This window comes from Pseudomonas fuscovaginae SE-1 (assembly GCF_000364705.1).
Taxonomy (GTDB): domain Bacteria; phylum Pseudomonadota; class Gammaproteobacteria; order Pseudomonadales; family Pseudomonadaceae; genus Aquipseudomonas; species Aquipseudomonas fuscovaginae_A.
Window position 1 is genome coordinate 1 of sequence record NZ_AQOH01000093.1, and the last position, 52,488, is coordinate 52,488.

At 64.5% G+C, this 52,488-nt stretch carries 51 protein-coding genes and 1 pseudogene; 26 read left to right on the forward strand and 26 right to left on the reverse strand.

Features of this window, described 5'->3' with window-relative positions; all coding sequences use genetic code 11:
* Positions 1-164: 164 nt before the first annotated feature.
* From K675_RS0110255 to K675_RS0110295, 9 genes are all read left to right on the forward strand, one after another.
* Positions 165-1,241, forward strand: a complete 1,077-nt coding sequence (locus K675_RS0110255; RefSeq protein WP_017903430.1) for a putative 2-aminoethylphosphonate ABC transporter ATP-binding protein — start codon at positions 165-167, stop codon at positions 1,239-1,241.
* A gap of 1 nt (position 1,242) precedes the next feature.
* Complete coding sequence (locus K675_RS0110260) at positions 1,243-2,967, forward strand: putative 2-aminoethylphosphonate ABC transporter permease subunit (RefSeq protein ID WP_017903431.1); 1,725 nt, start codon at positions 1,243-1,245, stop codon at positions 2,965-2,967.
* A 41-nt stretch (positions 2,968-3,008) separates the two neighbouring features.
* On the forward strand, positions 3,009-4,031 hold the full coding sequence (locus K675_RS0110265; RefSeq protein WP_017903432.1) for a putative 2-aminoethylphosphonate ABC transporter substrate-binding protein: 1,023 nt from the start codon (positions 3,009-3,011) through the stop codon (positions 4,029-4,031).
* Between the two features lie 191 nt (positions 4,032-4,222).
* The gene (locus K675_RS0110270) at positions 4,223-5,362 is read left to right on the forward strand and encodes a TIGR03364 family FAD-dependent oxidoreductase (RefSeq protein ID WP_017903433.1); all 1,140 of its coding nucleotides are present in this window, start codon (positions 4,223-4,225) and stop codon (positions 5,360-5,362) included.
* Positions 5,359-5,955 carry a phosphonate degradation HD-domain oxygenase gene (locus tag K675_RS0110275; RefSeq protein ID WP_017903434.1) on the forward strand — a complete coding sequence of 199 codons (597 nt, stop codon included), beginning with the start codon at positions 5,359-5,361 and terminating at the stop codon, positions 5,953-5,955. The genes K675_RS0110270 and K675_RS0110275 overlap by 4 nt, the downstream gene beginning before the upstream one ends.
* Positions 5,956-6,143: 188 nt before the next feature.
* A complete protein-coding gene (locus K675_RS33340; RefSeq protein WP_017903435.1) occupies positions 6,144-6,308 on the forward strand; it encodes a hypothetical protein in 165 nt (54 codons plus the stop codon).
* Between the two features lie 118 nt (positions 6,309-6,426).
* Complete coding sequence (locus K675_RS0110285; RefSeq protein WP_017903436.1) at positions 6,427-7,707, forward strand: HlyD family secretion protein; 1,281 nt, start codon at positions 6,427-6,429, stop codon at positions 7,705-7,707.
* Positions 7,704-9,863 carry a peptidase domain-containing ABC transporter gene (locus K675_RS0110290; RefSeq protein ID WP_017903437.1) on the forward strand — a complete coding sequence of 720 codons (2,160 nt, stop codon included), beginning with the start codon at positions 7,704-7,706 and terminating at the stop codon, positions 9,861-9,863. The genes K675_RS0110285 and K675_RS0110290 overlap by 4 nt, the downstream gene beginning before the upstream one ends.
* Positions 9,857-10,846 carry a hypothetical protein gene (locus K675_RS0110295; RefSeq protein WP_017903438.1) on the forward strand — a complete coding sequence of 330 codons (990 nt, stop codon included), beginning with the start codon at positions 9,857-9,859 and terminating at the stop codon, positions 10,844-10,846. The genes K675_RS0110290 and K675_RS0110295 overlap by 7 nt, the downstream gene beginning before the upstream one ends.
* A 19-nt stretch (positions 10,847-10,865) precedes the next feature.
* Here K675_RS0110295 and K675_RS0110300 read toward each other — a convergent pair whose 3' ends face one another.
* Together K675_RS0110300 and K675_RS0110305 are read right to left on the reverse strand one after the other, a co-directional pair.
* Positions 10,866-12,239 (reverse strand): GTPase/DUF3482 domain-containing protein, encoded by a 1,374-nt coding sequence (locus tag K675_RS0110300; protein WP_017903439.1) that lies wholly within the window; start codon positions 12,237-12,239, stop codon positions 10,866-10,868.
* A complete protein-coding gene (locus tag K675_RS0110305; RefSeq protein ID WP_017903440.1) occupies positions 12,232-13,611 on the reverse strand; it encodes a DUF2868 domain-containing protein in 1,380 nt (459 codons plus the stop codon). The genes K675_RS0110300 and K675_RS0110305 overlap by 8 nt, the downstream gene beginning before the upstream one ends.
* A gap of 83 nt (positions 13,612-13,694) precedes the next feature.
* Between K675_RS0110305 and K675_RS0110310 the strand changes: the two genes are divergently transcribed.
* The gene (locus K675_RS0110310) at positions 13,695-14,207 is read left to right on the forward strand and encodes a dihydrofolate reductase (protein WP_026145087.1); all 513 of its coding nucleotides are present in this window, start codon (positions 13,695-13,697) and stop codon (positions 14,205-14,207) included.
* Between the two features lie 85 nt (positions 14,208-14,292).
* Here the strand turns inward: K675_RS0110310 and K675_RS0110315 are convergent, their stop codons facing one another.
* Positions 14,293-15,684 carry an L-cystine transporter gene (locus tag K675_RS0110315; RefSeq protein WP_017903442.1) on the reverse strand — a complete coding sequence of 464 codons (1,392 nt, stop codon included), beginning with the start codon at positions 15,682-15,684 and terminating at the stop codon, positions 14,293-14,295.
* 243 nt (positions 15,685-15,927) lie between these two features.
* On the opposite strand from K675_RS0110315, the gene K675_RS0110320 reads away from it, so the two are divergent.
* Entirely contained in the window at positions 15,928-16,983 is a 1,056-nt protein-coding gene (locus K675_RS0110320) for a phosphorylcholine phosphatase (protein ID WP_017903443.1), read from the forward strand.
* 68 nt (positions 16,984-17,051) lie between these two features.
* Here K675_RS0110320 and ilvD read toward each other — a convergent pair whose 3' ends face one another.
* From ilvD to K675_RS33950, 3 genes and pseudogenes are all read right to left on the reverse strand, one after another.
* On the reverse strand, positions 17,052-18,899 hold the full coding sequence (ilvD, locus tag K675_RS0110325; RefSeq protein WP_017903444.1) for a dihydroxy-acid dehydratase: 1,848 nt from the start codon (positions 18,897-18,899) through the stop codon (positions 17,052-17,054).
* 226 nt (positions 18,900-19,125) lie between these two features.
* Positions 19,126-20,307, reverse strand: coding sequence for an MFS transporter (locus K675_RS0110330; RefSeq protein WP_017903445.1), 1,182 nt, complete (start codon positions 20,305-20,307; stop codon positions 19,126-19,128).
* Between the two features lie 124 nt (positions 20,308-20,431).
* Positions 20,432-20,986 (reverse strand): annotated as a pseudogene (locus K675_RS33950) (SagB family peptide dehydrogenase); the annotation flags it as partial.
* Here K675_RS33950 and K675_RS33955 point away from each other — a divergent pair.
* Complete coding sequence (locus tag K675_RS33955) at positions 20,900-21,496, forward strand: hypothetical protein (protein ID WP_017903448.1); 597 nt, start codon at positions 20,900-20,902, stop codon at positions 21,494-21,496. The pseudogene K675_RS33950 and the gene K675_RS33955 overlap by 87 nt on opposite strands.
* 269 nt (positions 21,497-21,765) lie before the next feature.
* On the opposite strand, the gene K675_RS0110350 is transcribed toward K675_RS33955, so the two are convergent.
* Complete coding sequence (locus K675_RS0110350; RefSeq protein ID WP_017903449.1) at positions 21,766-22,962, reverse strand: class I SAM-dependent rRNA methyltransferase; 1,197 nt, start codon at positions 22,960-22,962, stop codon at positions 21,766-21,768.
* A 198-nt stretch (positions 22,963-23,160) separates the two neighbouring features.
* Here K675_RS0110350 and K675_RS0110355 point away from each other — a divergent pair, with 198 nt between their 5' ends.
* The 3 genes from K675_RS0110355 (at position 23,161) to K675_RS0110365 (ending at position 25,224) form a co-directional block, all read left to right on the forward strand.
* Positions 23,161-23,973, forward strand: a complete 813-nt coding sequence (locus tag K675_RS0110355) for an HDOD domain-containing protein (RefSeq protein ID WP_198291633.1) — start codon at positions 23,161-23,163, stop codon at positions 23,971-23,973.
* A gap of 35 nt (positions 23,974-24,008) precedes the next feature.
* Positions 24,009-24,821 carry a bifunctional DNA-formamidopyrimidine glycosylase/DNA-(apurinic or apyrimidinic site) lyase gene (mutM, locus tag K675_RS0110360; protein ID WP_017903451.1) on the forward strand — a complete coding sequence of 271 codons (813 nt, stop codon included), beginning with the start codon at positions 24,009-24,011 and terminating at the stop codon, positions 24,819-24,821.
* Between the two features lie 64 nt (positions 24,822-24,885).
* Entirely contained in the window at positions 24,886-25,224 is a 339-nt protein-coding gene (locus K675_RS0110365; RefSeq protein ID WP_017903452.1) for a hypothetical protein, read from the forward strand.
* Positions 25,225-25,479: 255 nt separating this feature from the next.
* On the opposite strand, the gene K675_RS0110370 is transcribed toward K675_RS0110365, so the two are convergent.
* From K675_RS0110370 to K675_RS0110390, 5 genes are all read right to left on the reverse strand, one after another.
* On the reverse strand, positions 25,480-25,731 hold the full coding sequence (locus K675_RS0110370; RefSeq protein ID WP_017124885.1) for a YfhL family 4Fe-4S dicluster ferredoxin: 252 nt from the start codon (positions 25,729-25,731) through the stop codon (positions 25,480-25,482).
* A gap of 148 nt (positions 25,732-25,879) precedes the next feature.
* Entirely contained in the window at positions 25,880-26,359 is a 480-nt protein-coding gene (gene coaD, locus K675_RS0110375; RefSeq protein ID WP_017903453.1) for a pantetheine-phosphate adenylyltransferase, read from the reverse strand.
* Between the two features lie 113 nt (positions 26,360-26,472).
* The gene (locus tag K675_RS0110380; protein ID WP_017903454.1) at positions 26,473-28,068 is read right to left on the reverse strand and encodes a GMC family oxidoreductase; all 1,596 of its coding nucleotides are present in this window, start codon (positions 28,066-28,068) and stop codon (positions 26,473-26,475) included.
* Positions 28,069-28,127: 59 nt separating this feature from the next.
* Complete coding sequence (locus K675_RS0110385) at positions 28,128-28,673, reverse strand: twin-arginine translocation pathway signal protein (RefSeq protein WP_017903455.1); 546 nt, start codon at positions 28,671-28,673, stop codon at positions 28,128-28,130.
* A 23-nt stretch (positions 28,674-28,696) separates the two neighbouring features.
* Positions 28,697-30,127: a coniferyl aldehyde dehydrogenase gene (locus K675_RS0110390; protein WP_017903456.1), complete on the reverse strand. Its 1,431-nt coding sequence runs from the start codon at positions 30,125-30,127 to the stop codon at positions 28,697-28,699.
* Positions 30,128-30,279: 152 nt separating this feature from the next.
* Between K675_RS0110390 and K675_RS0110395 the strand changes: the two genes are divergently transcribed.
* On the forward strand, positions 30,280-30,948 hold the full coding sequence (locus K675_RS0110395) for a TetR/AcrR family transcriptional regulator (RefSeq protein ID WP_017903457.1): 669 nt from the start codon (positions 30,280-30,282) through the stop codon (positions 30,946-30,948).
* A 45-nt stretch (positions 30,949-30,993) separates the two neighbouring features.
* A complete protein-coding gene (locus K675_RS0110400; protein ID WP_017903458.1) occupies positions 30,994-31,848 on the forward strand; it encodes a sulfurtransferase in 855 nt (284 codons plus the stop codon).
* Between the two features lie 27 nt (positions 31,849-31,875).
* Here the strand turns inward: K675_RS0110400 and K675_RS0110405 are convergent, their stop codons facing one another.
* From K675_RS0110405 to K675_RS0110420, 4 genes are read right to left on the reverse strand one after another with little or no spacing between them, the layout of a single operon-like run.
* A complete protein-coding gene (locus K675_RS0110405) occupies positions 31,876-32,856 on the reverse strand; it encodes a hydrolase (RefSeq protein ID WP_017903459.1) in 981 nt (326 codons plus the stop codon).
* Positions 32,857-32,912: 56 nt separating this feature from the next.
* Complete coding sequence (rsmD, locus tag K675_RS0110410; RefSeq protein ID WP_017903460.1) at positions 32,913-33,530, reverse strand: 16S rRNA (guanine(966)-N(2))-methyltransferase RsmD; 618 nt, start codon at positions 33,528-33,530, stop codon at positions 32,913-32,915.
* Positions 33,530-35,014 carry a M16 family metallopeptidase gene (locus K675_RS0110415; RefSeq protein ID WP_017903461.1) on the reverse strand — a complete coding sequence of 495 codons (1,485 nt, stop codon included), beginning with the start codon at positions 35,012-35,014 and terminating at the stop codon, positions 33,530-33,532. Before K675_RS0110415 ends, rsmD begins: the two co-directional genes overlap by 1 nt.
* On the reverse strand, positions 35,011-36,363 hold the full coding sequence (locus K675_RS0110420) for a M16 family metallopeptidase (protein WP_017903462.1): 1,353 nt from the start codon (positions 36,361-36,363) through the stop codon (positions 35,011-35,013). The genes K675_RS0110415 and K675_RS0110420 overlap by 4 nt, the downstream gene beginning before the upstream one ends.
* A gap of 355 nt (positions 36,364-36,718) precedes the next feature.
* Here K675_RS0110420 and ftsY point away from each other — a divergent pair, with 355 nt between their 5' ends.
* The 4 genes from ftsY (at position 36,719) to rpoH (ending at position 40,820) form a co-directional block, all read left to right on the forward strand.
* A complete protein-coding gene (gene ftsY, locus K675_RS0110425) occupies positions 36,719-38,149 on the forward strand; it encodes a signal recognition particle-docking protein FtsY (protein ID WP_017903463.1) in 1,431 nt (476 codons plus the stop codon).
* Positions 38,146-38,817 carry a cell division ATP-binding protein FtsE gene (gene ftsE, locus K675_RS0110430; RefSeq protein WP_017903464.1) on the forward strand — a complete coding sequence of 224 codons (672 nt, stop codon included), beginning with the start codon at positions 38,146-38,148 and terminating at the stop codon, positions 38,815-38,817. Before ftsY ends, ftsE begins: the two co-directional genes overlap by 4 nt.
* Positions 38,814-39,836 carry a permease-like cell division protein FtsX gene (gene ftsX, locus K675_RS0110435; protein WP_017903465.1) on the forward strand — a complete coding sequence of 341 codons (1,023 nt, stop codon included), beginning with the start codon at positions 38,814-38,816 and terminating at the stop codon, positions 39,834-39,836. The genes ftsE and ftsX overlap by 4 nt, the downstream gene beginning before the upstream one ends.
* Before the next feature lie 129 nt (positions 39,837-39,965).
* Positions 39,966-40,820, forward strand: coding sequence for an RNA polymerase sigma factor RpoH (rpoH, locus tag K675_RS0110440; RefSeq protein WP_017903466.1), 855 nt, complete (start codon positions 39,966-39,968; stop codon positions 40,818-40,820).
* A 563-nt stretch (positions 40,821-41,383) separates the two neighbouring features.
* Here rpoH and mtgA read toward each other — a convergent pair.
* Complete coding sequence (gene mtgA, locus K675_RS0110445) at positions 41,384-42,106, reverse strand: monofunctional biosynthetic peptidoglycan transglycosylase (RefSeq protein WP_017903467.1); 723 nt, start codon at positions 42,104-42,106, stop codon at positions 41,384-41,386.
* 70 nt (positions 42,107-42,176) lie between these two features.
* Between mtgA and K675_RS0110450 the strand changes: the two genes are divergently transcribed.
* The 4 genes from K675_RS0110450 to trmB all read left to right on the forward strand — a co-directional run bounded on the left by K675_RS0110450 (position 42,177) and on the right by trmB (position 44,436).
* Positions 42,177-42,548 (forward strand): DUF423 domain-containing protein, encoded by a 372-nt coding sequence (locus K675_RS0110450; protein ID WP_026145088.1) that lies wholly within the window; start codon positions 42,177-42,179, stop codon positions 42,546-42,548.
* A 90-nt stretch (positions 42,549-42,638) separates the two neighbouring features.
* Positions 42,639-42,839, forward strand: coding sequence for a sulfur carrier protein ThiS (thiS, locus tag K675_RS0110455; protein ID WP_017903469.1), 201 nt, complete (start codon positions 42,639-42,641; stop codon positions 42,837-42,839).
* Positions 42,840-42,906: 67 nt separating this feature from the next.
* Positions 42,907-43,701, forward strand: coding sequence for a thiazole synthase (locus K675_RS0110460; protein ID WP_017903470.1), 795 nt, complete (start codon positions 42,907-42,909; stop codon positions 43,699-43,701).
* Between the two features lie 9 nt (positions 43,702-43,710).
* Positions 43,711-44,436: a tRNA (guanosine(46)-N7)-methyltransferase TrmB gene (gene trmB / locus K675_RS0110465; RefSeq protein WP_017903471.1), complete on the forward strand. Its 726-nt coding sequence runs from the start codon at positions 43,711-43,713 to the stop codon at positions 44,434-44,436.
* A gap of 151 nt (positions 44,437-44,587) precedes the next feature.
* On the opposite strand, the gene K675_RS0110470 is transcribed toward trmB, so the two are convergent.
* From K675_RS0110470 to K675_RS0110510, 9 genes are all read right to left on the reverse strand, one after another.
* Positions 44,588-44,911, reverse strand: coding sequence for a DUF3392 domain-containing protein (locus K675_RS0110470; protein ID WP_017903472.1), 324 nt, complete (start codon positions 44,909-44,911; stop codon positions 44,588-44,590).
* Positions 44,912-44,920: 9 nt separating this feature from the next.
* Complete coding sequence (hemW, locus tag K675_RS0110475; protein ID WP_026145089.1) at positions 44,921-46,123, reverse strand: radical SAM family heme chaperone HemW; 1,203 nt, start codon at positions 46,121-46,123, stop codon at positions 44,921-44,923.
* On the reverse strand, positions 46,120-46,716 hold the full coding sequence (gene rdgB / locus K675_RS0110480; RefSeq protein WP_017903474.1) for an RdgB/HAM1 family non-canonical purine NTP pyrophosphatase: 597 nt from the start codon (positions 46,714-46,716) through the stop codon (positions 46,120-46,122). The genes hemW and rdgB overlap by 4 nt, the downstream gene beginning before the upstream one ends.
* The gene (locus K675_RS0110485) at positions 46,713-47,147 is read right to left on the reverse strand and encodes a DUF4426 domain-containing protein (protein ID WP_017903475.1); all 435 of its coding nucleotides are present in this window, start codon (positions 47,145-47,147) and stop codon (positions 46,713-46,715) included. The genes rdgB and K675_RS0110485 overlap by 4 nt, the downstream gene beginning before the upstream one ends.
* 26 nt (positions 47,148-47,173) lie before the next feature.
* Complete coding sequence (gene metW, locus K675_RS0110490) at positions 47,174-47,794, reverse strand: methionine biosynthesis protein MetW (RefSeq protein WP_017903476.1); 621 nt, start codon at positions 47,792-47,794, stop codon at positions 47,174-47,176.
* Positions 47,795-47,801: 7 nt separating this feature from the next.
* Complete coding sequence (gene metX / locus K675_RS0110495) at positions 47,802-48,941, reverse strand: homoserine O-succinyltransferase MetX (protein WP_017903477.1); 1,140 nt, start codon at positions 48,939-48,941, stop codon at positions 47,802-47,804.
* A gap of 270 nt (positions 48,942-49,211) precedes the next feature.
* Positions 49,212-49,802 (reverse strand): YggT family protein, encoded by a 591-nt coding sequence (locus K675_RS0110500; RefSeq protein ID WP_017903478.1) that lies wholly within the window; start codon positions 49,800-49,802, stop codon positions 49,212-49,214.
* A 17-nt stretch (positions 49,803-49,819) separates the two neighbouring features.
* A complete protein-coding gene (gene proC, locus K675_RS0110505; protein ID WP_017903479.1) occupies positions 49,820-50,638 on the reverse strand; it encodes a pyrroline-5-carboxylate reductase in 819 nt (272 codons plus the stop codon).
* A gap of 32 nt (positions 50,639-50,670) precedes the next feature.
* Complete coding sequence (locus K675_RS0110510) at positions 50,671-51,357, reverse strand: YggS family pyridoxal phosphate-dependent enzyme (RefSeq protein WP_017903480.1); 687 nt, start codon at positions 51,355-51,357, stop codon at positions 50,671-50,673.
* A 56-nt stretch (positions 51,358-51,413) separates the two neighbouring features.
* Between K675_RS0110510 and K675_RS0110515 the strand changes: the two genes are divergently transcribed.
* Positions 51,414-52,448: a type IV pilus twitching motility protein PilT gene (locus tag K675_RS0110515; RefSeq protein ID WP_017903481.1), complete on the forward strand. Its 1,035-nt coding sequence runs from the start codon at positions 51,414-51,416 to the stop codon at positions 52,446-52,448.
* The last annotated feature ends 40 nt before the right edge of the window (positions 52,449-52,488 follow it).

Below are 52,488 nucleotides of genomic sequence, written 5' to 3' on the forward strand. Positions count from 1 at the left end.
AGTCTTCTGCGTACAGAAATAAGGCGTGGCAACTTCCACGATATCTACAATCCATTTCCTACCCAAATCCACCAATACCACTATCGGCAGCTTTTGCCTTATTGCCACAGGACGTACGCATTACCTCCCTAGCATGACCCTCATCCGCTCGATGAGGTCCGTCCATGAACAACCCGCTCGCCCATCCCCTGGCCAACCCCGGCGCCGCGCTGAAAGTCCGTGGTGTGCAGAAGCGTTTTGGCGCCTTCACCGCGCTGGAGAACGTCTCCCTCGATGTCGCCGCCGGCGAGCTGGTGTGCCTGCTGGGACCGTCGGGTTGCGGCAAGACCACCCTGCTGCGCTGCATCGCCGGCCTCGAGCGCCAGGACGACGGTGAGCTGTTCCTCGGCGAGCGCAATGTCTCCGAACTGCCGCCCCAGGCCCGTGACTACGGGATCCTGTTCCAGTCCTACGCGCTGTTTCCCAACCTGACCGTGGAAGCCAATATCGCCTACGGCCTGGCGGGCAGCGGTCGTGACGAAGTCCGCCAGCGCGTCGCGCAGATGCTGGAGCTGGTCGGCCTGGCCGGCAGCGAGAAGAAATACCCCGGCCAGCTCTCCGGCGGCCAGCAGCAGCGTGTGGCCCTGGCCCGTGCCCTGGCGCCGGCGCCGTCGCTGCTGTTGCTCGACGAACCGATGTCGGCCCTCGATGCCCGGGTCCGCGAGCATCTGTGCAGCGAATTGCGCCAGCTGCAACGCAGCCTGGGCGTGACCACGCTGATGGTCACCCACAACCAGGACGAGGCCATGCTGATGGCCGACCGCATCGCCGTGATGAACAACGGCAAGGTCGAGCAGTACGCCACGCCCCAGGACATCTACGACAAGCCGGCCACGCCCTTCGTCGCCGAGTTCGTCGGCCAGGGCAACTGGCTGCCGTTCCAGCAGCGCAGCGCCCGGCATGCCCAGGTCGGCAACGTGCAACTGCGCCTGGCCGACAGCGTCCCGCGTACCGGTCCCGGTCGCCTGTTTTGCCGGCCCGAGTCGATCAGCGTCAACCCGCCGGTGCATGAGGAAAACCTGTTTGCCGCACGGGTACGGGAAATCACCTTTCTCGGCAATCGCTGCCGCATGAGCTTCGAACTCAACGAGCTGCCGGGCCATCCTCTGCTGGCTGAAGTCGGCCCGCAGGACCTGTCGCGCCTGGGCTCCCCGGATATCTGGGTGGCGCTGCCGCCGAGCAGCCTGCAGGTGTTTGCCTGAGATGGCCGCTGAACTCCGCCTGGCGCTGGCGCGCAAACCGGCCGCGAAGTCCGTGCGTGGCGATCTTGGCGACCGCCTGTTCGTGGTCGGCGGCAAGCTGCTCTGGCTCTGCCTGCTTGGGCTCGCGGTTCTGCTGCCGCTATTGGCGATCTTCTGGCGCGGCTTCAGCAACGAATCCGGACAGGGCGGCGGCTGGCTCGCCGCACGCGAACTGCTGGGCAGCGCTGACTTCCACTGGCTGCTGGGCAACAGCCTGAAGGTTTCCTTCAGTGTCGCGGCGATTGTCGTACCGCTGGCCTACCTGTTCGCCTACGCTCTGCAACGCACGCTGATTCCCGGCAAGCCCCTCTGGCGCGGCCTGTCGCTGCTGCCGCTGATGGCTCCGTCGATGCTGCCGGGGATCGCCCTGGTCTATCTGTTCGGCAATCAGGGGCTCCTGCGCGGCCTGCTGGAGGACAACATCTACGGCTTCTGGGGCATCGTCCTCGGCGAAGTCATCTACACCTTTCCCCATGCGCTGATGGTCCTGCTGTCGGCCCTGTCCCTGGCCGACGCGCGGCTGTTCGACGCCGCGTCGAGCATGGGCGCGAGCCCGTGGAGGGCCTATCGCAGCATCACCTGGCCGGCGACCCGGCAGGCGGTGTTCGCCGCCTTGTGCCTGGTGTTCACCCTGACCATCACCGACTTCGGCGTGCCGGTGGTGGTGGGTGGCGATTACCAGGTGCTGGCGCTGGAAGCCTACAAGGCGGTGGTCGGCCAGCAGCAGTTCGGCCGTGGCGCCCTGATCGGCATGATCCTGCTGCTGCCGGCGCTGCTGAGCTTTGCCGTCGATGCCTGGCTGCGTCGGCGTCAGAGTGATTCGATGAGCGGACGGGCCCAGGTGTTCCAGCCGGAGCGCTGCCCGACGCGTGATGCCTGCTACCTGGCGATCGTGCTGCTGATCTGCGCCGCCTTGCTGCTGGTGTTCGGCATGGCCGTGTATTCCTCGCTGGTGAAGTTCTGGCCGTACAACCTGTCGTTGTCGTGGAGCCACTACCGCTTCGACGAGACGGCGGGCGGCGGCTGGCTGGCCTATCGCAACAGTCTGACCATGGCCCTGTACACGGCGCTGATCGGCAGCGCGCTGATCTTCACCGGCGCCTACCTGATGGAAAAGACCCGTGGCCAGCGCGGCCTCAACCTGGCCCTGCGCCTGCTCAGCTTCGTGCCGATGGCGGTACCGGGCCTGGTCCTGGGGCTGGGCTACGTGTTCTTCTTCAACTTCGTCGGCAACCCGCTGCATGTGTTCTACGGAACCATGACCCTGCTGGTGGTGTGCACCATCGCCCACTACCTGACCACCGCGCAGATGACCGCGACCACCGCCCTGCGCCAGCTCGACGGCGAGTTCGAGGCCGCCGCGCTGTCGCTCAAGACCCCGCTGTACCGGCACTACCTGCGGGTCACGGTGCCGATCTGCCTGCCGGCGCTGCTCGACATCATCCGCTACCTGTTCGTCTCAGCGATGACCACGGTCTCGGCGGCGATCTTCCTCTACAGCCCCGACACCCTCCTCGCGGCGGTGGCGGTATTGAACATGGACGACGCCGGCAACGTTGGCGGTGCCGCGGCCATGTCGACCCTGATCCTGTTCACCTCGGCGGGCGTATCCCTGCTGCTGGCCTGGGCCTCGCGCGGCTTGCTGCGCCGCACCCAGGCCTGGCGGCGGAGCGTGCCCGGCCGTTGATTCGTCGACAAGCACAGCCATACAACCCAAGGAACCGCATCATGTTCAAGCCGTTGACTCTTGCCGCTGCCGTCCTCTCGCTGTTCAGCCTGAACGCCTTCGCGGCGAAAACCGAACTGACCGTCTACACCGCGCTCGAAGCCGAGCAGCTCAAGAGCTACAAGGACGCGTTCGAGAAAGCCAACCCGGACATCGGCATCAAGTGGGTCCGCGACTCCACCGGCATCATCACCGCCAAGCTGCTGGCCGAGAAAGCCCGGCCACAGGCCGATGCGGTATGGGGCCTGGCCGCTTCGAGCCTGGCGATCCTCGACCAGCAGGGCATGCTGCAGAACTACGCACCGAAGGATCTGGGCAAGATCGGCGGCAACTACCGCGACCCGGCCAACCCGCCGGCCTGGGTCGGCATGGATGTCTGGGCCGCGACCCTCTGCTTCAACACCGTCGAGGCCGAGAAGCAGCACCTGAGCAAGCCGGTGAGTTGGCAGGACCTGACCAAGCCTGAATACAAGGGCAAGATCGTCATGCCCAACCCGGCCTCGTCCGGCACCGGCTTCCTCGATGTCAGCGCCTGGTTGCAGACCTTCGGCGAGAAGCAGGGCTGGCAGTACATGGATGACCTGCACCAGAACATCGGCCAGTACGTCCACTCCGGATCCAAGCCTTGCAAGCTGGCGGCGGCCGGCGAATTCCCGATCGGTATCTCCTTCGAGTACCCGGCCGTGCAACTCAAGCGCCAGGGCGCGCCGCTGGACATCATCCTGCCGAAGGAGGGGTTGGGCTGGGAGATCGAGGCAACCGCAGTGATCAAGGGCACCCCGCACGAGGAAGCGGCGAAGAAACTGGCTGATTTCTCCGCCAGCCCGGCGGCGATGGAACTGTACAAGGAAAACTTCGCCGTGCTGGCCCAGCCGGGGATCGCCAAGCCGCAGACCGAACTGCCGGCCGACTACGAACAGCGCCTGATCAGGAACGACTTCGCCTGGGCCTCGAAGCACCGCGACGAGATCCTGGCCGAATGGCGCAAGCGCTATGACGGCAAGTCGGAGAAGGTCGCCCAGTAATCCCCTGGCCGAGCCCGAACCTTTGATCGTTTCGATCGTTTCCACGCTCTGCGTGGGAATGCCTCTCTGGACGCTCGGCGTCCGCTCTTGTGACGTACAGCGTCACGGGCTGCATTCCCACGCGGAGCGTGGGAACGATCAAAGCTCTCACAGGCGGCGTGACGTGGGTGCCCATTCCTTCAGGACCCTTCATGACTCATCACAGTGACATCCTCATCGTCGGCGCCGGCATTCTCGGTCTGTCCCACGCCTACGCCGCCGCCCGCCGCGGCCTCAAGGTCCGGGTCTTCGAGCGCAGCGCCACGCCCCTGGGCGCCTCGATCCGCAACTTCGGCCAGGCCCTGGTCACCGGCCAGTCGCCGGGCGTCATGCTCGATCTGGCGCGCGCCAGCCGGGAAATCTGGGGCCACTGGTCGCAGCACGCCGGCTTCGAACTCAAGCGCAACGGCAGCTACCTGTTCGCCCGCAGCGAAGCCGAGGAACACCTGCTGGAAGCCTTCTGCGCCGGCCGGGCCCGCGAGTACGGCTATCGGGTGAAACTGTTGCAGGGCCGGGCCCTGGCCGACCTGCACGGCGGCCAGTTCAGCCATCACCGCGCCGCCCTGCATGGCCTGGATGACCAGCAGTTGTATTCCCGCGAGGCGATCCCGACGCTGATCGACTACCTGCGTCGCGAACTGGGCGTCGAATTCCACTTCTCGACCCTGGTCCATGAGGTCGAGCCCGGCCAGTTGCGCAGCACGGCCGGAACATTCCGAGGCGAACGGATCGTGGTCTGTTCAGGCCATGACTACCAGACCTTGCTGGCCGAATCGCTGGCGACCCTGCAGCCGAGCATCTGCCGCCTGCAGATGCTCCGTGCCCGTCCGCTGCTCAGCGCGTTGAACCTGCAACACTCGGTGCTGACCGGCTTGAGCTGCGTGCACTACGGCGCCTTCGCCGACCTGCCGGAAGCGGCGGCGATCCAGTCGCAGATCCAGCACGAAAGCCCGCACCTGCACGAGCACGGTATCCACCTGTTGATCAGCCCGACGCCCCACGGCGAGTTGATCATCGGTGATTCCCACCACTACGGTAGCGATCCTTCGCCATTCAACGCCGAGCAGGTGGACAACTGGATGCTGGAACTGGCCGAGCACACCCTCGGTTGCAAGGTCCAGGTGCTCGAACGTTGGCAAGGCGTCTACGGCGCCCGCGGGCCGGGGCCGTTCTCGTTTTTGCAGGCCGCGCCGGGCGTACATGCCGCGTTGATGCACACCGGCGTCGGCATGAGCGTCGGCCCGGCCATGGCCGAGGCCAATATCGCCACCTTGCTGGGGGAAAACCGGTGAGTCGGGTCGAGCAGGTGCTGGACGAGGTTTTCGGTCTCTACCAGCGGTTCGGCAGCGCCGACTACATCGGCGAGCCGGTGTCGCAACTGGAGCACATGTCCCAGGCCGCGCAACTGGCGATGGCCGAGGGCTGCGACGATGAGGTGGTGCTGGCGGCGTTCTTTCACGATATCGGGCATATCTGTCCGCGGCCGACGCAGACGCAGCAGAGCATGGGAGGCTATGGCATCGTCAGCCACGAACGCCTGGGTGCCGACTATCTGCGTCGCGCCGGCTTCGGCGAGCGGCTGGCGCGACTGGTGGAGTATCACGTGCAGGCCAAGCGTTATCTGACCCTGGTCGAGCCCGGGTACTACGAGCGCCTGAGCGAAGCGAGCCGGCGAACGCTGGAGTATCAGGGCGGCATCATGACCCGGCAGGAGGCCACGGATTTTGCCCGGGACCCCTTGTGCGACCTGAGCCTGCGCATGCGCCAGTGGGACGAGCAGGCCAAGCGGGCGCAGGTGCCGGTCATGGACCTGCAGCTGCTGAGAAACAAGGCGCAACACCTGCTGAGCCAACCGGTGATCGAGACTACAGCCTCGGACGCCTAGTTCTGAACCCGCCGGTGACGATTCAGGCACCGGGTAATCACGGGTCCGATAGTTGGTTTTTTCGTCGATTGGGAGAATGGTCAGGCACTCCGGTCATGGCCATCAAGCTTGCGGGGTGCGATGAAATTCAGGTCGTTCATGTGCTCGGCCTGATGTGTTTTTCATAACCCGATCAGTGAGGTATCCCGATGGATGACGTTAAGCAGCAAGACAATGCCCCGCAGGAAATGACTCTCGATGAAACCATGGAGATTCGCGGGGCCGGGTGGTTCTCCGATGCGGGTGCATGGATGGATGGCGCGGTCGAGACGGCCAGCAAGTTTCTCAAGGCCTTTGGTTCGGCAGTCAGCTGATAGCGGCCACTGATACGTCATGAATTGACGTGCTGACATTGGACGGGGGAGGCCTATGACCTCGCCCCGCTTGTCCTATGCCTGATCCACGGCGAATTTCCCCTGTACGGATTTACTTATGCTCGAGTGGGGGACGGTCACCCCGAGATCGGCGCTGCGGCCATTGCTGTTGGGTGGGGTGCTCGTTCTCTTTGTCGTGACGGTGCTGGTGCTGTTGTCGACGGGAAGCTATGCCCGCAAGGAAGAGGTCGAGGGGCGTGTCATGATCCGCGATGTGGTGCGTATCGCCAACGAGAAGGCGGCTCACGTCGACGAGGTGCTGGTCGGTGTCGGCGCCCCGGTCAAGCGCGGTCAGCCGCTGATTCGCCTGCGTATGGTGGGCCCGGAAAATATCGAGGCCGGCAGTGACCAGGTCCTCTCCGCCAGAAATATCGAACGTCTGAACAACCTGCTCGATGAGCTGGCGGCGGAGGAAAGTCTGGTCCGTTCCGCCCACATCACCCATCAGGACTTTCTGCAACGGCAATTGCGTCAGCTGGATGAGGATCTGGCGCTCAACAGCCGGATCGGGCAATCGATCCAGCGTCGGGTCCGCACCGCTCTGGATGAACGACAGCGCCATGAGCAATTGGCGGGCGAGGGTGCGGTTTCCGGCTCAGCCAGGGACCAGGCGGTGGTGGTCCATGAGTCGGCCCTCGAGGACCAGGCCAGCAATGACCTGGCCAGGACCAGCACGCAGCAGCGCAGCCTGGAGCTGCAGCAGCGCGTCAGCCAGGCGGACCAGGACCTGGCGGCTCGCCTGGGGCAGTTCGCCCGCCAACGCAACGAGTGGCTGGAGCGCCTGGAGTCCCTGGGCAAGAACCAGGGATATGTACTGCTTTCTCCCGTGGATGGCGTCGTGGACACGGTAGCGGTATTTGCCGGCGGCCGGGTCGAGGTGGGTCATCCGATGTTGCTGCTGCGCGCAGCCCGGGCCCAGGATCCGCAGCTTCGAATCATGCTGGACGTCAGCCCATCGGCCATTGGTTTTGCCACGCCCGGTACCGAGGTGATCTTGCGTTTCGATGCCTTTCCGTATGAACGTCATGGCGTGGTCAAGGGCTCTGTCGTCCACAGTTCCGCCAGTACTTACAGAGCAGCGATTCCCGGCGTGGCCAATGACGAGTCAGGCGAAGTGCCGACCTACCTGGTGGAAGTGGAGCCCGACTTCAGCGCCGCCCATGTCCGTATCCGACCTGACTGGCTCAAGGACGGCATGACCCTCAGGGCCTCGCTGACCCTGGAGCGCCTGAGCCTCATGGAATGGCTGTTCCTGCCCGTGCTCAAGGGCATCGAGCGTAATCCGGGGGTAAGGCCGACGGGGCGGACTGACCCGCAGCAGGAGGACGAATCGGCATGAGTCGGCTCAAGGCGGTATTGCGTGATGCCCTGACACGCTCCGGGCAGCGGCTGCGCAAGCGGGTGCCGGTGATCCTGCAGGACGAAATGTCCGAATGCGGTCTGGCCTCCATCGCCATGGTGGCCGGTTATCACGGCAAGCACCTGACCCTGCGCCAGTTGCGCCGTGACTACAGTGTGGCGCGGGACGGGATGTCCCTGTTCCAGGTCATCAAGGTGTCCGACGAACTGGGTTTTACCTGCCGCCCGCTGAAAACCTTGCTCGACGGGCTCAGGCAGTTGCGAACGCCGTCGATCCTGTTCTGGAACCAGCGACATTTCGTGGTGCTGGAGGCGGTGAACAGAACGGGTCTGCACATCGTCGACCCGGCCGTCGGCAGGCGTTTCTACAGCTGGGAAGAAGCCTTGCCGATGTTCAGTGGCGTGGCCCTGGAAATGCTCCCGGGCCTGGCCTTTACCCTGCAGGCCGGGCCCAGGCTGTCGGCATCGCTGGGCTGTGTCAGCCTGCTGCGCAAGAATCCCTGGTTGCTGCGCTACCTGATTCCCATGGGCCTGCTGTCGGTGGTCGGCTACCTCGGAGGGATTGCCGCGCCGAAGCTGTTTTCCCTGACGATCGATGAAGTCGTGGCGAAGAACGATGAGGACTTCCTCTATCTGATCCTCTATGTCTTCGGCGCAATCTTTCTGTTCAAGACCGGTGCCGCCTGGCTGCGGGCGCTGTTGGATGCCCGGTTGCGGGTGGCGTTGACGCAGGATCTCTCGACCGGCGTCATCGCCCGCTTGCTGCGTCTGCCGCTGGCCTACTTCGAGCGTCGTGCCCCGGGAGACATCCTGCGGCGCACCCAGGCGGCGGACAAGGTGTACCTGCCGTTCACCTCGGGGTGGATGGACATCGGTATCGACAGCCTGTTCGGGCTGGTCTTCCTGCTGTTGATGGCCCTGATCAACATCAAGCTGGCGGGGCTGTCCCTGGCCTTGTGCCTGCTGTTCTTCGTGTTCCGTGGCCTGACCCTGCCGGTGATGGAACGGCGCCACAAGGCCTCGATCGAGGCCGAGACCTTGCGCAACGTCACGTTGCTGGGTGTCCTGGGTGCTATCGAGTCGATGAAGCTCCATCACTACGAGGCAACGAAACTGGCGACCTGGAGCAATCGGCAGGCGGATACCGAAACCGCCCGTGCCGGTGTCCAGCGCATGCAGGCGATGAACCAGGTGGTGCACGATGGCCTGTCCCACGGGCATTCCCTGTTGGTCAGTGCGCTGGGGGCCCTGGCGGTGTTGAACGGCGACAACAGCGTCGGCGACCTGTTCGCCTTCGTGCTGTACAAGGACATGTTCATGGCGTGCGCCTTCAAGCTGGTGGATGGCTACATGAACCTGCGGCTGGTGAAGATCGAGCTGGCCCGACTCGATGACATCGTCGACGAACAGCCTGAAGCGTTCGAGTCCTGCGTCTACAGCAGCAGCCCGTTGGGGCTGCCCGAGCCGATCCGTTCGATTCGAATGCAGAACGCCCGGTTCTGCTACAGCTCTTTCGAGCGCCCGACCTTCGATCAACTGGATTTCACCCTGGAGGGGCCGGGGGCGAAAATCGCCATCCTGGGGCCTTCCGGCTGTGGCAAGAGTACCTTCCTGAAGGTCCTTGCCGGTTTCTACCCACTGGATGAGGGACGTTTGCGGATCAACGGCCAGGCGATGCGGCATTTCGGCCTGCGTCGCTATCGCCAGGGTGTGGCGTATGTCATGGCCCATGGGGAAGTCGTCGACGGCAGCCTGGTCGACAATATCGTGATGGATGATGAACTCGATGGCCCCTGGTTGCAGGCATGTATCGAGCAGGTGGGCCTGCTCCCATGCGTGTTGCAACTGACCAACGGTTTCAACACGCGGCTGGGGGCGATGGGTATTCAGTTATCGTCCGGGCAGCGGCAGCGCCTGTTGGTTGCCCGAGCGTTGTATCGGCGGCCGCAGTTGCTGCTGCTCGACGAGCCGACGGCGCATCTGGACCTGGCTGCGCGTGATGTGGTGATTGAAACGATTCGCGGGCTGTCCGTGTCCTGCGTGGTGGTCACCCACGACCGGGCGGTGGCAGAGGCCTGTGCGGTGGTGTTGCGGATGAGCGAAGGCCGCCTGGTTCCGCTGGCCCGGACATGCTGAGTCGCGGCGTGAGCGGCCAGGTGCGGCGCTGGTTGTTCCTTGCCCTGGTCAAGGCCTGGCTGCGCCGATACGGGCTCGCAGGCCTGGCCTGGTGCTTGCGGCTCGATGTGCTCCGTGGGCTGTTGGCGCTGCTCCCTGCCGTGCTGATGCGATTGCCCCGATGCTCGCGAGGGGTGGATTACCGTCGCAGTTACCAGAATCTGCAACTCTTCGATTTTGCTGCCGATCGCCGTCGAGCCCTGGCCTGCCAGCACAGCGCGATCCAGCTTCAGCGCAGGCTGTACCAGCGTCTCTACCGAAGCCATGATCCGGTGCATCTGCGCGCCTGGGTCCGCTCGATCCCCTGGGTCGATCCCGGTGAGCACTGGCAGCGCGGCGCGCGTCGGCCGACGATCATCGCCTTGCCGCATTGCGGCGAGTACTGGATGGCGGTCGCCGGTGTGATCGAGCGCACGCCCGCGCCCACGCGCTTCATCATTCCGATCTGGAATTTCAGCGACCGCTTCACCCATGACTCACTCAAGAACCTGGAAGGCTTCGGGCATGCCATCGAGGTTCTGGACAGCAATGACCCGAGAACCGCGCTGGCAATTGCCCGTGGGGTGAAACGGGGTGACCAGGTGATCATTTTCTGCGACCTGCCGGTGAGTCTCGAAGGTGTTCGATTCGGTGAGCCGATGAACGGACGGTTCTTCGGGCGGCCTGCCCAGTTCGTAAAGGGCCCGCTATTCCTGGCGGCGAAGCTGGGCTGTGACCTGTTGCTGGTGGGGCATCGTGTCCGCCTGGGACAGGTCGGCGAGTTGCGGGTGATCGAGCGGATTGTCCGTGCTCCTCTCGAGCAGATGCTGCCGCCCTGGATCAAGGCGCTGGAGGCCTTCATTCTCGAGGCGCCACAGGACTGGCTGTACCTGCCGAGGATGGAGGCCTTTCATCACCGGCAGCGTTCGTCGGGTGACCGGCGGCAGGTGGAGAGCCGGATTTGAGTGGGCCGGGCGCGGCTGGTTATTTTTCAGCCAGGATCTGGAGAAGCTTTTCGAGCTGTTCCTGGCGTTCGGCCTGGCTCAGCTTCGGCTGCGGGTTCAACGATGACCATTGCGGGTGGGCCCGGGCCTTGCCCAGTGCTTCCGGCAGCTTGCCTTCGCGCCACGACTTGTCCACCGGGGTGTCGATCCGGATGCTGTCCAGGGCCGCATGGCCGCGAGCTTCCAGTGCCAGCAACAGTTGGCGCTGGCGCAGCGCGAGCAGGCGCAGCACGCTGTCATCGAGCGTCAGCTCGCGTTTGCCCTTGAGCTTGCCGAGCAGGCGGCTGCCATAGCCGCGGGCGGTCTGCAGGGCACCGCCGGCGATGGCGCCGGCCAGGGCGGCGGCACCGAGGGTCAGGCCACCGACCAGCAGGTCGACTCCCGCGCCCGCCGCGGCCCCGGCGGCCATTCCGCCGCCGACCTTCACGCCCAACTGTCTGAGGGTTTCCGGGTTGAAAAGATCGTCGCCCCAGCGCCCGTCGAGCAACGGCAGGTCGCTGGCGGCGGCATCGTCACGACGAAACGCATAGAGCTTGAGCAGGGCTTCGACGCAGCGTTGTTCGCGTTGGCGCACAGCCTGGCGCAATTCGGCGATGGCCTCGCTTTCGGCCGTGGCGTCGCCGGCCACCTGGCGTCGGCAGGCAGCGCAGTCGATCAGCAGCTCGGCGATCAGGCGTTTGGCGCCCTGGCGGCGTGCCTGGCGCTGTGCCTCCAGATCGCGGACCAGCCGTTCCAGTTGTGGTCGCGAGCCTTCCAGCAGCAGGGCAAGGCTCTCGTAGAGGCGTCGTTCGCCATCTTCCGGTGGCGCAACGCTGTCGAAGCGTACCAGCGCGTGCAGCCCCAGGCGGGCCAGGGCCTGACGCCAGTCGTCCTCGCGCTGGGCGGCGCTGCTGACGAAGTTGAGTACCGGCAGCAGCGGCTTGCCGCAACTGGCCAGCACCGACAGCTCGTCGCGGTACTTGGCCAGCACCGGCTCGCGGGCATCGATCACATACAGCCCGGCGTCCGAGGCCAGCAACTGGCGCAGCACCTTGGCTTCCTGTTCGAATCGCTGGCGGGCTTCGCTGCCATCGAGAAAACGTTGCACACGGGCCGGGCCATCGAGGCGTTCGCCGGGTCGGTCGAGGCGTTCGAGGTAGTCGAGCAGGGCGATGGCATCTTCCAGGCCCGGGGTGTCGTACAGCTCCAGCAGCGGTTCGCCGTCCACCGACAGCCGGGCACCCTCGACATGGCGAGTGGTGCTGGGGCGGTGGGAGACTTCGCCGAAGCCGACGTCGCGGGTCAGCGTGCGCAGCAGCGAGGTCTTGCCGACATTGGTGTGGCCGACCACGGCGAGTTTCAACGGCTTAGTCATGGCCGGTCTCCAGCCAGGTGAACGGAGCGCTGTCGGCGAACGGCAGTTCGAGCTGTTGCAGGGCGTGGTGCCAGTCGCCGAGGCGGTCGGCGTCGAGGGCCTGGCCGGGTGGTGCCTGCAGCAGCCAGAGGCGGGTGGCGGCGGCGCTGCGGGCCAGTTCGGCGATCAGCGCGAGGCTGCCGCGATCCGGCGAGCGCCGTGGGTCGCAGGCGATCGCCAGGCGCGCCGGCGGGAAGCGGCTCAGTTGTTCCAGCAGTTTCTGCCGGGATTCGCGACTGTCGAGCACGCCAGCATCGCGCACCCCCTTGGGCAAGGCTGGCGGCCAGGGGCGCTGGTCGTCCAGCTCGATGGCGACCAGCAATGCGCCGTCGCTGTCCTGGCCGGTCACCCCGGCTTCGGCATGGGGCAACTGCGCAGGGGCGGCGTCGCTGATGCCCAGGCGTTCGCTGCTGGGCATCAGGCGTTCGCGCAGGTGAGCGTAGCCGGGCAGGTTCGGGTCCAGCGCCAGGGTACGAACGCCGCTCTTCCAGCGCCACAGGCACAGCAGCGCCAGCAGCAGGCGCGGCAGCAGGCCGTAGACCACCAGCACCCCGACCAGCCAGCCGGCCCAGGCCTGGCGGGCGCTCTCCAGGTCGACGGCGGCATTGCCGCTGGCGCGGATCATGCTCTCGCCGGGGACGCTGAAACCCAGCAGTGCGGGCAGGGCGCCGAGGCCCTGGGTCAGGCCGACGAAGGTGTCACCGCCCAGAATGGTGGTTTCCCAGACGAAGCCGTAGCGCCGGGTGGCGAGCAGTGCCAGCAGCACCGTCAGCGCGCAGCCCAGCGCCAGCAGCCACAGGCCGTGGACGACGATGCCGATGGCCCAGCGGTTCAGGCGCTGGCGTTGCAGCAGGAGCACCAGCGCCGGCACCAGTTGTACCGCCTGGGCATCGCGGGCGAACTTTTCACTGAGCCACAACCAGAGCCGGCCCAGGCTGGCGCCGTGGCCTCCGGCGAAGAGCAGGCCCAGGGCCCAGCTCGCCAACAGCAGCAGGTTCAGCCCGAGCAGGCTGCCCAGGGCCCAGAAGACGTTGACCGGCCGTTGGCCGTTGCCGAGGGCGGCGAGGGCCAGCCCGGCGCCGCTGAGGATCACCAGCACGGCGAGCAGCAACAGGGCCAGGCGTGCCCCTTGCAGCCAGCGCTGCAGGGCGGCGAGCTGGCCGTCGCGTTCGGCCAGCCAGAGCGCGCGGTGCTGGATGCGGGTCGCCAGGTCGCCGCCGGCCGCACGGGCGCGACGGTTGGCTTCGAGGTCTTCCAGGGGGCCGGCCTGCTCTTCGCGCAGGCGCACGGTCTCGGTCAGCCAGAGGCGTTGCAGGGGAGTCGGTTCAGTCACGCGCCATCCTGTTGGGGGGAAGTGCCAGAAGCATAACCGCTGTGGCTAGTGCCTGCACCCGGCTGTCGGGTATGCTCGCCGGCATGACAACCAAACTCCCCCTCAGCCTGATCGCGGCCCTCGCGGAAAACCGCGTGATCGGCGTAGACAACAGCATGCCCTGGCATTTGCCGGCGGATTTCAAGTATTTCAAGGCCACCACCCTGGGCAAGCCGATCATCATGGGGCGCAAGACCTGGGATTCTCTTGGTCGGCCATTGCCGGGGCGGCTGAACCTGGTGGTGAGCCGCCAGGCCGGGCTGCAACTGGAAGGCGCCGAGGTGTTCCCGTCGCTGGAGGCCGCGCTGGTACGGGCCGAAGCCTGGGCGCTGGAGCAGGGCGTCAGTGAGCTGATGCTGATCGGCGGGGCGCAGCTGTATGCCCAGGGGCTGGCGCAGGCCGATCGCCTGTACCTGACCCGGGTTGGCCTGAGCCCGCAAGGTGATGCCTGGTTCCCCGAGTTCGACCTGAACCTGTGGCGGCGCGTTTCCGACGAGCCGCACCCGGCAGAGGGCGACAAGCCGGCGTTCAGCTTCGAGGTGTGGGAGCGGGTCTGAGGTATTGTGCCGGGTGGTGACGCCGAGCGTCACCGGCGGCGTTCCCACGCGGAGCGTGGGAACGATCAATCGGTTGTCGAAAGGTTCAGGCCTGCGCCAGCTCCGTCTGCTCATCCGCATCCAGCAGGCGCTTGTCGGTCTGCTTCATCATCTGGCTGGTGAGGGTCCCGGCGGTCATCGAACCGCTCACGTTCAGCGCGGTTCGGCCCATGTCGATCAGCGGTTCCACCGAAATCAGCAGCGCCACCAGTGACACCGGCAGGCCCATCGCCGGCAGCACGATCAGCGCGGCGAAGGTCGCGCCGCCACCGACCCCGGCCACACCGGCCGAACTCAGGGTGACGATGGCCACCAGGGTCGCGATCCACAGTGGGTCCAGCGGGTTGATCCCGACGGTCGGCGCCACCATCACCGCCAGCATCGCCGGATACAGGCCGGCACAGCCGTTCTGGCCGATCGTTGCACCGAACGAAGCGGCGAAACTGGCGATCGATTGTGGAATCCCCAGGCGACGGGTCTGTGCCTCGATGCTCAGCGGGATGCTCGCGGCACTGGAGCGACTGGTGAAGGCGAAGGTCAATACCGGCCAGACCTTGCGGAAGAAGCGCAGCGGATTGACCCCGGCCAGCGACAGCAGCAGGCCGTGGACCACGAACATCAGCCCCAGGCCGATGTAGGACACCACCACGAAACTGCCGAGCTTGATGATGTCCTGCAGGTTGGAACCGGCCACCACCTTGGTCATCAGGGCCAGTACGCCGTAGGGCGTCAGCTTCATCACCACGCGCACCAGACGCATCACCCAGGCCTGCAGGGTGTCGATGGCGTTGATCACCTTCTGGCCTTTTTCCGCATCATCCTTGAGCAGTTGCAGGGCGGCCACGCCGAGGAAGGCGGCGAAGATCACCACGCTGATGATCGAGGTCGGCTTGGCCCGGGCCAGGTCGGCGAAGGGGTTCTGTGGAATGAACGACAGCAGCAGTTGCGGCACGTTGAGGTCGGCGACCTTGCCGGCGTAGTCGCTCTGGATGGTCTGCAAGCGGGCCATTTCCTGGGTACCGGCGACCAGGCCTTCGGCGGTCAGGCCGAACAGGTTGGTCAGGCCGATGCCGATCAGCGCGGCGATCGCGGTGGTGAACAGCAGCGTGCCGATGGTCAGGAAACTGATCCGGCCCAGGGACGAGGCATTGTGCAGACGGGCAACGGCGCTGAGGATCGAGGCGAACACCAGCGGGATCACGATCATTTGCAGCAACTGCACATAGCCATTGCCCACCAGGTCGAACCAGGCGATAGAGGCCTTGAGCACCGGGTTGCCGTCACCGTAGACGGTGTGCAGGCCGATGCCGAACAGCACGCCCAGGGCCAGGGCGAGCAGCACCTTGCGGGCCAGGCTCCAGGAGGTATGGCGGGTTTGCGCCAGGCCCAGCAGCAGGGCGAGGAACACCAGCAGATTGAGAATCAGCGGCAGGTTCATGAAAACTCCGGAAAACGATGAGTGCCAATCACTCTCGTCGGTGATTGTGAACCGTTCAGCCTAACAGCTTGATATATATAGATTTAATATCTAAATGGAATGTTGACTGTCGTTTTTGGAATAAGCCGGTGGCGCTGGGGCGTATGCCGGTGGCGGGATCAGGACGCAGGCGGTCGTCCTCGGGTGAGAACTGTCACATGGATTTGTTAGCGTCGAGGCCTTTCAGCCAGGAAGATACCGCCCATGAAATTCGCCCCCAAACTCCTTGCCGCCGCACTCTGCCTGGGCCTTGCCGGCCAGGCCTTCGCCACCGAGCTCAAGCACTGGCCAGAGGCCCAGGCCAAGCAACTGGAGGCGATGATCGCCGCCAACGCCAACAAGGGTAACTTCGCGGTGTTCGACATGGATAACACCAGTTACCGCTATGACCTGGAAGAGTCGCTGCTGCCCTACATGGAGAACAAGGGGCTGATCACCCGCGATACCCTGGACCCGTCGCTGAAGCTGATCCCGTTCAAGGACACCGCCGAGCACAAGGAAAGCCTGTTCAGCTACTACTACCGCCTCTGCGAAATCGACGACATGGTCTGCTACCCGTGGGTGGCCCAGGTGTTTTCCGGCTTTACCCTCAAGGAGCTCAAGGGCTACGTCGACGAGATGATGGCGTCCGGCAAGCCGGTGCCGAGCACCTACTACGATGGCGACGTGGTGAAGAACATCGAAGTGCAGCCGCCGAAGGTCTTTGCCGGCCAGGTCGAGCTGTACAACAAGCTGATGGAAAACGGCATCGAGGTCTATGTGATGACCGCCGCTTCCGAAGAGCTGGTGCGCATGGTCGCGGCCGATCCCAAGTATGGCTACAACGTCAAGCCACAGAACGTGATCGGCGTGACGACCCTGCTCAAGGACCGCAAGACCGGCGAGCTGACCACCGCGCGCAAGCAGATCAGCGCCGGCAAGTATGACGAGAAGGCCAACCTCGGCCTGGAGCTGACCCCGTACCTGTGGACCCCGGCGACCTGGATGGCCGGCAAGCAGGCGGCCATCCTCACCTACATCGACCAGTGGAAGAAACCGGTGCTGGTCGGTGGCGACACGCCGTCGAGCGATGGCTACATGCTTTTCCACAGCGTCGACGTGGCCAAGGGCGGCGTACACCTGTGGGTCAACCGCAAGGACAAGTACATGACCCAGCTCAACGGCATGATCAAGAGCAACGCCGAGGCCCAGGCCAAGGAAGGTCTGACGGTGACCGCGGACAAGAACTGGGTGATCGTCAAGCCGGAAGAGATCCAGTAAGACCCAGCTGTTTCGAGCAGGCAATAAAAAGCCCGGCGCAAGTGCCGGGCTCTTTATTGGGGGGGCGCTTACGGCACCAGCTTGTCCAGCATCGCCTTGTCGCGGACCGCGCCCTTGTCGGCGCTGGTGGCGAGCAGGGCGTAGGCCTTCAGTGCACTGGTGACCTTGCGTGGACGCTGCTCGGCCGGTTTCCAGCCTTTCTTGTCCTGCTCGGCACGGCGGGCCGCCAGTTCCTCGTCGCTGACCAACAGGTTGATCGAGCGGTTCGGAATGTCGATCAGCACCTTGTCGCCATCGCGCACCAGGCCGATCGCACCACCGGCAGCGGCTTCCGGAGACGCGTGGCCGATGGACAGCCCCGAGGTGCCGCCGGAGAAGCGACCGTCGGTCAGCAGGGCGCAGGCCTTGCCCAGGCCCTTGGACTTCAGGTACGAGGTCGGGTAGAGCATTTCCTGCATGCCCGGGCCGCCTTTCGGGCCTTCGTAGCGGATGATCACGATGTCACCGGCCTTCACTTCGTCAGCGAGGATGCCGCGTACCGCGCTGTCCTGGCTTTCGAAGATCTTCGCGTTGCCTTCGAACACCAGGATCGACTCGTCGACACCGGCGGTCTTCACCACGCAGCCGTCCAGCGCGATGTTGCCGTACAGCACGGCCAGGCCGCCCTCCTTCGAGTAGGCGTGCTCGACGCTGCGGATGCAGCCGTTCTCGCGGTCGTCATCCAGGGTTTCCCAACGGGTCGACTGGCTGAACGCGGTCTGGGTCGGGATACCGGCCGGGCCGGCCTTGAAGAAGGTGTGCACCGCTTCATCGTCGGTCTGGGTGATGTCCCAGTGGGCGATGGCCTCGGCCAGGCTCCTGCTGTGCACGGTCGGCAGGTCGGTGTGCAGCAGGCCGCCACGGGCCAGCTCGCCGAGGATGCTGATGATGCCGCCAGCGCGGTGCACGTCTTCCATGTGGTACTTCTGGATGTTCGGCGCGACCTTGCACAGTTGCGGCACCTTGCGCGACAGACGGTCGATGTCGCGCAGATCGAAGGCGACCTCGGCTTCCTGGGCGGCGGCCAGCAGGTGCAGGATGGTGTTGGTGGAGCCGCCCATGGCGATGTCCAGGGTCATGGCGTTCTCGAACGCCTTGAAGTTGGCAATGCTGCGCGGCAGTACCGAGTCGTCGTTCTCGCCGTAGTAGCGTTGGCACAGCGCGACGATGTCGCGACCGGCGCGCAGGAACAGCTGTTCGCGGTCGGCGTGGGTCGCCAGGGTCGAACCGTTGCCCGGCAGGGCCAGGCCCAGGGCTTCGGTCAGGCAGTTCATCGAGTTGGCGGTGAACATGCCGGAGCACGAGCCGCAGGTCGGACAGGCGCTGCGCTCATACTCGGCAACCTTCTCGTCAGAAGCGCTGGAGTCGGCGGCGATGACCATGGCGTCCACCAGGTCCAGGCCGTGGGAGGCCAGTTTGGTCTTGCCGGCTTCCATCGGGCCGCCGGAGACGAAGATCACCGGGATGTTCAGGCGCAGGGCGGCCATCAGCATGCCGGGGGTGATCTTGTCGCAGTTGGAGATGCAGACGATGGCGTCGGCGCAGTGGGCATTGACCATGTACTCGACGGAGTCGGCGATGATCTCGCGGCTCGGCAGCGAATAGAGCATGCCGTCGTGGCCCATGGCGATGCCGTCATCCACGGCGATGGTGTTGAATTCCTTGGCCACGCCACCGGCACGTTCGATTTCGCGGGCGACCAGCTGGCCCATGTCCTTGAGGTGGACGTGGCCGGGCACGAACTGGGTGAAGGAGTTGGCGACGGCGATGATCGGTTTCTTGAAGTCGGCGTCTTTCATCCCCGTGGCGCGCCACAGGGCGCGGGCACCGGCCATGTTGCGACCGTGGGTGGATGTTTTCGAGCGGTAATCAGGCATGGAGCACTCCGGGCGGCTAATCAGGTAACAAGTGGGGAGTGAGCTTCTATTGACCCTCGGGAACACCTGGAAAATGGCCGTGTGTCCGAAAGCTGCCGACAACGACACGGGATCGCCGTGCGTTTCAGCCTGAGCTCATAAACCCGCCGGGGGATGACTGGCGATGAATAGAGCGATTCTACACCGCTGGCGCCGGGAAGGAATGGGGGCGCAGCGACGTCCGCGCTCAACGCCCGAGCCTGGCGCTATGCAGCAGGCCGAGGAGGCTCGCGAGGATGAAGGTCATGCCGACGGCCGGCAGCAGCAGGGAGCCGCTTCGGGCCAGCAGTGCGCTGCTGGCGGCCGCGGCGAGAAACATGATGGTGTTGCCCGCCGACGCTGCGGTGCCGGCGTTTGTCGAGAACAGCAGCATCGCTGCGGAGATGGCCGCAGGGCGGGTGATGCTGACCGCCGCGGCGCTCAGGCACATCGGCAGCAGCAGGCTGGCGGTGGAAACCAGCTTCAACTGCAGGGTCAGCAGCAGCGCCAGGCCGGCGGCGCCCAGCAGAAGCAGGCCGATGTCGATCTGCGAGCGCACCGACAGGCGCTTCTGCAGCCAGGTGGCCATTGCTCCACCGAGCAGATAGGCCGCGCCATAGATCAGCAGGACGATGGCGTACTGGTATTCGGAGAGTTGCAGGCCGTCCATGAAAATCAATGGGGAGACGCTGGTCAGGGCGAAGTAGGCGCAGAACACCAGGGCTGCGATCTGCCAGTAACGACGGAAGTCACGATGACCGAGAATCTGCAGCAGCGATTGGCTGGCTGCCTGACCCTGCCGGGCCTCTGTCACTGGGGATGAGGTCAGTATCCGTAGTGCCAGAAGGCCGATGCCCATGGCGACCAGGGCAAAGGCGTGGAAGCTGCTCTTCCAGCCAAGATTGTCCAGCAGCCAGGAGCCCAGCAGGGGTGACAGGGCGACGAACAGGCCGCTGAAACTCATGTAGCAGATGCGCACGGGCGCACGTTCCTGCGGTTCGAACAGGTCTTCGACCAGTGCCAGGCCGAGCACGAAGAAACCACAACCCAACGCCTGGACGCTGCGAAAGAACAGGAACATGGTGAAGTCTGCGGCCAAGGTGCAGCCGATGGCGCCGAGACAGGAGACGACCAGGCACGCCAGCAGCACCTCCTTGCGTCCGAACCGGTCGGAGAGCGGCCCTGTCACCAGTTGCGAAAACGCGAAGACCAGGGTGAACAGGCTGACGGTCAGGGCGATATCGGCGGTCGAGGTGGCGAACTGCTCCGCAAGGGCGGGAAACGCCGGCAGCAGGACGTTGAGCGGGAAAAAGCTGATCAGCGATATGCCGGTGACCAGCAGCAGTCGCAGGCGGCCCGAGGGGCGGGTGGTTGTATCGGTCGATGACATCAATGGCTTTCCGCTGGCGCCTTGAGCAGTCCTGGAGTTCGTCGCAGATCGTTTCTCCATGGCTGTAGCCGGCGCCGACGAACAGCAGCGGCTGTTCGCTCAGACCCTCCAGGTGCAACGCCTGCTCGATCTTCTGCTCGGTCAGGGCCGCGGTCACCCAGGTTTTCAGGCCCAGGGCGGTGGCGGCGAGCTGGAAGGTTTGTGAAACATGCCCGGCTTCCAACAGGGCGACGCGATAGCCCTGGGAATGTGGATACTTCCACCACATCTTGTCGAAGCGGCAAGTAATGAAGACACCGAAAGGCAGGTTTTCGATGAAGTGCTGACCTTGTACCAGCGCCGCCAGCGATATGCCGGGACCTCTTGTCAGTGTCAGTGCATGTTTGTCCGGGTGATAATAGTAGAACCCTGGTCCGATACCGTCGACGTTGTGAATATAGACATAACCTTCGCTGCAGTTCAGTCCGCCACCTGATGGACTACTGCGCCGTCTGCGAAATGCCTGCGGGATGCACGGATCAATATCCAGTTCGCGCTCTCTCAGGTAACCCAGGGAAAGATAGAGAATAGTGCTGAGGTGTTCCAGCGAGACATGCCAGTTCAAGAACTTCCGGCACGTCTTGCGTTGCAGAAGTACGCTGGTGAACTCGTTGTTGTTGGCTTCGCAATGTTCCGGCAAGGGCGTCGGGAGTCGGATCAGGTCTTGGTGCAGGGCTGTGGCATGACGGTGGGGCGGCGGTTGCTGGCGGTGCATGACTTCCCGGCAGTGGGCGAGATAGTTTCGCGCCCATTCCACGCAACTGGCCGGGCTGTTTGCCAGCGGCAGGTCGCGGGTGCCTATGTGGAAGATTCTCGACAGGTCGTCCCAGCCCCAGTGGTCGCGGGCAAAGGTGCTTTCACTGAGGATGCCGGTGGTCACGAAGGTCGAGTCGACAGGATGGGTCGGGTCGAAGCGGGAGGGTTTTTCGACCAGTTCGATCAGCCGGTCGGCATGATATCTATCCATCGAATACTGTTCATGGGACTTGTAGTTCCAGATGACAAGTGCCGGTGGCTTTATCAGGATGAACAGATCGGGGTTTATATGCATGAGTCTGTGCCCGTTATTGGCTCTTCAGGCTGGATCGATGATGGGGAGAGTCGATCCAGCCTGTCTCGGGTTTATTTGGAAGTTCCGAGTAGCGCGTGATGGCCAGCGGAAACTTCATGCTCAAGTTTTATCTTTTCCATTTCACTGTCTCCTTTTTGTTTATATCGCCTCAATAGTGAAGCGATAATTCAGATCATAGGCTTGCGCAGGAAGTTGGCAATAAGGAGTTGTGTAGGTTATGTCCGAGTTATATGTCGGTCATGTCCAGTTGTTGGTGGCAGGCGAGTGTCGGTGGCACTGCTGGGCAAGTGCCGGAGGGATTTCAAGCTTGGGGCACCCGCCCCGGGGCAGGGCGGGGTGCCAGCCACTCAACTGTTGGGCAGCAGGCGGCAGGTGATGCTCTTGATGTAGCGGGTTTCCGGGATGGCCAGGTGCACCGGGTGGTCCGGACCCTGGCCGCCACGCTCCAGCAGTTGGATATTGCGGTCCAGGTGGCGGGCGCTGGTCAGCAGTATGTTCTGCAGGTCGTCTTCCGGCAGGTGCATCGAGCACGAGGCGCTGACCAGGATGCCGTCCTTGCTCAGCAGGCGCATGGCCTGCTCGTTCAGGCGACGGTAGGCACCTTCGCCGTTCTTCAGGTCCTTCTTGCGCTTGATGAACGCCGGCGGGTCGGCGACGATCACGTCGAAGCGCTCTTCGGCGGACTTCAGTTCCTTCAGGGCTTCGAACACGTCGCCTTCGACGCAGGTCAGTTTCTCGGCGAAACCGTTCAGCGCGGCGTTGCGCTCGACGCCGTCGAGAGCGAAGCCCGAGGCGTCGACACAGAACACTTCGCTGGCGCCGAAGGCCGCGGCCTGCACGCCCCAGCCACCGATGTAGCTGAACAGGTCGAGGACTCGCTTGCCCTTGACGTAAGGGGCCAGGCGCGCGCGGTTCATGCGGTGGTCATAGAACCAGCCGGTCTTCTGGCCTTCCATCACCGGCGCCTCGAACTTCACGCCGTTCTCTTCCAGGGCGACCCACTCCGGCACCAGGCCGAACACGGTCTCGACATAGCGCTCGAGGCCTTCGGCATCGCGCGCCGCCGAATCGTTCTTGAACAGGATACCGGTGGGCTTGAGCACCTGAACCAGCGCGGCGATCACGTCGGCCTTGTGCTGTTCCATGGTCGCCGAGGCGAGCTGGACCACCAGGATGTCGCCAAAACGATCGACCACCAGGCCCGGCAGCAGGTCGGAGTCGCCGTAGACCAGGCGGTAGAAGGGCTTGTCGAACAGCCGCTCGCGCAGCGACAGGGCGACGTTGAGACGGTGCACCAGCAGCGACTTGTCCAGCGGCAGGCGGGCATCGCGCGACAGCAGGCGGGCGCAGATCAGGTTGTTCGGGCTCATGGCGACGATACCGAGGGCCTTGCCGCCGGCGGCTTCGAGGATGGCCTGGTCACCGGCCTTGAAGCCGTGCAGCGGGGTCGCGGCCACGTCGATTTCGTTGCTGTAGACCCACAGGTGACCGGCGCGCAGGCGGCGATCGGCATTGGCTTTGAGGCGCAGGCTGGGCAGGGACATGACGTCGCTCCGGGAAAAAAGAGCGGAATTATAGCGGGAGTTGGTGTTCACCGGTTCGTCATGTTTCATGTGATTGAGTTCACATATCAACCATCCTGCGCCACTTTTCCGCTAGAATCGGCGACTCGCCCGGAGTGTGTACCAATGTCCCAAGAACTTTCAGCCGAACAGATCCAGCAGGCCTTGCAAGGCATCAGCGTGCCGCCTCAACCGCAGATCATGGTGGATCTGCAGATGGAGCAGTACATGCCTGATCCGGACCTGGATGTGATCGCCCGGTTGATCAGTCAGGACCCGGGGCTCTCCGGCGCGCTGCTGAAAATCGTCAATTCGCCCTACTACGGGCTGACCAACAAGATCGCCTCGATCCAGCGGGCGGTGACGCTGCTGGGCAGCCGTTCGATCATCAATCTGATCAACGCGCAGTCGATCAAGGGCGAGATGGCCGATGAAACCATCGTGACCCTCAACCGCTTCTGGGATACCGCCCAGGACGTGGCGATGACCAGCCTGACGCTGGCCAAGCGCACCGGCTCCCAGGCCATCGACGAGGCCTATGCCCTGGGGCTGTTCCACGATTGCGGGATCCCGCTGATGCTCAAGCGTTTCCCCGACTACATGACGGTGCTGGAGCAGGCCTACGCCAATGCCGGTCCCGAGAAGCGGGTGGTGGATACCGAGAATGACGCGTTCAACACCAACCATGCGGTGGTCGGCTACTACACGGCCAAGTCCTGGCGCCTGCCGGAGCACGTGACCAACGCCATCGCCAACCACCACAACGCTTTGGCGATCTTCAGCGACGAATCGACCCGCAACAGCCAGTTGAAGAACCTGCTGGCGATCCTGAAAATGGCCGAGCACATCTGCGAATCCCACCGTGTCCTGGGCAACCAGACCGAGGATCGCGAGTGGAATGCCATCGGCCACCTGGTGCTCGACTACGTCGGCCTTTCCGACTACGACTTCGAGACACTCAGGGAAAACATCCGCGAACTGGGTGCGCACTGATTCGGGCGCACGCCATTTCCTGAACTGGAATCCCCATGCCTGAACTACCCGAAGTCGAAACCACCCGGCGCGGTATCGCGCCTCATCTGGAAGGGCAGCGGGTCAGTCGCGTGATCGTCCGCGACCGGCGCCTGCGCTGGCCGGTCCCGGAAGACCTCGATGCGCGCCTGTCCGGGCAGCGGATCGTCCAGGTCGAGCGGCGGGCCAAGTACCTGCTGATCAATGCCGAGGTCGGCACACTGATCAGTCACCTCGGCATGTCGGGCAACCTGCGCCTGGTCGAAGTCGGTATGCCGGCGGCCCGGCATGAGCATGTGGATATCGAACTGGAGTCGGGACTTGCGCTGCGCTACACCGACCCGCGCCGCTTCGGTGCCATGCTCTGGAGCCTCGACCCGCTCAATCACGAATTGCTGGCACGGCTGGGGCCGGAACCGCTGACCGACCTGTTCGACGGCGAGCGGCTGTTCCAGTTGTCCCGCGGACGTTCGATGGCGGTCAAGCCGTTCATCATGGATAACGCGGTGGTGGTTGGCGTGGGTAATATCTATGCGACCGAGGCGCTATTCGCCGCCGGCATCGACCCACGGCGCGAGGCCGGCGGGATTTCCCGGGCGCGCTATCTGAAGCTGGCGATCGAGATCAAGCGGGTGCTGGCCCATGCCATCGAGCGTGGCGGCACCACCTTGCGCGACTTCATCGGCGGCGATGGCCAGCCGGGCTATTTCCAGCAGGAGCTGTTCGTCTATGGGCGTGGCGGCGAGCACTGCAAGGTGTGTGGCAGCGGTCTGCGCGAGATTCGCCTGGGGCAGCGCGCCAGCGTGTATTGCCCGCGTTGTCAGAGCTGACCCGAGTCGTCGGCAGGCGCTATAGTGAGTCTTTGCCCTCATCGCTCAGCCGAAGGATAGCGCCATGACCCCGTTTCGTACTCTGGCCTTGTTGCTGGCCCTGACCTTTGGTCTGCAGTCACTGCCGGCCCTGGCCGAAGACGGGACCAGTGGCGACCCGACCTACCAGATCCAGAACCCACCGGCCTACGCCATGATCGGCGACCTGTTGGTCGCGCGACCATTGCTGGTGGGGGCGACTCTGGTCGGCACGGCGGCTTTCGTGGTGTCGCTGCCGTTCACCGTGTTCGGTGGTGTCAAGGGCGTGGGCAAGGCCGGCAAGGCGCTGGTGGTCGACCCCGGCAAGGCGGCGTTCGCCCGTTGCCTGGGCTGTACGGCGGAAGGGTTCGACGGCGATCAGTGATCTGCCGGGGTGGCTTTCGCGGCGACCGTGGGAGCCGGACTTATCCGCGAACCGCCGAAGGCGGCCAGTATCCGACCGCTCATCGCAGGGGGAATTAGAGACAGTTGGCTCCCACGGTTTTCCATGTTCACACGATTTGTGGACACCGCAATACCGTGGGAGCCGGCGGTCCGGCGCCCCGGTTTATCCGCGAAGGGGCCGGCAAGCCTTGATCATGACCAGCGGGGCTCCCATGACAGCCGTGTTACGGGGATATCAGGCCTTGCCGGTAATCTTGCGATACTTGGCCATCAACTCGTCCTCGGTTTCCGGATGAGCTTCGTCCAATGGGATGCAGTCCACCGGGCAGACCTGCTGGCACTGGGGTTCGTCGTAGTGGCCGACACACTGGGTGCACAGGTTCGGGTCGATCACGTAGATCTCTTCGCCCTGGGAAATGGCGGCGTTCGGGCACTCGGGTTCGCAGACGTCGCAGTTGATGCAATCGTCGGTAATGATCAGGGACATGGGCACTCCGGCCAGGGCAGCAGGCCCTGGCAACGTGAAAACTTGATGTGTCAATTGTGCCGCATTGACGCGCTCAGTGCACGCGGGTGCGACAAGACGGGCGTCAGGGGTGCCGTTCGTGGCAGCCCCTGGGCGCTGTCAGCGCGGGTTACTTCTTGAAGCGCAGGGTCAGGGCGTCGGCCACCGTCGGGTGGACGAATTTGCTGATATCGCCGCCCAAGGCGGCGATTTCACGAACCAGCGTCGAGGAAATGAACGAATAGCGCTCCGACGGCGTGAGAAACAGACTCTCCACCTCCGGTGCCAGTTGACGGTTCATGTTCGCCAGCTGGAATTCGTACTCGAAGTCCGAAACGGCCCGCAGCCCGCGCAGGAAGATGTTGGCGTTCTGCTCCTTGGCGAACTGCGCCAGCAGGGTGGAAAAACCCATCACTTCGACGTTGGGCAGGTGCTTGGTGACCTCGCGGGCCAGCTCCACACGCTGTTCCAGCGGGAAAAGCGGGTTTTTCTTCGGGCTGGCGGCCACGGCAATGATCACGTGGTCGAACAGGCGCGCGGCGCGTTCGACCAGATCGCCATGGCCCTTGGTAATCGGGTCGAAGGTACCTGGGTACAACACTCGGTTCATCGCGTCGTCCTGTCGGGAGTCCGTTGGGGAGTCGGATGGTATCGCAGCCTTTCCTGTCGGCCAAGTCAGGACGCATGGAAGAAAGCCCTATGGACGTCGTGAATATTCCTCGTCTAGGCGCTTTTCAGACGTTCGGCCAGGGCTGTCGCCAGTTGGGCCGTGAGCCCGTAGATCGACAGCTGCGGGTTGGCGCCGATGCTGGTGGGGAACAGCGAACCGTCGTGGATCGACAGGTTGCGCAATTGGTGATGGCGACCGAGGCTGTCGGCGACCGCGGTCTTCGGGTCTTCGCCCATGGCACAGCCGCCCATCACGTGGGCGCTGCCCAGACGGGTGCGGTAGGTTTCCAGGCGCAGGCCGTCGATCAGCGTCTTGGCCTGGGCGAGCGAGTTGACGTAGTCGGCATCGGCATGCAGTGGCAGCACCGATTTGGCACCGGCGGCGAACTGGATCTCGGCCATGCTGTGGAATGCCCGGCGCAGGCCGTCCCAGGCGTAGGGCGACACCTGGTAGTCGAGTACCGGCGTGCCATCGCCACGCAGCTCCACCTCGCCGCCCGGACTGTCCGGGTGGAAGCCGTCGCGCATCAGGGCCAGCATCATGTGGGTGTGGGGCAACTGTTCCATGCGCAGGGCGCTTTGCGGGCCGAAGCCTCCGAGCAGGGTGCTGGCCAGGGCCGGTTGCAGTGGAGGCACTTCGAGTTTGTAGGACATGTGCCCGGTGGTGCCGTCCAGCCACTGGAAATGGTCGGAATAGATCGACTGCGGAGCGCCGTAGTAGGGGTTGATCACCTCGGAAAACTGCCCGGCGGAGAAATTCACCAGATGCAGGAAGGTGCGTTTGCCCAGTCGATCATGCGGGTCGGGTGCCTTGGAGCGCAGCAGCAGCCCCGGGCTGTTGATGCCGCCGCCGGCCAGTACGTAGTGACGGGCCTTGACGCTGATCTTGCGGCCATTGGGCGCGACGCAACGGGCATCCATGGCCAGGCATTGCAGGCCGCTGATCTTGTCGCCGTCGATCACCAGCCGTTCGGCACGTGCCAGGTAGAGCAGTTCGCCGCCTTTTTCCAGGGTGGCGGGTATGGTGGTGACCATCATCGATTGCTTGGCGTTGGTCGGGCAGCCCATGCCGCAGTAGCCCAGGTTCCAGCAGCCGCGCACGTTGCGCGGGATGACCTTCCAGCTGTAGTTGAGCTTTTCGCAGCCGTTGCGCAGCACGTCGTTGTTGGCGTTGGGTGGCATCATCCAGGGCGCGACGCCGAGCCGCTGTTCCATTTTTTCGAACCACGGCGCCATCTCGGCGGCGCTATGGCCCTTGACGTTGTGTTCCCTGGCCCAGTGCTCCAGGGTCGGTTCGGGCGTGCGGAAGCTCGAGGTCCAGTTGATCAGCGTGGTGCCGCCGACGGCGCGGCCCTGGAGGATGGTGATGGCGCCGTCCTTGCTCATGCGGCCGATGCCTTCCTGGTAGAGGCTGGTGTAGGCCTCGTCCTCGAGCATCTTGAAGTCGTCGCTGGTCTTCAGCGGCCCTTCCTCGATCAACAGCACCTTGTAGCCGGCGGCGCTGAGGATTTCGGCGGTGGTCCCGCCACCGGCACCGCTGCCGATGATCGCGACATCGGCTTCCAGGGTCAGGTCCTGCTGCAGTTGCGAGCCGTTGTAGGTTTTCCAGCCGCGGGCCAGGCCTTCGCGGAACAGATCGGGTACCGGCATGTGACGCCTCTTTTTATAGTTGTTTTGACAGGTGTGCCTGGTTGAGGGCGGCGGCGAAGCTAGACCTTGGGCGGCCCTGGATAGCCGCAGTGGGCCCAGGCCTCGGGGCGGTTGTACCAGGCCATCATCACCAGTTGCAGCAACGAGGCATGGCCCATGCGCAGCAGGCTCAGGAAGCTGTTTTCCCAGCGTTTGAGAAAAGCCCGTATCTGCTCGGGGCTGGCATTTTCCCAACCACCCCAGATGCCGGTCAGCGGGCCGCGGGTCAGCCCCATGCCGAGCACGTCGAACAGTTGGCGGGTGAGCTTGAGCATTTCCGGCGAGAGGTGAGCGAGGCTCTTGTCGAGGCTGGCCAGGGTCTGTTCGACGGCGGCAGGCATCTTGTCGGGGCTCACCGCCCCCTGCAGCATCACCGGGATCAGCGCCCGCAGGAACGGCAGGTCAGCCGTCTGCAGCACGACGAAACCGTTCGCTGGCCCGGCCGCCGAACAGCCGGTCAGACTGGCGGTCAGTCCCGCGGTGGTGAGAAAAGCACTGGCGCAGAGGCCGAGCTTCAACAGGCCGCGCCGTGACAGCGCGGGCGATTCGGACAGGCTTGAAGTCATTATTGTTATTCACCTGGGTCAGTTCAGCGGACGAACAGCTTCTGGATCAGTTTCTGGATCGATTTTCCGTAGGGTGGGTAGATCAACCGGGCGGCGTTGAAGCGCTGCTTGGTCAGCACGCCCTTGGCCTTGCTGAAGGTCAGGAAACCTTCATGGCCGTGGTAGTGGCCCATGCCCGAGGGCCCGACGCCGCCGAACGGCAGATCCTCCTGGGGTACGTGCAGCAGCGTGTCGTTGAGGCAGACCCCACCGGAATGGGTTTCGTGCAGGACCCGCTGCTGTTCGCGCTTGTTGTAGCCGAAGTAATAGAGCGCCAGTGGGCGAGGTCGCTGGTTGATGTAGGCGAAAGCCTCATCGAGACCGTTGTACGGGACGATCGGCAGCAACGGGCCAAAGATCTCGTCCTGCATCACGGTCATCTCGTCGCTGACGTTCAGTAGCAGACTGTGCCCCATGCGACGCTGCTGGCCCTGGTCGAACAGCGGGATCAGCAGCGCGCCCTTGCTGGTGGCGTCGCTGATGTAGCCGTTGAGTCGGCTGAGCTGTCGTTCATTGATGATGCTGGTGTAGTCCGGGTTGTCCGCCAGGGTCGGATAGAAGCCACGGACCGCCTGGCGATAGGCCTCGACGAAGGCGCCAACGCGCTCTTGCGGCACCAGCACGTAGTCCGGGGCCACGCAGGTCTGGCCGGCGTTGAGGGTCTTGCCGAAGGCGATGCGTTCGGCGGCATCCTTGAGCGGCACGTCGCTGGAGACGATCGCCGGCGACTTGCCGCCCAGCTCCAGGGTGACCGGGGTCAGGTGCTCGGCGGCGGCGCGCATCACGTGCTTGCCGATGCTGGTGGCGCCGGTGAACAGCAGGTGATCGAACGGCAGTTTGGAGAACGCCATGCCGATGTCCACGTCGCCGAGCACCACGCACACCAGGTCTTCGGGGAACACCCGGCCCAGCAGTTCCTTGAGCAGCAGGCCGGTGGCCGGGGTCGATTCGCTGAGCTTGAGCATCACCCGGTTGCCCGCGGCCAGGGCGCCGACCAGCGGGCCGATGGCGAGAAACAGCGGGTAGTTCCACGGCACGATCACGCCGATCACCCCCAGCGGCTGGTAGACCACTTTGGCCGAGGCCGGCTGGAAGGCCAGGCCGACCTGGCGCCGTGCCGGTTTCATCCAGCGCTTGAGGTGCTTGCGGGCGTAGTGGATGCCATGGAGGCTGGGCATGAGCTCGGCCAGCAGGGTCTCGTCGGCGCTGCGGTTGCCGAAGTCGGCGCTGATGGCTTCGATGATTGCCTGCCGTTCGTCGCTGAGCAACCGGCGCAGGCTCTCCAGCCACTGCCGGCGCTGCTCGGCCGGGGGCATCGGATGCGCGGCGTAGGCCTGGCGCTGGGCCTGGAACAGGCGCTGGAGCTGGCTCTGTTGCTGCTCTGATTCCTGCAGGTAGGCGATTTCGGCAGACATGGCGCACTCCAGAAAATGTGTTTTTATTTTTAAACAAATGTTTAGAGCTAAAGCTCGAAAATGTCAACAGCCGTGGGCGCCACGAATCGTTTATCCGTCGCGTGATAGGCCGTAAGATGCGGGGCACCGCATTGTTGAAGTAAAGCCGAGTCATGGCCCCACGAATAAAAACCAGCGAGCGCATCGTCCAGAACAGCCTCGATCTGTTCAACCAGCAGGGCGAGCGCAGCGTCAGCACCAATCACATCGCGGCGCACATGGAGATTTCTCCGGGCAACCTCTACTACCACTTCCCCAACAAGCAGGCGATCATCGCCGTGCTGTTCGCCGAATATGAGGCACTGGTGGACAGTTTCCTGCGCCCGCCGCAGGGCCGTGCGGCGACCATCGAGGACAAGCGCTTCTATCTCAAGGCGCTGCTGGCGGCGATGTGGCGCTATCGTTTTCTGCACCGTGACCTCGAGCACCTGCTGGAAAGCGATGCCGAACTGGCCGGGCGTTACCGGCGGTTCTCCCAGCGCTGCCTGATCCAGGGGCAGTCGATCTACAAGGGCTTCGTCGATGCCGGGATCCTGGCGATGGACGCGGTACAGATCGAGTCGCTGACCCTCAACGCCTGGATTGTCCTGACCTCCTGGGTACGTTTTCTCAGTACCACGCGGGAAAGCGCCAACCACCTGAGCGAAGAGTCGATCAAGCGTGGGGTGTATCAGGTGCTGGTGCTCGAGTCGGGCTTCGTCACGCCCCAGGCCCGCGACGCGGTCGACAGGTTGCTGAATGAATTCTACGTTCCCCTGGCCAAGGCGCTTGAGGAGGCCTAGGGGACGGCCGGTTGTTCCCGTTATCCACTTCATGAGGAATGAGACATGCCCCTTGCGCAACTGATCAGCCCGCAGCAACTGGCCGAGCGCCAGGCCAGGCCCGGGGTGGTGATCCTGGATTGCCGCTTTGCCCTGGAAGATCCCGACTACGGCCAACGCAGCTATGCCGAGGGGCATATCGAGGGCGCGCATTTCGCTGATCTGGAGCGCGATCTCAGCGGCCCGGTGACCAGGGGCGTGACCGGTCGTCACCCGCTACCGGAGCCGACGGCGCTGGTGGAGCGCCTGCAGGCCTGGGGTGTCAGTGTCGACAGCGAGATCGTGCTGTATGACGATGGCCCCGGCATTTACGCGGCCCGGGCCTGGTGGCTGCTGGCCTGGCTGGGCAAGCGCGACGGCGTATTCCTGCTCGATGGTGGGCTCAAGGCCTGGCATGCGGCGGGGCTGCCGTTGAGCCTGAATCCGCCGCCGTCCGGGCGTGGTACCTTCGTCGGCAGTGCGGATAACTCGTTGCTGATCAGTGCGCAGCAATTGCAGCAGCGTCTTGGCCAACCGTCCCTGACCCTGCTCGATGCCCGTGCGTTGCCGCGTTTTCGCGGTGAGGTCGAGCCGATCGATCCGGTTGCCGGGCATATCCCGGGTGCGCAGTGTGCGGCGTTCAACGAGAACCTGGGGGCCGACGGACGGTTTTTGCCGGCCGATCAGCTCAGGCAGCGTTTTGCCGCGCAGTTGGGCGAGCGCCCGGTGCAGGAACTGGTTGCCTATTGCGGTTCCGGGGTGACCGCGTGCCACAACCTGTTCGCGCTCAGCCTGGCCGGATATCCACTGGCGACCCTGTATCCGGGGTCGTGGAGCGAGTGGATCACCGACCCGCAGCGGGCGATCGCTACCGGCGATTGACTTCCGGGGCCATCACAGAGGTGATGCTCAGCGGCCCGCCAGCCACTCTGGAATCCGCCGTTCCAGGTAGTAGCCGGGCCTGCTCAGGCTGCCGTCGACGAAGCCGACGTGCCCGCCCTTGCCCTGCAGCTCGAACTCGGTATCCGTCGCCAGCTCGGCCGGCTCCGGCAAGCTGTGACGAAAAACGAAAGGGTCGTCCGCCGCCTGGATGATCAGCGTCGGCGTACGGATCGCACCGAGAAAGTAGCGGCTCGATGCCCGGCGGTAATAATCCTGGGCATCCCGGTAGCCATGCAGTGGCGCCGTCACCCGGCCATCGAAATCCCAGAAGGTGCGCATGCCCGTGAGCGGGCCCAGGTTGCTAAGGGTCGCCAGCCCCTCGGCTCGTCCGTCGTGCTGGAACCGGCGCTGCTTGTCCTTGATGTAGGCGAGCATCTCGCGCATGAAATGCGCCTGGTAGACCTTGGAAAAGCCTTGGCCGATGCGGTCCGCGCACTGGTCGAGCCGAAACGGTACCGAGACCGCGACGGCCGCCTGCAGACCGCTGTCGGCGGCGCTTTCCCCCAGGTGTTTGAGCAGCACGTTGCCACCCAGCGAGTATCCCACGGCATGGAGCACCGCCAGGGGGCGTTTGCGCTGGAGGTGGGCGATGGTCGCGGCGAGGTCTTCGCTGGCCCCGGAGTGATAGCTGCGGGGCAGCAGGTTCGGTTCGCCGGAACAGCCGCGCCAGTTCAGCGCGACGCTGGCCCAGCCGCGTTCGGCCAGGGCCTGCTGCATGCCGACGATATAGGGTGAGTTCGAGGAGCCGGTCAGCCCGTGCAGGAGCAGCACCAGCGGTGTCGTGGCTTCGTGCGGGCCGAACCAGTCGAGGTCGAGGAAGTCGCCATCGTCCAGCCAGAGTCGTTCGCGCTGGCGTTCGAGGACGGCCTTCTTGCGCCAGAGTGGACCCCAGAGGGTTTGCAGGTGAGGGTTGCCCAGGCCGGGGGCGGGGCTGAAGCGGTTGGACATGGGCGTTCGGTCTGTTTCGGTCGTGGGTGCGCCAGGCGGCGCACCCGGTCGATCGATCAGCCGGCGGCCGGTGCGCTGCGTTGCCATAGCGCATAGTACACCTGCCCGGACTTCTGCTCGCGGTGCAGGCGCCAGTTGCCCGGCAGGCCGAGGGTCGAGGGTGCGGTTTCGCTTTCGGTGTAGACCCAGGCATCGTCGGCCAGCCACTGGCGCTCTTCCAGCAGCGTGCAGACACCCGGCAGCAGGTTCTGGTTGAACGGCGGGTCGAGGAACACCAGGTCGAACGCGCTGGCTGGCTGGGTTTCCAGGTAGCGCAGGGCGTCGGCGGTCTGCACCTGGCCGACGGTGCAGCGCAGGGTGCCCAGGTGCTCGCGCAGGCTGGAGACGGCGACATGGCTGGCGTCCAGTGCCTGGCCCATGGCGGCGCCACGGGACAGCGCCTCGAGGAACAGCGCGCCGCTGCCGGCGAACGGGTCGAGCACCTTCGCTCCGGCGACGTAGGGCGCCAGCCAGTTGAACAGGGTTTCGCGCACGCGGTCCGGGGTCGGGCGCAGTCCCAGGACATCCGGAAAACTCAGGCGACGGCTGCGCCATTCGCCGCCGATGATGCGCAGTTTGTTCACGCCGTTGTGCGGGTGTGCGGGTTTCTTGCTGTGACGCGATGGGCTGGCCATTAGTGCTCCGGAACCCCGAGCGGCTGCTCGGCGGGTTTGTCTGTCGGCGGCGGCAACGGTTTTTGTGGCACCGTCGGGCCGGCGGTGACGACGATCATCTTGTCGACGCCCAGGTGTTTGTCCATGGCGGCCTTGACCTGTTCGACGGTCAGCGCCTGGGTTTGCCGCATGAAGTCTTCAAGGTAGTTCAGCGGCAGGTTGTAGAACCCCATGGCGCCCAACTGGCCGACGATATCGCTGTTGCTGGCGGTGGACAGCGGGAAGCTGCCGGCCATTTCGCGCTTGGCGTCGTCGAGTTCCTTCTGGGTCGGGCCGGACTTGAGGTACTCGGCCAGCACGTCCTCGACCAGCTTCTGCGTGCCTTCGCTCATTTCGGCGCGGGTCTGCAGATTGATCATGAACGGGCCACGGGCCTGCATCGGGCTGAAGCCGGAATAGATGCCGTAGGTCAGGCCGCGTTTCTCCCGCACCTCGCTCATCAGCCGGGTGCCGAAACCGCCGCCGCCGAGAATCTGGTTGCCCAGGGACAGCGCGGCATAGTCGGGGTCGGCGCGGTCGATGCCCATCTGCGCCAGCAGGATGGTGGTCTGCTTGGACGGGAACTCGATATGCCCGCTGCTCGGTTGCGGGTCCTTGGCGAGGGCGATCTTCGGCAGCGCCGGGCCTTTCGGCAGGGCCGCCGAAACCTGGGCGGTCAGCGCTTCGGCTTCGCTGCGCGAGAGGTCGCCGACCAGGGCGATCACCACGTTGCCGGCCGCATAGGCCTTGGCGTGGAAGGCGCGCAGTTGCGCAACGGTGATCGGCGGGATGCTCTTGGCGGTGCCTTCGCTCGGGTGACCGTAAGGGTGGTCGCCGTAGAGGCGCTGGGACAGGTCCAGGCTCGCCAGTTTGCCGGGGTTCTGTTTCTGGAATTCGAAGCCGGCCAGCAACTGGTTCTTGATCCGGGCCAGTGAGTCGGCCGGGAAGGTCGGCTTGCCGACCACCTGGGCGAACAGCTTCAGCGCCGGCTCGCGTTTATCGGGAGCGCTGAGGCTGCGCAGCGAGGCGATCGCCATGTCCTTATAGGAACCGTTGCCGAAATCCGCGCCGAGGCCTTCGAAGCCACGGGCGATGGCACCGACATCCTTGCCGGCCACGCCTTCGTTGAGCATGGCGTTGGTCAGTGTGGCCAAGCCCGGGGTGTTGCCGTCCTGGCTGCTGCCGGCGGCGAAGGTCAGGCGCAGGTCGAACATCGGCAGTTCATGGGCTTCGACGAACAGCACCCGGGCGCCTTCGGCGGTGTTCCAGGTCTGCACGTTGAGGCTGCGCCGGGCCGGTGCCTTGTCGTCCAGTTCAGCCAGCGACTGCAGCTTGTGGCTCGACCTGGCCTCCTCCAGGGCCTGGCCGGCCTGGGCACTCGACAGGCCCAGCAGGGGCAGGCCGAAGCCGCCGAAGGCGACGATCAGGGCCAGGCCGGGCAGGGTGAAGCGCGAACCCTTGCTCATGGGCGGGTCTCCTCGGGCAGTACATGGGCGACGCTGAGACGTTCGCGGGTGAAGTAGGTGCGGGCGGCCTTCTGGATGTCTTCCGGGGTCACGCTCTGCAGGTCGGCCAGTTCGCTGTCCATCAGTTTCCAGGACAGGCCGACGGTTTCCAGTTGGCCGATGGCGGTGGCCTGGCTGGTGATCGAGTCACGCTCGTAGACCAGCCCGGCGATGACCTGGGCGCGTACGCGTTCAAGCTCTTCAGCGGTCGGCGGCTTGGTCTTGAGCTGGTCCAGCAGGCGCCAGAGACCGGCCTCGGCGTTGGCCAGGGTCTTTTTCTTCTGCACGTTCGGCATCGCCGACAGGGTGAACAGGCTGTCACCACGGGTATAGGCGTTGTAGCTGGCCGAACCGCCGGAAATCAGCTCTTCGCCGCGCTCCAACTGGGAAGATAGGCGGGCGCTGTAGCCGCCGTCGAGCAGTGCGGCGATCAGGCGCAGGGCGTTGACCGAGCGCGGGTCCTGCGCGGTGGCGATGCTCGGCACGTTGAACCCGAGCATCAGGCTCGGCAACTGGGTCTTGACGTGCAGGGTGATCTGTCGCTCGCCGGGTTCGTCCAGCTCGCGCGGGATCTTCGCCGGTGGCGTGTCGCGCCGGGGGATCGCGCCGAAGTAGCGCTGGGCCAGGTTCTTCACCTCGTCCGGGGTGACGTCGCCGACCACCACCAGGGTGGCGTTGTTCGGCACATACCAGGACTGGTACCAGTGGCGCAGTTCCTCGACCTTCATGCGGTCGAGGTCGGCCATCCAGCCGATGGTCGGCGTGTGGTAGCCGCTGGCCGGATAGGCCAGTGCCTTGAAGCGCTCGAAGGCCTTGCCCATCGGCTTGTCCTCGGTGCGCAGGCGACGCTCTTCCTTGATCACCTCGATCTCGCGGCTGAACTCGTCGGCCGGCAGGCGCAGGCTGGCCATGCGGTCGGCTTCCAGCTCGAAGGCCACGCCCAGGCGGTCGCGGGCCAGGACCTGGTAGTAGGCGGTGTAGTCGTCGCTGGTGAAGGCGTTTTCCTCGGCGCCCAGGTCACGCAGGATCAGCGAGGCCTCGCCGGGGCCGACTTTTTCGCTGCCCTTGAACATCATGTGCTCCAGGGCGTGGGACAGGCCGGTCTGGCCCGGGGTCTCGTAGCTCGAGCCGACCTTGTACCAGACCTGCGACACCACCACCGGAGCGCGGTGGTCTTCGCGGACCACGACCTTCAGGCCGTTGTCGAGGGTGAATTCGTGGGTCGGTTGCGGATCGGCGGCAAGGGCCGCGAGCGGCAGGCAGAGCGTGCCGAGCAGCAGGCCGGCGGTGCGGCGGGCTAGAGCATTCATTCGTTCTTCAACCTGTAGGACTGCCCGCTTGGTTTAGCGTCGGCGGGCGAGGAGGTGCTAGGATACTGATCCGTTTTACTGGCGGCCACGTCTATCCGGTTCCTGTGCTGCGTGCCTGGTCCGGAAAGGCTGTATGGGTCAACGGCCGAAAGCCGCGCTCTGCCACCGCAGATCGTGGTGTTTTCGCCGATTTTGCCGTTCCAGATCTTCGTTTGGCGTCTGACTTCAGAGAAGTTCGATCTTCTCGACAAAATGTTGCGCCTGAACAAGCGGGTTAAATCGCAGTCTGTTCTGCATCGAATATTATTTGCCGACGTGCCCATGGCGCGTCGCCACCTTGAGATAGCCGTCCTCCATGTTTGGTTCCAACGACGACAAGAAGACTCCAGCTGCGGCTGGCGAGAAAAAAGGCCTGTTCGGATGGCTGCGCAAAAAGCCGCAGGAAACCGTCGTCGAACAGCCGCGGGTCCAGCCTGAAGCCGCACCTGCGCCGGTCGTCGAGCCGGCCCCGGTAGCTGTCGAGGTGCCCGCGGCGGTCGAGCCGGTGCGCGAGCCGGTTGCCGAGGTATCGCCACACTCGGCGCCCTGGCCGCCCCTGCCGGTGGCCGAGGAGCCGGTCGCGTTGGTCGAGGATGTCCAGGCCGAGCATGTCGTGCCGCCGATTCCGCCGGCGGTTGAACCGGTCGCGCCAGCGCCGCAGTTCGTCGAGCCTGCACCTGCACCTGCACCTGCACCTGCACCGGTCGAGGCGCCTGCGCCGGTCGCCGCTGTCGCGCCCGAGCCTGCGCCTGTTCCTGTGGCGCCTGCCGAGCCGGCAGTGGTGGAACCGGCCAAGCCAGCCGCGCCGGAGGCCAAGACCGGCTTCTTCGCCCGCCTCAAGCAGGGCCTGTCCAAGACCAGCGCCAGCATCGGCGAAGGCATGGCCAGCCTGTTCCTCGGCAAGAAGGCCATCGATGACGACCTGCTCGAAGAGCTGGAAACCCGCCTGCTGACCGCCGACGTCGGCGTCGAGGCCACCGGGGTGATCATCCGCAGCCTGACCCAGAAGGTCGCGCGCAAGCAGTTGACCGACAGTGACGCACTGTACAAATCCCTGCAGGAAGAGCTGGCGGCGATGCTCAAGCCGGTCGAGCAGCCGTTGCGGATCGACTCGCAGCACAAGCCCTACGTCATCCTGGTGGTCGGCGTGAACGGTGCCGGCAAGACCACCACCATCGGCAAGCTGGCCAAGAAGCTGCAGCTCGAAGGCAAGAAGGTCATGCTGGCCGCCGGCGACACCTTCCGCGCCGCGGCGGTGGAACAGTTGCAGGTCTGGGGCGAGCGCAACCAGATCCCGGTGATCGCCCAGCACACCGGCGCCGACTCGGCCTCGGTGATCTTCGACGCGGTACAGGCGGCCAAGGCCCGTGGCATCGACGTGCTGATCGCCGACACCGCCGGTCGCCTGCACACCAAGGACAACCTGATGGAAGAGCTGAAGAAGGTCCGTCGGGTGATCGGCAAGCTCGATGAGCAGGCGCCGCACGAGGTGCTGCTGGTACTCGACGCCGGTACCGGGCAGAACGCGATCAACCAGGCCAAGCAGTTCAACCAGACCGTCCAGTTGACCGGTCTGGCCCTGACCAAGCTCGACGGCACCGCCAAGGGCGGGGTGATCTTCGCCCTGGCCAAGCAGTTCGGTGTGCCGATCCGTTATATCGGCGTGGGCGAAGGCATCGACGACCTGCGCACCTTCGAAGCCGAACCCTTTGTCCAGGCCCTTTTCGCCGAACGGGAGCGTTCATGATTCGTTTCGAACAGGTCGGTAAGCGCTATCCGAACGGTCACGTCGGCTTGCATGAGCTGAGCTTTCGGGTCCGTCGCGGAGAGTTCCTGTTTGTCACCGGCCACTCCGGGGCCGGCAAAAGTACCCTGTTGCGCCTGTTGCTGGCGATGGAGCGGCCGACCTCCGGCAAGCTGCTGCTGGCCGGCCAGGACCTGGGCCAGATCAGCAACGCGCAGATTCCGTTCCTGCGCCGGCAGATCGGCGTGGTGTTCCAGAACCATCAACTGCTGTTCGATCGCACGGTGTTCAACAATGTGGCGCTGCCGCTGCAGATCCTTGGCCTGTCCAAGGTCGAAATCGCCAAGCGGGTGGATTCGGCACTGGAGCGCGTGGCCCTGTCGGACAAGGCCGAGCTGTACCCCGGCGACCTGTCCACCGGCCAGCAACAGCGCGTCGGCATTGCCCGGGCCATCGTCCATCGTCCGGCGCTGCTGCTGGCGGACGAACCGACCGGTAACCTCGACCCGCGCCTGGCGGCGGAGATCATGGGGGTGTTCGAGGACATCAACCGCCTCGGCACCAGCGTGCTGATCGCCAGCCACGACCTGGCGCTGATCGCCCGCATGCGCCACCGCATGCTGACCTTGCAACGCGGCCGATTGATCGGCGATGGGGAGGCCGGCGTATGAGTGCGACCCGCAGTCCAAAAGTGGCCGAGCGCGTGGCGCCGAAAGCTTCCGAAGCGCCACCACCGAAGAAAAAACGCGACGAGGACGACGGTCCGGACTTCGGCACACTGCTGCGCGCCTGGATCGAAAGTCATCGCGCCAGCCTGGCGGACAGCCTGCGCCGACTGGGCAAGCACCCGATCGGCAGCTTCTTCACCTGCATGGTGATGGCGGTGGCGCTGAGCCTGCCGATGGGCCTGTCGCTGCTGCTGAACAATGTCGAACGCCTGGGCGGCTCCTGGCAGCGGGCGGCGCAGATCTCGCTGTACCTGCAACTGGACGCCAGCCCGAGCGAGGGCGAGAGCCTGAGCGAACAGGTCAAGGCCATGCCGGGCGTGGCCGATGCCGAGTTCATCAGCAAGGAAAAGGCGCTGGACGAGTTCCAGCAGCAGTCCGGGCTGGGCGAGGCGCTCAAGGAGCTGCCGCAGAACCCGTTGCCGGGCGTGGTGCTGGTGACGCCGGAGGAGGTGGACAAGCCGACCCTGGAAGCCTTGCGTCAGCGCCTGGCCGAGTTGCCCAAGGTGCAGCAGGCACAGCTGGACCTGGTCTGGGTCGAACGCCTGGCGGCGATTCTCAAGCTGGGTGACCGGTTTGTCTTCGGCCTGACAGTGCTGCTGGTTTCCGCATTACTTTTGGTGATAGGCAATACCATTCGTCTTCATATTGAAAACCGCCGCACCGAGATAGAAGTGATTAAACTGGTGGGCGGCACCGATAGCTATGTGCGTAGGCCGTTTCTGTACATGGGCGCGCTTTATGGCTTTGGCGCCGGGATTCTGTCCTGGGGCGTCCTGGCTTTTGGCCTGAACTGGCTGAACGAGGCGGTGGTCGGGCTTGCGGGGCTCTACGGCAGCGATTTCGCCCTGGCGGGTGTCCCGGTTGCCGATGGTCTGTCGCTCTTGCTTGGCGCGGTGCTGTTGGGGTATATCGGTGCGTGGATTGCGGTCGCGCGGCACCTGCGGGAGCTGGCACCGAAGTAATTAATGTCAAATTAATGTGTTTTTGTTGGTATTGACCGTAGTGGCGGTTAAAAGGAACTTGTTCAGGGGTTCCCGGTCAATGTTCGCAGTGCTTCACTGCACGAGTCTGTGAGTCGGAGGTTTTTTCGTATGACCACTTCTTTGCAACCTGCCTATGCGTTGGTCCCGGGTGCGAACCTGGAGGCCTACGTCAACACGGTGAACAGCATTCCGCTGTTGTCGCCGGAGCAGGAGCGTGAACTGGCCGAGAGTCTCTACTATCAGCAGGATCTTGAGGCCGCTCGGCAAATGGTGCTGGCCCACCTGCGTTTCGTCGTTCATATCGCCCGCAGCTATTCCGGCTACGGCCTGGCCCAGGCAGACCTGATCCAGGAAGGCAACGTCGGCCTGATGAAGGCCGTGAAGCGCTTCAATCCGGAAATGGGCGTGCGCCTGGTGTCGTTCGCCGTGCACTGGATCAAGGCGGAAATCCACGAGTTCATCCTGCGCAACTGGCGGATCGTGAAAGTGGCGACCACCAAGGCCCAGCGCAAGCTGTTCTTCAACCTGCGCAGCCAGAAGAAGCGTCTGGCCTGGCTGAACAACGAGGAAGTCCACCGCGTGGCGGAAAGCCTCGGCGTGGAGCCGCGTGAAGTGCGCGAGATGGAAAGCCGGCTGACCGGCCAGGACATGGCGTTCGACCCGGCGGCGGAAGCCGACGACGACAGCGCGTTCCAGTCTCCGGCCAACTACCTGGAAGACCATCGCTACGACCCGGCGCGCCAGCTGGAGGATGCCGACTGGAGCGAAAACTCCAACAGCAACCTGCACGAGGCCCTGGAAGTCCTGGACGAGCGTAGCCGCGACATTCTCTACCAGCGCTGGCTGGCGGAAGAGAAGGCCACGCTGCACGACCTGGCGCAGAAGTACAACGTTTCGGCCGAGCGTATTCGCCAGTTGGAAAAGAGTGCGATGAACAAGCTGAAGGCGTCGATTGCCGCCTGAGTGTTCGCTGTCATGAAAAGCGCCCCGACCTGGTCGGGGCGTTTTTGTTTGGAGGGGAGGTGTGCTGGTTGTTCGGGGTTTAACTGGTTGTTCAGGGCCTGGCGGGTTGGCCAGGCCTTGACTGGTTATTCAGTGCCTAGCGGGTTGGCCAGGACCTAACTGGTTATTCAGTGCCTAGCGGGTTGGCCAGGACCTAACTGATTGTTCAGTATTTACATGTGGCGAGCGGGCTTGCCCGCGCTGGGCTGCAGCGCAGCCCCAAAACCTGCCGTTGCGTTGTGTCAGGTGCTGCCTGGTGGCAGGTTTCAGGGCCGCTTCGCGCCCCAGCGCGGGCAAGCCCGCTCGCCACACAGGGTGCATCTCCAAATAGGGTGCATCTCCAAATAGGGTGCATCCCCAACAGGGTGTATCCCCACACAGGGTGCATCCCCAAACAGGGTGCATCCCCAAGCAGGGTGTATCCCCAAGCAGGGTGCACCTCCAAACAGTATGCACTCCCGTACTGGGATCATTCCTGCACAGGGCTCACTTCCATAAGAGCCACCTGCTACATTCGGGTTGTTTCAGAGTGCCCAGGGCGCTCTACGCGAATCGTTCAACCCCGCCAGATACCCGGTTCCACCCAACTGACTCATCTGCTGCCGTATCCACCCCGCCCGCCGCGCCACATAGGTGCTCGGGTGGCTGGCGCTCCATTCCCGCGGGTTGGGCAGCACCGCCGCCAGCAGGCTCGCCTGCTGGCGCGACAGAGCGGCCGCACTGACCCCGAAATGATGTCGCGCCGCCGCTTCCGCGCCGAACACGCCTTCATCCCACTCGACGCTGTTCAGGTACACCTCGAGAATCCGCTGCTTGGGCCACAGCGTCTCGATCAGCACGGTGAACCAGGCCTCCAGCCCCTTGCGCAGATAACTGCGGCCGGACCAGAGGAACAGGTTCTTCGACACCTGCTGGCTGAGGGTGCTGGCGCCACGGATCGAGCCACCACGCTCGTTGTGCAGGAAGGCCGCCTGGATCGCATCGAAGTCGAACCCCCAGTGTTCGGGAAACTTCTGGTCTTCGCCGGCCATGACCGCGACCTTGAGTTCGTCGCTGATCTGGTCCCAGGGTTTCCAGGTCCGTTGCAGGTCGATCGGCTCGCCCTCGGTCCACGACTCGATCTTGCGCTCGACCATCAGCGCCGTACCGGGTGGCGGCACCCAGCGAAACAGCAGCACCAGCAACACGCTGGCGATGGCGAACCATTTCAGGGCGACGAGCAGGCGGCGGAAAAGGAATTGCAGCATAGAGATGGCTTGGCCGGGGCGTAGGAGCGGGCCATTATACAGACCCTGTGTTCCCTGAATGGAGTTCGTCATGCTGCGTGTTTTCCTGCTGCTCGCCGCGATTTTCGGTTTCACCGGCGTCGGCCTGGGGGCCTTCGCCGCCCACGGCCTGAAAAACCGCCTGAGCGCCGACTACCTGGCGATCTTCCATACCGGTGTCACCTACCAGCTGGTGCATGCCCTGGCCCTGTTCGGTGTGGCGCTGCTGGCCGCCCATGTCCCCGGGCGCCTGGTGACCTGGGCCGGTTCGGCGTTCACCCTCGGCATCCTGCTGTTCTCCGGCAGCCTGTACCTGCTGACCCTCAGCGGTGTGAGCAAGCTGGGCATCATCACCCCGTTCGGCGGCCTGGCCTTTCTTGTCGGCTGGTTCTGCCTGGGCCTTGCCGCCTGGCGCCTGAGCTGACCGCGTGGTCCGCTTCAAGACGAATGGCTTGGGTCGCCCGGACTGATCGGGCTAGAATATTCGCCCCTAAAAATGATGGCAGTCCGGCGCATGCGCATTCAATTGAACGGCGAATCCTATGAACTGCCCGACGGCGAAACCGTCGCGGCCTTGCTGGCCCGGCTCGACCTGGTCGGGCGGCGGGTGGCGGTGGAGCTGAACCTGGATATCGTTCCGCGCAGTCTGCACGCCGAAACCGCCCTGCGTGAAGGCGATCAGGTCGAAGTGGTACACGCCATCGGTGGCGGCTAGTCCTGCTCGCGGTCCCGCGCCCTGATCCACCCCCAGCAAGCCCTGAACCTTTCAAGAGGATGTGTGCATGAGCACTGTTCGCAGCGACAAGCCTTTCGTGCTGGCCGGCCGTACCTACCAATCCCGTCTGCTGGTCGGTACCGGCAAATACCGTGACATGGAGGAAACCCGCCTGGCCATCGAGGCCTCGGGTGCCGAGATCGTCACCGTCGCGGTGCGCCGCACCAACCTGGGCCAGAACCCGGGCGAGCCGAACCTGCTGGACGTGCTGCCGCCGGATCGCTACACCATCCTGCCGAACACCGCCGGTTGCTACGACGCGATCGAGGCCGTGCGCACCTGCCGCCTGGCCCGCGAGCTGCTGGACGGGCACAACCTGGTGAAGCTGGAAGTGCTGGCCGACCAGAAGACCTTGTTCCCCAACGTGATCGAGACCCTCAAGGCCGCCGAAGTGCTGGTCAAGGAAGGCTTCGACGTGATGGTCTACACCAGCGACGACCCGATCATCGCCCGCCAGCTGGCGGAAATCGGCTGTATCGCGGTGATGCCGCTGGCCGGCCTGATCGGTACTGGCCTCGGCATCTGCAACCCGTACAACCTGCAGATCATCCTCGAGGAAGCGAAGATCCCGGTGCTGGTGGATGCCGGCGTGGGCACCGCCTCCGACGCCACCATCGCCATGGAGCTGGGCTGCGAGGCCGTGCTGATGAACTCGGCCATCGCCCACGCCCAGCAGCCGATCCTGATGGCCGAAGCGATGAAGCACGCTATCGTCGCCGGCCGCCTGGCCTACCTGGCCGGGCGCATGCCGAAAAAACTCTATGCCAGCGCGTCCTCGCCGCTGGATGGTCTGATCAAGTAAGAGCCTTTGATGACTGAATCGAACGAAACGCCAATCCACACGGAAGAAGGCGAAGAGCGCCAACACCGCCGCATCAAGAGTTTCGTGATGCGCGCCGGGCGCATGACCGAAGGCCAGCAGAAGGGCCTGGAGCAGGGTGGTCCGCTGTTCATCCTGCCACTGGCCGACGCCCCTGTGGATTTCGACCAGGTGTTCGGCCGCTCCGCGCCGCGCTCGCTGGAGATCGGTTTCGGCATGGGCCACTCCCTGCTGGAAATGGCGGCGGCAGCCCCGGAGCAGGATTTCATCGGTGTCGAAGTGCATCGTCCGGGTGTCGGTGCGTTGCTCAACGGCGTGCTGACCCAGGGGCTGAAGAACATCCGCGTCTACGACTGCGACGCCATCGAGGTGCTGAACCGCTGCGTGGCGGACAACAGCCTGGACCGGCTGATGCTGTTCTTCCCTGACCCGTGGCACAAGAGCCGGCACCACAAGCGTCGTATCGTTCAGGCGTCCTTCGCCGAGCTGGTGCGCAGCAAGCTGAAGGTTGGCGGAATCCTGCACATGGCCACCGACTGGGAGCCGTATGCCGAGTACATGCTGGAAGTGATGAATGTCGCGCCGGGTTATCGCAACCTGGCTGAAGACGGCAAATGCGTGCCACGCCCGGCCGAGCGGCCGATCACCAAATTCGAGCGCCGTGGTGAACGCCTTGGGCATGGCGTGTGGGACCTGAAGTTCGAGAAGCTGGCGTAACGCAACGCCTACAGAGACTGATCGTTCCCACGCTCCGCGTGGGAACGCCTCTCTGGACGCTCGGCGTCCGTTCTTGTGACGCGCAGCGTCACGGGTTGCATTCCCACGCGGAGCGTGGGAACGATCAAAGGGTGTGTGAATACAGGCGCAGTCAGCGCCGATCCGCCACCACCCCGATCAGGATCAACACCACCAGCAGCACCGGCGCCAGGCTGTAGTTGTTGAACTGGCTCAACCCGCGCACCACCCAGGGCGTGGCGTAGATCAACGCCAGGCCGCTGCCGATCATGCACAGCAGGGCCATCAGTGGTACGCGCAGGGCGCCGGCGATGCTGCCCAGGCGCTGGTCGACCCAGGCCTTGATATCCGCACCGAACAAAACCAGCAGGCATCCCACCAGCGCCAGGGATATTTCCGAGAGGTTGCTGCGACTCCAGCGCGATACCGTGGCAAGCAGGCCGAGTATCAGGTCCATGGGGTTTCCTTAGGTCAAAAAATGTTGCAGCAGGTCATTGAGAAACAGTTGTCCGCGGGCGGTCGCCACCAGACGTGTCGGTTCGACCTGCAACAGGCCGCTTTGTTCGGCCTCGGCCCGACCTTCGTTCAAACTGTCGAGACTGAGCCCGGTGCGCTGGGTGAACAAGGTCGCGTCGACGCCCTCGGTCAGACGCAGGGCGTTCATCAGGAACTCGAACGGCAGTTCGTCGTTCTCCAGTGCCTTTTCCCCGGCCTGGAACTGCTTGGCCGGATTCAGGTAGTCCTTGGGCAGGCGGGTCTTCCAGGTACGCACGCTGCGTCCGTCCGGATGGCTGAGCTTGCCGTGGGCGCCGGCACCGATGCCGATGAAATCGCCGAAGCTCCAGTAATTCAGGTTGTGCCGCGCCGCCCGGCCGGGCTGGGCGTAGGCCGACACCTCGTACTGGGCGTAGCCGTGCTCGGCCAGCAGGGCCTGGCCGGCTTCCTGAATGTCCCACAGGGTGTCGTCTTCCGGTAGCGTTGGCGGCTGGTTCCAGAACACCGTGTTCGGTTCCAGGGTCAGTTGGTACCAGGACAGGTGCGTCGGCTGCAAGGCGATGGCCTGGCGCAGGTCGCCCAGAGCGTCCTCCAGGGACTGGTCGGGCAGGCCGTGCATCAGGTCCAGGTTGAAGTTGTCGAAGCCGGCCTGGCGGGCCATGTCCGCCGCCCGCACGGCTTCACCGCCGGTGTGGATGCGGCCCAGGGCCTTGAGCTTGTCTTCCTGGAAACTCTGGATACCGATCGACAGGCGATTGATGCCCAACTGCCGGTAGGCGGTGAACTTCTCCTGTTCGAAGGTTCCGGGGTTGGCTTCCAGGGTGATCTCGATGTCGGCGGCGAACGCAATGCGTGCCTCGACGCCCTTGAGCAACCGCCCCAGTGCCTGCGGGCTGAACAGGCTGGGCGTACCGCCGCCGAAGAAGATCGAACTCAGCTCACGGCCATAGGCGGCTGGCAGGTCGTGTTCGAGGTCGGCCAGCAACGCGTCGACGTACTCTTCTTCCGGCAGCTCGGGGCTGGCGGCATGGGAGTTGAAGTCGCAGTAGGGGCACTTGCGCACGCACCAGGGGATATGGATGTACAGCGCCAGGGGCGGCAACTGCGGCAAGGCCGCCCGAGGAGGTTGCGTGCCGCCGTGGATCAGCGGCAACGCGGGGGAAGTCCGGGTCATTTCAGGCCCAGGCGTTGCCGCAGCAGGACCATGGCGCGGGCGCGATGGCTGAGCTGGTTCTTTTCCACGGGGCTCAGTTCGGCGCTGGAGCAGTCGCGTTCCGGTACCCAGAACAGCGGGTCGTAGCCGAAGCCGTGCTCACCGCTGGCGGCGGTGAGGATGCGACCGTGCCAGAGGCCTTCGCAGAGGATCGGCAGCGGGTCGTCGGCGTGGCGGACCAGGGCCAGCACGCAGACGAACTGCGCGCCGCGTTCCGCCTCGGGAACGTCCTTGAGCGCTTCGAGCAGCTTGGCATTGTTCGCCGCGTCGCCCTTGCCGTCGGCATAGCGGGCCGAATAGATGCCCGGTGCGCCACCGAGGAAATCCACCGCCAGGCCCGAGTCGTCGGCCAGCGCCGGGAGGCCTGAGATACGGGCGGCGTTGCGGGCCTTGAGGATGGCGTTTTCGACGAACGACAGGCCGGTCTCCTCCGGCTCGACGCTGCTGAACTCGCCGATCGAGCGCAGGTGCACCGACTCGCCGAGCATTGCCTGCAGTTCCTTGAGTTTGCCAGCGTTATGGCTGGCCAGTACCAACTGGGTGAAATTCATCATTCGCCTGGGAAAAGCTCCTGGTTGAAGCTGAAGGTATGGGTCTGCCCGCCGCTGGTGACCGCGATCTCGAAGGTGCGGTTTTCCTGCTGGGGCACCGGGAACTGGGCGATGTAGTAGATCCCGCCCTGTTCGGTGATCTGCTTGAAGGTGAGTGGCAGGCTCTTGTGGGTCAGGTCCTTGACGGCACCGCTGACCTGGGCCACCACCGGCTTGCCGGCCTTGACTACCGAGACGTTGATCACGCCCTGGTTCTTGCTGCGTACCAACTCGGTCGCCTTGGCGATGTCCGGCTGCAGGTAGGTGGAGTTGAACGTGTTGTAGTGCACGGTGATATCACCGAACACTTCCTGGCGCTCGCCCTTGATGGCGTCGGCGGCCATCGCCGACACTCCCAGGCAGGCACTCAACAGGAAAACCGCCAGACGTCCCATGATCATCCTCCTCGCACTCAACTGATTTATACCGCGATCCGGTGTTCCTGCAGGCCGGGGCTGCTGACGCGGTAGATACCGATCTCTCCCAACAGATTAGGCCATAGCTTACTGGCCCACCCGTGGCGGTGCTGTTGATCCACGGCAAGCCGGTCGATGACCTTGGCCTGGCGCTCGCGGCACAGTTCCTCGAAGTCCTCGAAGGTGCAGAAGTGGATGTTCGGCGTGTTGTACCAGGTGTACGGCAGGAACTCCGAAACCGGCATGCGGCCCTTGCTCGCCAGGTACCAGCGACAGCGCCAGTGGCCGAAGTTGGGGAAGGTGATGATGCATTGGCGGCCGACCCGGAGCATCTCATCGAGGATCTTGTCCGGGTAGTGCACGGCCTGCAGGGCCTGGGTCATGACCACGATATCGAAGCTGTTGCTGGCGAAGTTGCCCAGGCCCTTGTCCAGGTCCTGCTCGATGACGTTGATGCCCTTGGCCACGCAGGCGGCGATGTTGTCGGCGTCGTTTTCCAGGCCGTAGCCGGTGACCTGCTTGTGGTCGCGCAGCCAGCTCAGCAGTTCGCCATCGCCGCAGCCGAGATCGAGCACGCGGCTGCCGGCGGGGATCCAGTCTTGGATGATTTCCAGGTCGGCTCTCATGGCGTCCTCACAGGGTAATCCGGTTCATATAGTGGCCGAACGCCTGCAAGTAACGCGGGATCGGAATCAGGAAGGCGTCGTGGCCCTGTGGTGCGTCGATTTCCAGATAGCAGACGTCCTTGCGCGCGGCCATCAGGGCATCGACCACTTCCCGCGAGCGGGCCGGGGAGAAGCGCCAGTCGGTGGTGAAGGACATGACGCAGAAGCTGGCCTTGGCGCCGGCGAAAGTCTTCGCCAGGTCGTTGTCGAAGTTCGCCGCCGGGTCGAAGTAGTCCAGCGCCTTGGTCATCACCAGGTAGGTGTTGGCATCGAAGCGCCCGGAGAATTCCTCGCCCTGGTAGCGCAGGTAGCTTTCGACCTGGAACTCGACGCTGTGGAAGTCGTAGTTGAGCTTGTCGCTCTTGAGCCCGCGGCCGAATTTCTCGCCCATGGAATCGTCGGACAGGTAGGTGATATGCCCGACCATCCTTGCCAGCATCAGCCCGCGCTTGGGGATCACGCCGTGCTCCTGGAACGAACCGCCGTGGAATTCGGGGTCGGTGAGGATCGCCTGGCGCGCCACTTCGTTGAAGGCGATGTTCTGTGCCGACAGCTTGGGCGCCGAAGCGATCGCTACACAGTGACGCACGCGATCCGGGTAGGTGATGGTCCACTGCATGGCCTGCATGCCGCCGAGGCTGCCGCCGACCACCGCCGCCCACTGGCCGATGCCCAGGCGATCGGCGAGGCGGGCCTGGCTGTGTACCCAGTCTTCCACGGTCAGCACCGGGAAGTCGGCGCCGAAGGGCTTGCCGGTCTCCGGGTTGATGCTGCTCGGGCCGGTGGAGCCGTTGCAGCCGCCGAGGTTGTTCAGGCTGACCACGAAGAACCTGTTGGTGTCGATCGGCTTGCCGGGGCCGATGCAGCTGTCCCACCAGCCGGGCTTGCGGTCGTCGGGGCTGTGATAGCCCGCCGCGTGATGGTGGCCGGACAGGGCGTGACAGATCAGCACCGCGTTGCTCGCCGTGGCGTTGAGGCTGCCGTAGGTTTCATAGATCAGGTCGTAGGCCGGCAGGGAGCGACCGCAGGCCAGGGCCAGGGGCTCGCTGAAGTGTGCCGTTTGCGGCACGACCAGCCCGACGGAATCGTGGGGAAAGACAGTGGACATCGACCCTGCTCACGCTTGAATGAGGCGTAAGTCTAATGAGCGGGGGGATCAGCGGCAAGCGAAGGCCTGCGTGGCGAGCCCATTTGGGGGGAGCGGTCCTGTGGCGAGCGGGCTTGTCGGGGCGCCGCACCGCCGCGTTCGGCTGCGAAGCAGTCGTAAACCAGTCGTCTCGGTCTGCCTGGTAGAATGAGTTCGCTGATTTTAGGATCGCTTCGCGACCCAGCGCGGCGATGCGGCGCCCCGACAAGCCCGCTCGCCACAATTACCTCATCAGATCAGGCGGAACAGCACTTCAGGCATGCCGCTCATCACCGCCAGCGGCGGAATCACGTAGCTCTGCAGCAGCTGGATCACCAGGAACGCCAGGATCGGCGAGATATCCAGGCCGCCCAGGTTCGGCACGATCTTGCGGAACGGCGCCAGCACCGGCTCGCTGATCTGGTACACCAGCTCGGCCGCCGGGCTGTGGCTGCTCGGGGCGACCCAGGAGAGGATCACGCTGATGATCATGGCGAAGAAGAACACCTTGAGGAACAGCGAGGTGACGCCAATGATCGCCCAGATCAGCAGGTAGGCGATGTTGCCGGTCACGCCATAGCTGAGCAGCAGGATCACCGCCATCAGCAGCATCTGCACGATGATCGCCAGCACCAGCGAGGACATGTCCAGGCCGAACAGGCTCGGGATGATCCGGCGCATCGGCTTGAGCAAGGGCTGGGTGGCCTTGACGGTGAACTGGCAGAGCGGGTTGTAGAAATTGGCCCGTACCAGTTGCAGGATGAAACGCAGCAGAACCACCAGCAGATACAGGCTGCCCAGGGTCTGGATGACGAAGATGGCAGCGCTATTGAGTGCAAACATCAGTATTCCCCCGAAAGTTACTGACCGAGCTGCTCGGCCATTTCGGCCGAACGCTGGGCGGCGGCGGCAAGCGCCTTGTCTACCAGAGCGTCGAAGCCGCCGGCCTGGAAGGTCTTGATCGCCGCTTCCGTGGTGCCGGCCGGGGAGGTCACCCGACGGCGCAGTTCGGCGGCATCCACGTCGCTGGCGACGGCCATGTGGGCGGCGCCCAGCGCGGTCTGCTGGCTCAGTTGGGTGGCGATTTCACGCGGCAGGCCGAGCTTCTCGCCGGCGGCGGTCATGGCCTCGATCAGCAGGAAGAAGTACGCCGGGCCGCTGCCCGATACCGCCGTGACCGCGTCCAGTTGCCGCTCTTCGTCCAGCCACAGGGCCGAGCCGACGGCCGACAGCAGGGTCTGGGCCTGCTGGCGCTGTTCGGCGGAGACCTGGCGCGTGGCGTACAGGCCGCTGACACCCTTGCGCAGCAGCGACGGCGTGTTGGGCATGCAACGCACCACCGGCTGCTCGCCAAGCCAGTTGTTCAGGCTGGCACAGGTGATACCGGCGGCGATCGACACCACCAACTGGTTGGGCTCGAGGCTGGGGCGCAGGGCTTCGCACACGGCCTTCATGGCCTGTGGCTTGACCGCCAGCACCACGACGTCGGCGCCCTGGACGGCCTCGGCGTTGTCGGCGAACACGTCGATGCCGTGTTCGGCCGCCACCCGCGCGCGGGTCTCGGCGCCCGGATCGCTGGCGCGAATCAGGGCGGCATCCAGGCCTTCGGCACGCAGACCGCCGATCAGGCTGGCAGCCATGTTGCCGGCGCCGATGAAGGTGATTCGATTCTTGCTCATGAAGGATCCTTGGAAAGAGAGTGTGGGCCCTTTCAGGCCTGGCCGTAGTCGCGGGCGCCAAACAGGGCGGTACCGATCCGCACCCAGGTGGCGCCTTGGGCAATGGCCGACTCGAGGTCATGGCTCATGCCCATGGAAAGTGTGTCGAGCGGCAGGTCGAGGCTGTTCTGCAAGGTTCGCACGGTGGCGAACGCGGCGTCTTGTGCGGCACGCTCTTGGGTGGGTTCGGGGATCGCCATCAGGCCGCGCAGCACCAGGTTCGGCAGGGCGCCGATGGCGGCGGCCAGGGCCGGCAGGTCGGCCGGGGCGCAGCCGGACTTGCTGGCCTCGCCACTGACGTTGACCTGGATGCAGATGTTCAGCGGTGGCAGGTTGGCCGGGCGTTGTTCTGACAGGCGTTGTGCGATTTTCAGGCGATCCACGGAGTGCACCCAGTCGAAATGCTCGGCAATGGCACGAGTCTTGTTCGATTGAATGGGGCCGATAAAGTGCCAACTCAAGGGCAGGTCGGTCAATTCGGCCTGCTTGCCGAGAGCTTCCTGCAGGTAGTTCTCGCCGAAATCCCGGATGCCCGCGGCATGGGCTTCGCGAATGGCGGCAGCGGGCTTGGTCTTGCTCACGGCAAGCAGGTGGACGTCGGCGCCATCGCGGCCGGCGGCCTGGGCGGCGGCGCGGATACGGGCTGCAACGGAGGCAATGTTGTCTGCTATCGTGGTCATTCAATCTCGCCCGCAGTTCAAAGGTCTGCGGCATTCTACCTGTATTGGGGAGTCTCATGGATATCACCGAGCTGCTGGCCTTTAGCGCCAAACAGGGCGCGTCGGACTTGCACCTCTCGGCCGGGTTGCCGCCCATGATCCGGGTCGACGGCGATGTGCGGCGGATCAACCTGCCAGCACTTGACCACAAGCAGGTCCATGACCTGATCTACGACATCATGAATGACCGCCAGCGCAAGGATTACGAGGAGTTTCTGGAGACCGACTTTTCCTTCGAGGTGCCGGGAGTTGCACGCTTCCGGGTCAACGCCTTCAATCAGAACCGTGGCGCGGGCGCGGTATTTCGCACCATCCCGTCGAAAGTCCTGACCATGGACGACCTGGGCATGGGCGAGGTGTTCCGCAAGATCACCGAGGTGCCTCGCGGCCTGGTGCTGGTGACCGGGCCGACCGGTTCGGGCAAGTCGACCACCCTGGCGGCGATGATCGACCACCTGAACAACAACCGGCACCACCATATCCTCACCATCGAGGACCCGATCGAATTCGTCCACGAGTCGAAGAAGTGCCTGGTCAACCAGCGCGAGGTGCACCGCGATACCCAGAGTTTCTCCGCCGCCTTGCGTTCAGCCCTGCGGGAAGACCCGGACGTGATCCTGGTGGGTGAGATGCGCGACCTGGAAACCATCCGCCTGGCGCTGACCGCCGCCGAAACCGGGCACCTGGTGTTCGGCACCCTGCACACCACCTCGGCGGCGAAGACTATCGACCGGGTGGTCGACGTGTTCCCGGCGGAAGAGAAATCCATGGTCCGCTCGATGCTGTCCGAGTCGCTGCAGGCGGTGATTTCCCAGAGCCTGTTGAAGAAGATCGGTGGCGGGCGGGTGGCGGCCCACGAAATCATGCTGGGCACCCCGGCGATTCGCAACCTGATCCGCGAGGACAAGGTGGCGCAGATGTACTCGGCGATCCAGACCGGCGGCTCCCTGGGCATGCAGACACTGGATATGTGCCTCAAGGATCTGCTGACCAAGGGGCTGATTGCCCGCGACAGCGCCCGGGAGAAGGCGAAGATCCCCGATAACTTCTAGGCTCTGTCTGAAAAATCTTGATACTCGGTGATGCTGCGTT

Coding starts and splice junctions, on each gene's coding strand:
- trmB (WP_017903471.1), top strand. CDS start 43,711: ATGACTGAATCGAACGAAACGCCAATCCACACGGAAGAAGGCGAAGAG.
- K675_RS0110350 (WP_017903449.1), bottom strand. CDS start 22,962: ATGTCCCTGCCCAGCCTGCGCCTCAAAGCCAATGCCGATCGCCGCCTG.
- K675_RS0110255 (WP_017903430.1), top strand. CDS start 165: ATGAACAACCCGCTCGCCCATCCCCTGGCCAACCCCGGCGCCGCGCTG.
- K675_RS0110310 (WP_026145087.1), top strand. CDS start 13,695: ATGACAACCAAACTCCCCCTCAGCCTGATCGCGGCCCTCGCGGAAAAC.
- K675_RS0110265 (WP_017903432.1), top strand. CDS start 3,009: ATGTTCAAGCCGTTGACTCTTGCCGCTGCCGTCCTCTCGCTGTTCAGC.
- hemW (WP_026145089.1), bottom strand. CDS start 46,123: ATGACCCGGACTTCCCCCGCGTTGCCGCTGATCCACGGCGGCACGCAA.
- K675_RS0110450 (WP_026145088.1), top strand. CDS start 42,177: ATGCTGCGTGTTTTCCTGCTGCTCGCCGCGATTTTCGGTTTCACCGGC.
- K675_RS0110295 (WP_017903438.1), top strand. CDS start 9,857: ATGCTGAGTCGCGGCGTGAGCGGCCAGGTGCGGCGCTGGTTGTTCCTT.
- K675_RS0110405 (WP_017903459.1), bottom strand. CDS start 32,856: ATGTCCAACCGCTTCAGCCCCGCCCCCGGCCTGGGCAACCCTCACCTG.
- rdgB (WP_017903474.1), bottom strand. CDS start 46,716: ATGATGAATTTCACCCAGTTGGTACTGGCCAGCCATAACGCTGGCAAA.
- K675_RS0110370 (WP_017124885.1), bottom strand. CDS start 25,731: ATGTCCCTGATCATTACCGACGATTGCATCAACTGCGACGTCTGCGAA.
- K675_RS0110270 (WP_017903433.1), top strand. CDS start 4,223: ATGACTCATCACAGTGACATCCTCATCGTCGGCGCCGGCATTCTCGGT.
- metW (WP_017903476.1), bottom strand. CDS start 47,794: ATGAGAGCCGACCTGGAAATCATCCAAGACTGGATCCCCGCCGGCAGC.
- K675_RS0110470 (WP_017903472.1), bottom strand. CDS start 44,911: ATGGACCTGATACTCGGCCTGCTTGCCACGGTATCGCGCTGGAGTCGC.
- K675_RS0110510 (WP_017903480.1), bottom strand. CDS start 51,357: ATGACCACGATAGCAGACAACATTGCCTCCGTTGCAGCCCGTATCCGC.
- mtgA (WP_017903467.1), bottom strand. CDS start 42,106: ATGCTGCAATTCCTTTTCCGCCGCCTGCTCGTCGCCCTGAAATGGTTC.
- K675_RS0110320 (WP_017903443.1), top strand. CDS start 15,928: ATGAAATTCGCCCCCAAACTCCTTGCCGCCGCACTCTGCCTGGGCCTT.
- K675_RS0110285 (WP_017903436.1), top strand. CDS start 6,427: ATGCTCGAGTGGGGGACGGTCACCCCGAGATCGGCGCTGCGGCCATTG.
- K675_RS0110420 (WP_017903462.1), bottom strand. CDS start 36,363: ATGAATGCTCTAGCCCGCCGCACCGCCGGCCTGCTGCTCGGCACGCTC.
- K675_RS0110460 (WP_017903470.1), top strand. CDS start 42,907: ATGAGCACTGTTCGCAGCGACAAGCCTTTCGTGCTGGCCGGCCGTACC.
- ilvD (WP_017903444.1), bottom strand. CDS start 18,899: ATGCCTGATTACCGCTCGAAAACATCCACCCACGGTCGCAACATGGCC.
- K675_RS0110315 (WP_017903442.1), bottom strand. CDS start 15,684: ATGAACCTGCCGCTGATTCTCAATCTGCTGGTGTTCCTCGCCCTGCTG.
- K675_RS0110500 (WP_017903478.1), bottom strand. CDS start 49,802: ATGTTTGCACTCAATAGCGCTGCCATCTTCGTCATCCAGACCCTGGGC.
- mutM (WP_017903451.1), top strand. CDS start 24,009: ATGCCTGAACTACCCGAAGTCGAAACCACCCGGCGCGGTATCGCGCCT.
- ftsY (WP_017903463.1), top strand. CDS start 36,719: ATGTTTGGTTCCAACGACGACAAGAAGACTCCAGCTGCGGCTGGCGAG.
- coaD (WP_017903453.1), bottom strand. CDS start 26,359: ATGAACCGAGTGTTGTACCCAGGTACCTTCGACCCGATTACCAAGGGC.
- K675_RS0110485 (WP_017903475.1), bottom strand. CDS start 47,147: ATGGGACGTCTGGCGGTTTTCCTGTTGAGTGCCTGCCTGGGAGTGTCG.
- K675_RS0110395 (WP_017903457.1), top strand. CDS start 30,280: ATGGCCCCACGAATAAAAACCAGCGAGCGCATCGTCCAGAACAGCCTC.
- K675_RS33955 (WP_017903448.1), top strand. CDS start 20,900: ATGCCAGTTCAAGAACTTCCGGCACGTCTTGCGTTGCAGAAGTACGCT.
- rsmD (WP_017903460.1), bottom strand. CDS start 33,530: ATGGCCAGCCCATCGCGTCACAGCAAGAAACCCGCACACCCGCACAAC.
- K675_RS0110290 (WP_017903437.1), top strand. CDS start 7,704: ATGAGTCGGCTCAAGGCGGTATTGCGTGATGCCCTGACACGCTCCGGG.
- thiS (WP_017903469.1), top strand. CDS start 42,639: ATGCGCATTCAATTGAACGGCGAATCCTATGAACTGCCCGACGGCGAA.
- K675_RS0110400 (WP_017903458.1), top strand. CDS start 30,994: ATGCCCCTTGCGCAACTGATCAGCCCGCAGCAACTGGCCGAGCGCCAG.
- K675_RS0110385 (WP_017903455.1), bottom strand. CDS start 28,673: ATGACTTCAAGCCTGTCCGAATCGCCCGCGCTGTCACGGCGCGGCCTG.
- ftsE (WP_017903464.1), top strand. CDS start 38,146: ATGATTCGTTTCGAACAGGTCGGTAAGCGCTATCCGAACGGTCACGTC.
- metX (WP_017903477.1), bottom strand. CDS start 48,941: ATGTCCACTGTCTTTCCCCACGATTCCGTCGGGCTGGTCGTGCCGCAA.
- K675_RS0110380 (WP_017903454.1), bottom strand. CDS start 28,068: ATGCCGGTACCCGATCTGTTCCGCGAAGGCCTGGCCCGCGGCTGGAAA.
- K675_RS0110390 (WP_017903456.1), bottom strand. CDS start 30,127: ATGTCTGCCGAAATCGCCTACCTGCAGGAATCAGAGCAGCAACAGAGC.
- K675_RS0110330 (WP_017903445.1), bottom strand. CDS start 20,307: ATGTCATCGACCGATACAACCACCCGCCCCTCGGGCCGCCTGCGACTG.
- K675_RS0110415 (WP_017903461.1), bottom strand. CDS start 35,014: ATGAGCAAGGGTTCGCGCTTCACCCTGCCCGGCCTGGCCCTGATCGTC.
- K675_RS0110515 (WP_017903481.1), top strand. CDS start 51,414: ATGGATATCACCGAGCTGCTGGCCTTTAGCGCCAAACAGGGCGCGTCG.
- K675_RS0110365 (WP_017903452.1), top strand. CDS start 24,886: ATGACCCCGTTTCGTACTCTGGCCTTGTTGCTGGCCCTGACCTTTGGT.
- rpoH (WP_017903466.1), top strand. CDS start 39,966: ATGACCACTTCTTTGCAACCTGCCTATGCGTTGGTCCCGGGTGCGAAC.
- ftsX (WP_017903465.1), top strand. CDS start 38,814: ATGAGTGCGACCCGCAGTCCAAAAGTGGCCGAGCGCGTGGCGCCGAAA.
- K675_RS0110260 (WP_017903431.1), top strand. CDS start 1,243: ATGGCCGCTGAACTCCGCCTGGCGCTGGCGCGCAAACCGGCCGCGAAG.
- K675_RS33340 (WP_017903435.1), top strand. CDS start 6,144: ATGGATGACGTTAAGCAGCAAGACAATGCCCCGCAGGAAATGACTCTC.
- proC (WP_017903479.1), bottom strand. CDS start 50,638: ATGAGCAAGAATCGAATCACCTTCATCGGCGCCGGCAACATGGCTGCC.
- K675_RS0110300 (WP_017903439.1), bottom strand. CDS start 12,239: ATGACTAAGCCGTTGAAACTCGCCGTGGTCGGCCACACCAATGTCGGC.